General features: G+C 40.8%; 46 protein-coding genes, 1 pseudogene and 1 riboswitch (1 of these 48 running past the window's edge). Of the genes and pseudogenes, 20 read left to right on the top strand and 27 right to left on the bottom strand.

Features of this window, described 5'->3' with window-relative positions; genetic code table 11:
* Both lysA and EDC44_RS03625 read left to right on the top strand, forming a co-directional pair.
* Nucleotides 1-876, top strand: partial view of a diaminopimelate decarboxylase gene (gene lysA / locus EDC44_RS03630; protein WP_131975494.1) — the 3' portion only. The gene continues 375 nt to the left of window position 1, outside the view; 876 of the gene's 1251 nt are visible here — the last part of the coding sequence; its start codon lies off the left edge, out of view; its stop codon occupies nucleotides 874-876.
* 58 nt (nucleotides 877-934) lie between these two features.
* The gene (locus tag EDC44_RS03625; RefSeq protein ID WP_131975492.1) at nucleotides 935-2191 is read left to right on the top strand and encodes a hypothetical protein; all 1257 of its coding nucleotides are present in this window, start codon (nucleotides 935-937) and stop codon (nucleotides 2189-2191) included.
* Nucleotides 2192-2249: 58 nt separating this feature from the next.
* On the opposite strand, the gene EDC44_RS03620 is transcribed toward EDC44_RS03625, so the two are convergent.
* The 9 genes from EDC44_RS03620 to EDC44_RS03580 all read right to left on the bottom strand — a co-directional run bounded on the left by EDC44_RS03620 (nucleotide 2250) and on the right by EDC44_RS03580 (nucleotide 10459).
* Nucleotides 2250-3473, bottom strand: coding sequence for an NRAMP family divalent metal transporter (locus EDC44_RS03620; RefSeq protein WP_131975490.1), 1224 nt, complete (start codon nucleotides 3471-3473; stop codon nucleotides 2250-2252).
* A 9-nt stretch (nucleotides 3474-3482) separates the two neighbouring features.
* Complete coding sequence (locus tag EDC44_RS03615; RefSeq protein WP_131975488.1) at nucleotides 3483-4427, bottom strand: ABC transporter substrate-binding protein; 945 nt, start codon at nucleotides 4425-4427, stop codon at nucleotides 3483-3485.
* 18 nt (nucleotides 4428-4445) lie between these two features.
* Nucleotides 4446-5399: an ABC transporter substrate-binding protein gene (locus tag EDC44_RS03610; protein WP_131975486.1), complete on the bottom strand. Its 954-nt coding sequence runs from the start codon at nucleotides 5397-5399 to the stop codon at nucleotides 4446-4448.
* 21 nt (nucleotides 5400-5420) lie between these two features.
* Complete coding sequence (gene tenA, locus EDC44_RS03605; protein ID WP_131975484.1) at nucleotides 5421-6077, bottom strand: thiaminase II; 657 nt, start codon at nucleotides 6075-6077, stop codon at nucleotides 5421-5423.
* A 12-nt stretch (nucleotides 6078-6089) separates the two neighbouring features.
* A complete protein-coding gene (locus EDC44_RS03600; protein WP_131975482.1) occupies nucleotides 6090-6833 on the bottom strand; it encodes an ABC transporter permease in 744 nt (247 codons plus the stop codon).
* 2 nt (nucleotides 6834-6835) lie between these two features.
* Nucleotides 6836-7552 carry an ABC transporter ATP-binding protein gene (locus EDC44_RS03595; protein ID WP_131975480.1) on the bottom strand — a complete coding sequence of 239 codons (717 nt, stop codon included), beginning with the start codon at nucleotides 7550-7552 and terminating at the stop codon, nucleotides 6836-6838.
* 67 nt (nucleotides 7553-7619) lie between these two features.
* A riboswitch (TPP riboswitch) is annotated at nucleotides 7620-7727 on the bottom strand.
* 136 nt (nucleotides 7728-7863) lie between these two features.
* Nucleotides 7864-8496, bottom strand: coding sequence for an FMN-binding negative transcriptional regulator (locus EDC44_RS03590; RefSeq protein ID WP_131975478.1), 633 nt, complete (start codon nucleotides 8494-8496; stop codon nucleotides 7864-7866).
* Between the two features lies 1 nt (nucleotide 8497).
* Nucleotides 8498-9016 carry a GNAT family N-acetyltransferase gene (locus EDC44_RS03585; RefSeq protein ID WP_131975476.1) on the bottom strand — a complete coding sequence of 173 codons (519 nt, stop codon included), beginning with the start codon at nucleotides 9014-9016 and terminating at the stop codon, nucleotides 8498-8500.
* Nucleotides 9017-9055: 39 nt separating this feature from the next.
* Entirely contained in the window at nucleotides 9056-10459 is a 1404-nt protein-coding gene (locus EDC44_RS03580; RefSeq protein WP_131975474.1) for a hypothetical protein, read from the bottom strand.
* 177 nt (nucleotides 10460-10636) lie between these two features.
* On the opposite strand from EDC44_RS03580, the gene EDC44_RS03575 reads away from it, so the two are divergent.
* Nucleotides 10637-11074, top strand: coding sequence for a MarR family winged helix-turn-helix transcriptional regulator (locus EDC44_RS03575; protein WP_131975472.1), 438 nt, complete (start codon nucleotides 10637-10639; stop codon nucleotides 11072-11074).
* Nucleotides 11075-11098: 24 nt separating this feature from the next.
* Here EDC44_RS03575 and EDC44_RS03570 read toward each other — a convergent pair whose 3' ends face one another.
* The 9 genes from EDC44_RS03570 to allE form a co-directional block, all read right to left on the bottom strand.
* Nucleotides 11099-11551: a GNAT family N-acetyltransferase gene (locus EDC44_RS03570; RefSeq protein ID WP_131975470.1), complete on the bottom strand. Its 453-nt coding sequence runs from the start codon at nucleotides 11549-11551 to the stop codon at nucleotides 11099-11101.
* Nucleotides 11552-11898: 347 nt separating this feature from the next.
* Nucleotides 11899-12321: a hypothetical protein gene (locus tag EDC44_RS03565; protein ID WP_131975468.1), complete on the bottom strand. Its 423-nt coding sequence runs from the start codon at nucleotides 12319-12321 to the stop codon at nucleotides 11899-11901.
* A gap of 94 nt (nucleotides 12322-12415) precedes the next feature.
* Nucleotides 12416-13651 (bottom strand): M20 family metallo-hydrolase, encoded by a 1236-nt coding sequence (locus EDC44_RS03560; RefSeq protein WP_131975466.1) that lies wholly within the window; start codon nucleotides 13649-13651, stop codon nucleotides 12416-12418.
* 12 nt (nucleotides 13652-13663) lie between these two features.
* Nucleotides 13664-13864 (bottom strand): hypothetical protein, encoded by a 201-nt coding sequence (locus tag EDC44_RS03555; protein WP_243647895.1) that lies wholly within the window; start codon nucleotides 13862-13864, stop codon nucleotides 13664-13666.
* Between the two features lie 9 nt (nucleotides 13865-13873).
* Entirely contained in the window at nucleotides 13874-15478 is a 1605-nt protein-coding gene (locus EDC44_RS03550) for an L-lactate permease (protein WP_131975462.1), read from the bottom strand.
* An 11-nt stretch (nucleotides 15479-15489) separates the two neighbouring features.
* The gene (arcC, locus tag EDC44_RS03545; protein ID WP_131975460.1) at nucleotides 15490-16422 is read right to left on the bottom strand and encodes a carbamate kinase; all 933 of its coding nucleotides are present in this window, start codon (nucleotides 16420-16422) and stop codon (nucleotides 15490-15492) included.
* Between the two features lie 17 nt (nucleotides 16423-16439).
* On the bottom strand, nucleotides 16440-19451 hold the full coding sequence (locus EDC44_RS03540; protein WP_131975458.1) for a bifunctional FdrA/YlbE family protein: 3012 nt from the start codon (nucleotides 19449-19451) through the stop codon (nucleotides 16440-16442).
* Nucleotides 19452-19514: 63 nt separating this feature from the next.
* Nucleotides 19515-20564 (bottom strand): ureidoglycolate dehydrogenase, encoded by a 1050-nt coding sequence (gene allD, locus EDC44_RS03535; RefSeq protein WP_131975456.1) that lies wholly within the window; start codon nucleotides 20562-20564, stop codon nucleotides 19515-19517.
* Between the two features lie 20 nt (nucleotides 20565-20584).
* Nucleotides 20585-21370, bottom strand: coding sequence for a (S)-ureidoglycine aminohydrolase (allE, locus tag EDC44_RS03530; protein WP_131975454.1), 786 nt, complete (start codon nucleotides 21368-21370; stop codon nucleotides 20585-20587).
* Between the two features lie 98 nt (nucleotides 21371-21468).
* Between allE and EDC44_RS03525 the strand changes: the two genes are divergently transcribed.
* Complete coding sequence (locus EDC44_RS03525) at nucleotides 21469-22317, top strand: alpha/beta hydrolase fold domain-containing protein (protein WP_131975452.1); 849 nt, start codon at nucleotides 21469-21471, stop codon at nucleotides 22315-22317.
* 54 nt (nucleotides 22318-22371) lie between these two features.
* On the opposite strand, the gene EDC44_RS03520 is transcribed toward EDC44_RS03525, so the two are convergent.
* The gene (locus tag EDC44_RS03520) at nucleotides 22372-23712 is read right to left on the bottom strand and encodes an NCS1 family transporter (RefSeq protein WP_131975450.1); all 1341 of its coding nucleotides are present in this window, start codon (nucleotides 23710-23712) and stop codon (nucleotides 22372-22374) included.
* Nucleotides 23713-23730: 18 nt separating this feature from the next.
* Nucleotides 23731-25134 carry an allantoinase AllB gene (allB, locus tag EDC44_RS03515; protein WP_131975448.1) on the bottom strand — a complete coding sequence of 468 codons (1404 nt, stop codon included), beginning with the start codon at nucleotides 25132-25134 and terminating at the stop codon, nucleotides 23731-23733.
* 468 nt (nucleotides 25135-25602) lie between these two features.
* Between allB (EDC44_RS03515) and EDC44_RS03510 the strand changes: the two genes are divergently transcribed.
* The 3 genes from EDC44_RS03510 (at nucleotide 25603) to EDC44_RS03500 (ending at nucleotide 29106) form a co-directional block, all read left to right on the top strand.
* Entirely contained in the window at nucleotides 25603-26292 is a 690-nt protein-coding gene (locus EDC44_RS03510) for an oxamate carbamoyltransferase subunit AllH family protein (protein WP_165870222.1), read from the top strand.
* A gap of 83 nt (nucleotides 26293-26375) precedes the next feature.
* On the top strand, nucleotides 26376-27749 hold the full coding sequence (gene allB / locus EDC44_RS03505; protein WP_131975444.1) for an allantoinase AllB: 1374 nt from the start codon (nucleotides 26376-26378) through the stop codon (nucleotides 27747-27749).
* Between the two features lies 1 nt (nucleotide 27750).
* A complete protein-coding gene (locus tag EDC44_RS03500; protein ID WP_131975442.1) occupies nucleotides 27751-29106 on the top strand; it encodes an NCS1 family transporter in 1356 nt (451 codons plus the stop codon).
* Nucleotides 29107-29266: 160 nt separating this feature from the next.
* On the opposite strand, the gene EDC44_RS03495 is transcribed toward EDC44_RS03500, so the two are convergent.
* Nucleotides 29267-30496, bottom strand: coding sequence for a pyridoxal-phosphate-dependent aminotransferase family protein (locus EDC44_RS03495; protein WP_131975440.1), 1230 nt, complete (start codon nucleotides 30494-30496; stop codon nucleotides 29267-29269).
* Between the two features lie 251 nt (nucleotides 30497-30747).
* Nucleotides 30748-31074, bottom strand: coding sequence for a thiosulfate sulfurtransferase GlpE (gene glpE, locus EDC44_RS03490; RefSeq protein ID WP_424276097.1), 327 nt, complete (start codon nucleotides 31072-31074; stop codon nucleotides 30748-30750).
* 155 nt (nucleotides 31075-31229) lie between these two features.
* Between glpE and rpe the strand changes: the two genes are divergently transcribed.
* The 3 genes from rpe to trpS are packed head-to-tail and all read left to right on the top strand — an operon-like array spanning nucleotide 31230 to nucleotide 33628.
* Nucleotides 31230-31913: a ribulose-phosphate 3-epimerase gene (gene rpe, locus EDC44_RS03485; RefSeq protein WP_131975436.1), complete on the top strand. Its 684-nt coding sequence runs from the start codon at nucleotides 31230-31232 to the stop codon at nucleotides 31911-31913.
* A gap of 26 nt (nucleotides 31914-31939) precedes the next feature.
* On the top strand, nucleotides 31940-32611 hold the full coding sequence (locus tag EDC44_RS03480; RefSeq protein ID WP_131975434.1) for a phosphoglycolate phosphatase: 672 nt from the start codon (nucleotides 31940-31942) through the stop codon (nucleotides 32609-32611).
* Nucleotides 32612-32620: 9 nt separating this feature from the next.
* On the top strand, nucleotides 32621-33628 hold the full coding sequence (trpS, locus tag EDC44_RS03475) for a tryptophan--tRNA ligase (RefSeq protein WP_131975432.1): 1008 nt from the start codon (nucleotides 32621-32623) through the stop codon (nucleotides 33626-33628).
* Between the two features lie 155 nt (nucleotides 33629-33783).
* On the opposite strand, the gene proB is transcribed toward trpS, so the two are convergent.
* Nucleotides 33784-34890: a glutamate 5-kinase gene (gene proB / locus EDC44_RS03470; protein WP_131975430.1), complete on the bottom strand. Its 1107-nt coding sequence runs from the start codon at nucleotides 34888-34890 to the stop codon at nucleotides 33784-33786.
* A 152-nt stretch (nucleotides 34891-35042) separates the two neighbouring features.
* On the bottom strand, nucleotides 35043-36557 hold the full coding sequence (gene mltF / locus EDC44_RS03465) for a membrane-bound lytic murein transglycosylase MltF (RefSeq protein ID WP_131975428.1): 1515 nt from the start codon (nucleotides 36555-36557) through the stop codon (nucleotides 35043-35045).
* Nucleotides 36558-36735: 178 nt separating this feature from the next.
* On the opposite strand from mltF, the gene purL reads away from it, so the two are divergent.
* The 5 genes from purL (at nucleotide 36736) to EDC44_RS12945 (ending at nucleotide 44560) form a co-directional block, all read left to right on the top strand.
* Nucleotides 36736-40629, top strand: a complete 3894-nt coding sequence (purL, locus tag EDC44_RS03460; protein ID WP_131975426.1) for a phosphoribosylformylglycinamidine synthase — start codon at nucleotides 36736-36738, stop codon at nucleotides 40627-40629.
* Between the two features lie 58 nt (nucleotides 40630-40687).
* Nucleotides 40688-41908 (top strand): DUF3644 domain-containing protein, encoded by a 1221-nt coding sequence (locus EDC44_RS03455; protein WP_131975424.1) that lies wholly within the window; start codon nucleotides 40688-40690, stop codon nucleotides 41906-41908.
* A 511-nt stretch (nucleotides 41909-42419) separates the two neighbouring features.
* Nucleotides 42420-43379, top strand: coding sequence for a retron St85 family effector protein (locus EDC44_RS03450; protein ID WP_131975422.1), 960 nt, complete (start codon nucleotides 42420-42422; stop codon nucleotides 43377-43379).
* Entirely contained in the window at nucleotides 43376-44305 is a 930-nt protein-coding gene (locus EDC44_RS03445; protein WP_131975420.1) for a retron St85 family RNA-directed DNA polymerase, read from the top strand. The genes EDC44_RS03450 and EDC44_RS03445 overlap by 4 nt, the downstream gene beginning before the upstream one ends.
* Nucleotides 44306-44392: 87 nt before the next feature.
* The gene (locus EDC44_RS12945) at nucleotides 44393-44560 is read left to right on the top strand and encodes a hypothetical protein (protein WP_165870220.1); all 168 of its coding nucleotides are present in this window, start codon (nucleotides 44393-44395) and stop codon (nucleotides 44558-44560) included.
* On the opposite strand, the pseudogene EDC44_RS03440 reads toward EDC44_RS12945, so the two are convergent.
* Nucleotides 44508-44786, bottom strand: a pseudogene (locus EDC44_RS03440) (type II toxin-antitoxin system RelE/ParE family toxin). The gene EDC44_RS12945 and the pseudogene EDC44_RS03440 overlap by 53 nt on opposite strands.
* Before the next feature lie 223 nt (nucleotides 44787-45009).
* On the opposite strand from EDC44_RS03440, the gene EDC44_RS12940 reads away from it, so the two are divergent.
* The 5 genes from EDC44_RS12940 (at nucleotide 45010) to EDC44_RS03420 (ending at nucleotide 51485) form a co-directional block, all read left to right on the top strand.
* Nucleotides 45010-45186, top strand: coding sequence for a hypothetical protein (locus EDC44_RS12940; RefSeq protein ID WP_165870221.1), 177 nt, complete (start codon nucleotides 45010-45012; stop codon nucleotides 45184-45186).
* Between the two features lie 72 nt (nucleotides 45187-45258).
* Complete coding sequence (locus EDC44_RS03435) at nucleotides 45259-45930, top strand: UPF0149 family protein (protein ID WP_131975418.1); 672 nt, start codon at nucleotides 45259-45261, stop codon at nucleotides 45928-45930.
* Between the two features lie 565 nt (nucleotides 45931-46495).
* Nucleotides 46496-49450: a YadA-like family protein gene (locus tag EDC44_RS03430; RefSeq protein ID WP_131975416.1), complete on the top strand. Its 2955-nt coding sequence runs from the start codon at nucleotides 46496-46498 to the stop codon at nucleotides 49448-49450.
* A gap of 332 nt (nucleotides 49451-49782) precedes the next feature.
* The gene (locus tag EDC44_RS03425) at nucleotides 49783-50853 is read left to right on the top strand and encodes an MmcQ/YjbR family DNA-binding protein (protein ID WP_131975414.1); all 1071 of its coding nucleotides are present in this window, start codon (nucleotides 49783-49785) and stop codon (nucleotides 50851-50853) included.
* Between the two features lie 44 nt (nucleotides 50854-50897).
* Nucleotides 50898-51485, top strand: coding sequence for a DNA glycosylase (locus EDC44_RS03420; protein WP_131975412.1), 588 nt, complete (start codon nucleotides 50898-50900; stop codon nucleotides 51483-51485).
* Nucleotides 51486-51948: 463 nt separating this feature from the next.
* Here the strand turns inward: EDC44_RS03420 and EDC44_RS03415 are convergent, their stop codons facing one another.
* Nucleotides 51949-56175, bottom strand: a complete 4227-nt coding sequence (locus EDC44_RS03415) for an autotransporter outer membrane beta-barrel domain-containing protein (RefSeq protein ID WP_131975410.1) — start codon at nucleotides 56173-56175, stop codon at nucleotides 51949-51951.
* A 260-nt stretch (nucleotides 56176-56435) separates the two neighbouring features.
* Nucleotides 56436-57476: an LLM class flavin-dependent oxidoreductase gene (locus tag EDC44_RS03410; RefSeq protein ID WP_131975408.1), complete on the bottom strand. Its 1041-nt coding sequence runs from the start codon at nucleotides 57474-57476 to the stop codon at nucleotides 56436-56438.
* Nucleotides 57477-57671 lie beyond the last annotated feature (195 nt).

Genomic DNA, 57671 nt, shown 5'->3' with positions numbered 1-57671 from the left:
TCCATTGCAGAATTACACCGTATCAATGACGTTGCGGAAAAAATGGGTAAAATTGCCCCCATTTCGTTACGGGTCAATCCGGATGTAGATGCCCATACTCATCCTTATATTTCCACCGGATTGAAAGAAAATAAATTCGGTGTCAGTGTACATCAGGCTCGTGAAGTTTATCGTACCGCCACTCTGTTACCGCATATCAAAGTGACCGGAATGGATTGTCATATCGGTTCGCAACTCACCGACTTACAACCTTTCCTGGATGCGACGGATCGTATTATCGTGCTTATGGAACAACTCTCACAAGACGGTATTGAGCTTGAACATCTAGACCTTGGCGGCGGACTGGGCGTAACTTACACCGATGAAACACCGCCGCATCCGACAGATTACACTAAAGCCCTATTGGAAAAATTAAAACAATACAAAGGGTTAGAAATTATTTTAGAACCCGGACGGGCGATTTCCGCCAATTCGGGGATTTTGGTAACTAAAGTAGAATATTTGAAATCCAACGAAGATCGCCATTTCGCCATTGTCGATACGGGAATGAACGACATGATCCGCCCGGCTCTGTATCAAGCCTATATGAATATCGTCGAAGTTGACCGCACTTTAGACCGCAAACCGCAAGTTTATGATGTGGTCGGCCCAATCTGTGAAACCTCAGATTTCTTGGGTAAACAACGCACTCTTGCTATTGCACAAGGTGATTTAATCGCTCAACGCAGTGCCGGAGCCTACGGAGCAAGCATGGCTTCCACTTACAATTCACGCCCGCGTGCCGTTGAAGTATTAGTGTACGGCGAACAAACGCACTTAATTAAACGCCGTGAAACCTTTGAAGAATTGTGGCGATTGGAAGCAATCGCCTCATAAAACGGTATGACTATCAGATTTATTTAAACTTTAACAGCATATATTATGAGACAGTACGATGATAGAAATCAGAAGAACAAAATCCGCAGAACTACTTGCTCCTTTGCGTGCTGCCGTGGATTCGTTACAACCGGTAAAAGAATTATCCGCACTGATTGAAAACATTCTGTCTGATGTACCGACATCACAGTATGCCGGATGTTCAGCCAAAATAGGTTATTTACTGCGAGATAGTAAAGTCCCAATGTATTACCCTATTGCCGTGACCTGCTTAAAAAATGTTGTGCACAAATTTCAAGGACAAGAACGGTTACCCGTGGTAAGTAATTTGTCTTATCTCAGTTGGAAATTAAAACATTTCGATGATGCCCGATTATACGGCAATGAAGCAACTATATTGCGTGAAGAACAAGCCATGCGGAGAGGCTTTACCAAACGTTTGGTGGTTTTTTCATTATACGGCAGTGATCCGGCTTATTGCGAAACGCTTATCATTAATGCCCAATGTATGCAGGAAATTTATCCCGGTTGGACAATGCGGGTTTACCATGATCACACTGTACCTCATCATCTGATACCCCGTTTAACGGCTTTAGGTGTGGAATGTATTAATGTTGCGAACATTAATGCCGGCCACTTTCCGGGTACGTTTTGGCGTTTTTTAGCATTGGAAGATGATTGCGATGCGGTTATTTTTCGTGATGCGGATTCAATTATTAACCCGCGAGAACAACGCTTAGTCAATATTTGGCTGGAATCTGATAAACCGTTTCATGTTATGCGGGATTGGTATAGCCATAGTGATCTTATCTTAGCCGGTATGTGGGGCGTGCGACACGGTTTGCTTGCGGCTATTCGTATTTGGATGGAGAAATATGTGAGCCAAGGAAATTTGCATCCAACTCACGCAGATCAATATTTTCTGGCAGAATATGTTTGGCCGCGAATTAAGCCCTATATGCTTCATCATAGTAGCGTCCTTGATGTATTTGAGGCACAATGGCCGGAAGATTTACCTCGTCATTATATCGTCGAGGGGTTAAATCACTGCCTGGGATCTTGGCAATTAATCGAACGTAAACCCAATACGGACAAACCTTACAAAATCCGTATCTTGGACGAAAACAATCATGAACTTTGTGATTATTCGTTTCCGGCAGGTAAAACCTTCGAATTGCCTAAAAGTTACCATGAAGCCATTGAAAGCGGCCGTTGGCGGTTAGAAGTGACCGAACAACATTTGGTATCCGTATCCCTTCCCGGGGGCGGACAGTCTATGGCTACAGTAAATGTAAATCGTCATAAATCCGCTTAATTGAATTGATATTATTTTGTTACCACAGGGCGTTCAGGTTAAACCGGAACGCCCTATATCAAACAACGGCAAAATATAAAAACACCATCGCAATTAAATATAACAAACCGCAAATCGCCAACCACCACAGCCATTGCGGTTGTTCCCGACGTTTTACCAAACTGAGATTAAGCCAGGCAAATACCGGTGCGGAAACGAAAGAAGCAGTCATGGCAAAAGGGACCATCTTGCCGATTGCTCCGCTGAAAAATTGAATAATCACAAAGGCTACCAAGCACGCTGCGATAATCCAATAACGCAGTATTTTTTCTGAAAAAATCACCGCACTTTGCGGGCGATCCAGCAATAGTCCCACCGCTTGTTGATTACAACGGGAATAACCGTCTACCGCCACAATGGTTGTGCCGTAAATACAAATAAACGCCAATAAAGCCATCAGCCGGCGGCTCCATTCACCGATACTCAAGGCATACATATCCACAAATTGATGGATAAATTTACCGCCGCTTAACGGCGTGATTTCTTTGCCGTATTGCACCAGTGCCCCCAAGGTCATAAACATTAAAGCAAGAATAATGGTGACAATATAACCCGTATTAAAATCTAATTTGGATTTATGACGGTAATTCGGATCTTGTTTGATTTTTTCTGTCACCCATAATGAACTGGACACACTCAGCTCCATCGGTGCGGGCATCCAGCCCATTAAGGCGATCAGAAAAGGAATGGCACTTAACGTCCAAGGCGATGGTTCGATAAATGTAACCGTGACCGGTTTACTTGGCTGTTGCAACGCTACAAGCAAGGCAACTGCGGTAATGACTGTCAACAGTAACATAATGGTTTTTGATACTCGATCCAGATTTTGATATTGATGATAAAACAACAATGCCATAAAACTTAGTATCACAATAATGTTCAACACATTTAGCGGCAATTCTACGGGTAACAACATCGCCAATAACACTGCTGAAAGCAGTGTGCCGCCTGCAATATTAACCACCGTAGCAAACAGGTTAAATGCCAGAAAAACCCACAAATAGCCCTTGCCTTTTTCCGCATAACCCTGCAATAAATTTTTATTATGCTGATGACTGTAACTGAATGCAAAATTGAAAAACGGGTATTTCAGTAAATTCACCGCAATAATAAACAGTGCCAGCTGATAGCCGTAATAGGCGCCGGCTTGAGTAGACGCGATAATATGCGAACCGCCCACGCAAGATGATGCCATAATAATACCCGGTCCGAATTGACCGAATCCTTTGAATAACTTGCTCATTTGTCCAACCTATTTCAACTCAACGGCATAATCATCAATAGCCGGAATTTGTTTAATCAATTTATGCTCAAACATAAACTCTGCCATTTTTTGATATTTGCTTCTATCTAAAGCACGTATCTGCGTCGCCAGATAAGGCAACGTATCACGCCATGCCCGGCGGTTTAATTCGTTATTCAGATCATTCGGTTTATAATTGGCAAAATCCTGCCATGCGGCTTCCGGATTAGCACGAATATACTCGGAGGCTTTTTCAAGTGCGGTTAAAAATCGAGAAAATTTTTCTGCTTTTACGCTTTCCTTGTTAATTACCAAAATTAATTCGTCATAATCCGGTACCGCATAATCTTCCGGAAAAAATGCTTTACCTTGTTGATTTTCCAATGCTAATTGATTGAGTTCGAAATTACGAAGTGCCCCAATCACGGCATCCACTTGTTTACTGATTAACGCAGATGAAAGCGACCAATTTACATTGACTAATTCAACATCTTTTACGGATAAACCCGATGATTTCAGCATCGTATCTAATAATGCGGTGTCAACTCCATTCACTGAATAACCGATTTTTTTCCCTTTAAGATCAGATAATTGTTTAATACCGCCGGATTCCAATACCACTAAACTATTCAATGTCGATGGTACTAACGTACCAATTCGCATCAGTGGTAATCCTTCATCCACTTGCATTTGTAATTGCGGTTGGTAATCCACCGCAATGTCCGCTTTACCCACAGCCACTAATTTCGGCGGCATGGACGGATCGGCCGGTTCCACAATTTCAACGGCTAAATTTTGCTCGGCAAAATAGCCTTTTTGTTGTGCTACTACGATTACCGCATGATCCGGATTAACGAACCAATCCAGCAATAACGAAATTTTTTCTTTTTCTGCTAAAGCGGAACTGCTGAAGACCAAACCACAGGTTAATGCTATGAGTTTCAATGTTTTCATATGAGTTTCTTTGTTTAGTTATTCTGATTTCAGCTCAACGGCATAATCATCAATGAGCGGAATTTGTTTGATCAATTTATTTTCCGACATAAATTCTGCCATTTGTTGATATTTAGCACGATCCAACGCCCGTACCTGAGTCGTTAAAGCCGGTACTGTATCACGCCACGCCAAGCGGTTCAGTTCATTATCCAAATCCTTCGGCTTATAACTCATAAAATCCAGCCAAGCCGCCTCCGGATTGGTTTTGATATAGTTGGCGGCATTCTCAAGTGCGGTTAAAAATTTGGAAAATTTTCGTTCATTAACACGGTTTTTATTCACCACCAAAATCAGTTCTTCATACGCCGGTACGCCGTGTTCTTCCGGAAAAAAAGCTTTGCCTTTATGATGTTCCAAATTCAATTGATTCAGCTCGAAACAGCGATATGCACCAATCACCGCATCCACTTTTTTGGTAATTAATGCCGGAGAAAGCGACCAATTCACATTCACCATTTCCACTTCATCAGTAGAAACACCGCTCGATTTCAACATTGTACCTAACAGGGCAGATTCAAAGCCGCTGACCGAATAACCGATTTTTTTACCTTTTAAATCAGAAAGTTGTTGAATATGACTATCTTCAAGCACCACTAAACTATTAAGCGGCGTAGAAACCAGCGTAGCGATACGCACCAAAGGCAAACCTTCGTCTATTTGCATATATAAATTAGGTTGATAATCCATCGAAATATCCGCCTGTCCTGCGGCAACCAACTTAGGCGGAGCGGACGGATCTGCAGGTTCCACCATTTCCACCTCTAAGCCTTGTTCCGCAAAAAAGCCTTTTTGCTGTGCCACCACCATTGTGGCGTGTACCGGATTTACAAACCAATCCAGCAATAAGGTGATTTTTTCTTTTTCCGCTAAAGCAGAACTGCTAAAAAATACGCTGTATAAAAGAGCGGTTGCTATTTTGATTTTTTTCATTTTGTCTCCTTTGAGTTATATTTATAAAAAACAATCCAAGCCCATTTGCCAAAACCCCACTTCCATTCGTGTTGTTGTGGTGAAAATCTGTTGCACTTTGGCGAGTTGTTTTTCAGTGAGATCACGGCAAAGTTCATCTAAAATGCTGTCCATTTCTACCGCACTTTGTTGAAATTCTGCGGAAGCATACATATCAATCCAGCTTTGATAAGGATTATTCGGCGGGCTTAATCGATTATCCGCAATCCAACGGCCGATTTCCGCATAGCCCAAAGCACAAGGTGCAACCGCCGCATAGAGTTCTGCCAAGCTGCCGTTCATCCCGCAATCTAAAACATAACGCGTGTAAGCAATACAGGCAGCGGACTCTTGCGTGGCAAATAACGTTTTTTCATCAATGCCCCAACTGCGGCAATAATCAATATGCAACTGAATTTCCGACAGCACCGCATTTAACATTTTTTGTGCGGTTTCCATTTGAGCAAAGTTTTCCGCTTTAAATATCGCCAGTGCAAATATTCGGCTGTATTGAAATAAGTACAAATAATCTTGCTTTAAATAATGCTGGAAACCGGCTTTCGGTAAACTGCCGTCCGCCAATTTTTGAACAAATTCGTGTTGTACATAGGCTTTCCAATGGGAACCGGATCCCGCTATCAGTTGTTGAGTGAACGACATACATTCTCCTTTTTAATGTAAATGCTGTACCCAAGGCAATGCCTTGCGTAATGCGTAATCCGTAAAGAAATAAAGTAATAAGGCGATACACAGCAAAATAAACAAGGCAGCAAACATAGTGTCCACCTGCATGCGGGCATTGGCTTGTAGCATTAAATAACCCAGACCTTGTGATGAACCGACCCATTCACCCACAATCGCACCGATAGGAGCAATGGATACCGCAATCCGTAAACCCGAAGCCAGTGAGGGCAAGGCTGCAGGCAATTTCACTTTAAACAACATTGCCAGCGGTGAAATGTGCATGGTCTGAGCCAGTTGCAGCCATTGCTTCGGCGTGTTGCGTAAACCGTCATAACAGGCAGCGGTTACGGGGAAATAAATAATTAAAATCGTCATCACAATTTTAGATGCTAAACCGTAGCCAAACCACAGCACCAATAACGGGGCGATGGCAAAAACGGGAATAGCTTGTGAAATCACTAATAATGGCAATAAAAATGATGAGATTTTTGGCGATAATGCCAGTAAAAAAGCAGAAATCAACCCGAATGCAAAACCTAATAACAGGCCGAGAAAGATCTCCAATAAGGTAATTTGACTATGCTGCCACAATAATTCGTGTTGCTGAATTAAACGTTCAAACACCGCTTGCGGACCGGGCAATAAAAAATGGGGTAATTGCAACAGCCAAATACTGCCTTGCCACAATGCCAGCAAACACAGGCTTAACAATAGGATTTTTAACAGCTTCATTCTTAATCCTCTAATAATTGCTGCACCAGTTGATTTTGCAGTTGCCACAACTGATGCTGTTCCAATTGATGGGGGCAGGTTTCCGGTAAATGTGCTACTTCCCGCACCGTAACAGGTTGATTTTCCAAAATATACAAACGATTGCCCAAGCGAATAGCTTCTTGCGGATCGTGCGTCACCAACATTACGGTTTTGCCCTGCAATAATTCGCAGGACAGATTTTGCAACTGCAAGCGGGTGACCGCATCAAGTGCGGAAAAAGGTTCGTCCATTAAAATAATATCCGCTTGTTGCATTAGGGTTCGAGCCAATGCCACTCGCTGCCGCTGCCCGCCGGAAAGCTGATAACAGGCTTTATGCAGATGTTCGCCTAGGCCTACGCGTTGCAATAGACTGATAGCCTGTGCTTTGCTGGCGGTAGTTTTGGTATTGGTTAAATGCTGTTCCAACTGCACGTTATCCACAATAGAAAGCCACGGATAAAGGCTGTCCTGCTGTGCCAGCCAAGCAATTTTGTGCTCGGCTTGGATGTGAATATTACCGTGGGAAACGGCCTGCTGTTCTAAGCCGGCAATAGTACGCAAAAGGGTAGATTTACCCACGCCGGAACGCCCGAGCAACACTGTCCATTCCCCTTGTTTCAGATGAAAATTCAAATGGGAAAACAATGGTTGCTCATCAAAAACCAACGTAAGCTGATGAATATCAACAATGTTCATTTGATTAACCTAAAAGTGCGGTGTTTTTTAGAGAAGTTTTTAAGAAATAAATAAAAGAAAGGTGTTTTATGTGCATAATCTAGTTTCCTACGTCAGTGCTAACTGTTTCAGGTTCACGGGTATTATCTCAGCTGCTTTTCTATTTTTTCTAAAAACAGCACCCCGACTAATGGATAGGATTGTAGCGGAAAATTAATAAATGGGAAAGCGGATTTTGTGATTAATTTTTATTAACGAAAAAATAAATTAACCAAGTAACCTAATAATCAACAAAGTATTTTCTTTAAATGAAACCATATTTTCTTTTGGCATTAACCAAATTCCCGAATCAACTCCGCCATTTTCACCGCTTCCGATGTGCCTTCTGTTTGCAGTCCATTGACAACGCCCTGTCGATTTTGTGGCGGTTGGTTTTGGCTAAGTTTGAATTTGCCTTCAATATGATCGATCCGAATTTCAAAGCAGATTATGCCGCGGCATTCATTGTTGATATAGTCTGCCGATGCATCAGAAAGCTGCCACGGGCGGGGTTGATAGTGTTCGCTCTGTGCCGTGAGCGTTGCCAGCATAGCTTTCATTTCTTCTAGATTTTCCACCAATTTCAACCGCCCTTTACAATGCACTGCTTGATAGTTCCAAGTTGGTACGTCTTTGTGATCGATTTGCTTGGTGGGGTAATAACTGGCGGAAATATAATGATCCGCACCCTGGAAAATCACCAGCCAATCCTGCTCCGGCAAGGCTTTTTTCCAAATACGGTTGGCACGGGCAAAATGCCCTTGCAGACATCCCCAGAGTGAACCGTTATCCACCCACACCAACGGAATATGCGTCGCTTCCAAGCCGTTTTCCGTGCTTGCGATCACCGTTGCAAAGGGATTTTCCCGCATAAATTGACTTAATAAAGTGTGGTCGGTTTGTTGAAAAATTTTGGGGGTATACATTTTATTTCTCCAACTTTAATTTCATCATAATATCAGTCTGTTCATCATTTCCTAGTTTAAAAATATGTTTATCAAATGGTACAAAACCATTTTTTTCATAAAAGCGTAAGGCGTTATGATTATTCTCCCACACACCGAGCCAAAGATAATCTGCGTTTTTCCGATTAGCGGTTTGTACGGCAAATTCATATAACTGTTGTCCAATACCTTTGCCGTGATAATTATGTAGCACATAAATTCGTTCAATTTCTACCGCACTTTCATCTTGCAATTCCGTTTGTGCCGTCGCAAAGTTTAATTTCAAATAACCTACAGGCTGATCCCCAATTTCAGCAAAATAAAAAGCCATATTTGGATCGCTCAATTCTTGCATTAATTGTGCGGTGGCATAAGTTTTATCCAAATACTGCTGCATATTCGATTCAGTATTGGCATCTTTAAAGGTATCAAAAAATGTCTGGCGACTGATTTGTTGTAATGCGGGTAAATCAGTCAAAGTCAGTTGACGAATATTCATCATTTTATCTCATTATGATTAGTAACCGTGTTTATTGTATGCTTAATGTCCGAATTTTTCGATTTCTTTATGGCTACCGAATACGAAAAAATAGATCATTGCAGCCACTACAAAAACAAAACCTATGGACACAATCCAATATCCGGGACCGAATGCAGTAGGATTAATCGTCATATACACGAGTGAACCTAGAGTACACAAAATCACACCAATGCGTAAGATCCATTGAATACGTTGATTTTGTTTATCTTTTAACAGATGTTGCACCCATAGCATAACACTCATAATTGCCGGGAATAAGATTAAACTGACATCAAGGTGCAACATACGGAACGCAAAACCATAGTCTGCTAATGACACATCTTTGGCAGAGTTATATAACTCTGCGTGATATTCCTGCAAAAATCCCATGCCTGCCACGGTAATAATAATACTGCTCCAAGTCAGTAAAACGCCATATAGAGTATATTTTGCAGTGCGGTTTAATGGATTACCGTTTTTTTGTTTACCAAATAAAATGGCAGCAATCAACAACAAACCGCCGAATAGGAATAATGTACCGATGATAAAATCCACTAAATCAATACCTGCAACGCTTTGTCCACGTGGTGCAAAAAAGCCTTTTTCGGTAAAAATGTGGGGAATCTGCCAATTCACACCGCAAAATCCAGAAACCAGCAACACAAGTGTCATTAGAGCCAATCCGATAGTTGCCATCCATTCACCAGTTATTTTAATCACAGCGGTTTTAACGGATAAATAACGACCATATTTCCAACTAACAATGGATAAAATAAAACCTATAATAGCTACAACAATCATATCCGAGTGAGAGCGGAGCAAATTATCATTCCATTCCGATAGGCTATAGCCAATTTTATTCGCATACCAGCTGAATATACCCAACACATCACCAAAATCCAAAATAATCCCCATTAGATCACCGATTAACGCCGCCATCATTGCAGAACCCGATGAAGCAAGCACTAAATAATAAGTAGGTGATTGTCTAAGCTGAGTATTCTTGCTGTAACAAAACCCAATAAATAGCATAATCAGAATTGCATCCAATACAAAGAAAGACAGGGTTTGATACCAAAGTAGTAATTTAGTTTCTTCCATCGAACGATTAATCGCTCCGCCAGTAATGCCGAAAAAAATTGTCATGACCGTACAATAGAAAATAAATTTCTTGAATTTGTTTTCTATATCAAAAACCTGACTGATCATCAAACATGTAATACCCGCTAAACTTACAGTTAATCCGTGAAAATACATGACTCTTGAATAATCTACAGGAGTAAATCTATCTACAAAAATGGAAAATGGATTGGAAATAAAGATACTGCATAATGCGTAAATAACCAACGCCATTAAAAGCCACTTAATTATTTGAATCCAGCTGTATTTTCCTAAGCTAAGTTCACTATTATTGATTGTTTTCATAAATATTTCTCCTGAGAGTAAAACAAATTCGCACATAATATATAATCCTATATAGGACTATATTTTAGTCCTATATAGGATTAAGTCAATAGTAAAATGCCTTAAAAATATAAATTGCTTTTTCTAAGATTAATCCTATGTCATACTAGACAAAAATAATACGATATAGGAATAATTATGAACCATTTCGATAAATTATCAGAGTTGTCCGCCCAGTTATCACAGCTCTACGCTCAATGGGCAAAGCAGTATAATTTGACATTAAATGAGCTAAGATTTTTATATTACATCGGACGAAACGGACAATGTTCCGCAACGGAAATTGGCGATAAATGGAGTTTGCCAAAACAAACGGTTACTTCGGTGTGTAAGCAATTAAATAGGAAAGAATTTTTATTGTTTGTCACAGATGAAAAAGATAAACGTAGCAAATTCATTCGATTGAGTGTACAAGGTGAACAGTTTACTCAACCACTTATTGATACGTTAACTAAAGCGGAGTTGCAGGTTAGTAAAAAATTTGGCGATAAAAAATTAGAGAAGTTACTGAAAGAATTCGATCATTTACAACAAATATTCACACAACAATTATATGGGAGTAATGCTGACCGATGATATATTTATTAGTCAACATTACTTTTATTGCGGTTTTCTGCGATACATCATATCAATATGCGGTATGCCGTCTTCCAAATATGGTTCGGATGCAGGTAGGAAACCCAGCTCGGTATAAAATTTTTGCAAATAAGTTTGAGCCTGCAGCTGAATACAATCCTGTTGCCATTGCTGTTCGATAACGGCAATGGCTTCTTGCATTATGCGTTCTGCCAGACCTTGTCTGCGGTATTTTTCCGCAACGATCACTCGCCCGATTGCGGCATTTTTATAACTTACGCCCGCAGGCAATAAGCGTACATAAGCGGCAATGTTGTCATCGTGCTGCAACCATAGGTGCGTGGCGGACAAATCTTTATTATCAATATCCTGATAAACGCAGTTTTGTTCCACTACAAACACCGCGCTTCGCAGTTGCAGGATTTTATACAACTCAAGTGCGGTCAGATTTTGGAAAGTTTTTTGTTGTAATTTCATTTAGTTACACTTAAAACTTGCTGCTTTGTTGAGCAAAGTATTATAAATTTTTGCCTCTTTCAATGATGTACATTGCTAAGCAAAATCCGCATCCAGTGCGTTTGTGGTTTGGCTTAATGCGAAGCCAATAATTAAATTAAGTAGTGATTTGTTCATTAACTATACTCTTTGCTGCAAGGGTCAATCCTGTCCCTAATCCCACCGCTAATTTAACACGGGTTCCATTGAGCGAATTAATGTGTCGAGATCGTTAATTGGTTTGGACATTGTGGTTTCCTTTTATTATATTTTATCGTTATGATAGATCTATCTTTACCTTAAAAGAGCGGTATGTTTTTTAGATTTTTTTACGGAACGTTTAATCCAAAATTCGCCGGATTAAACTTGTTCGGCATATCGGGATGTTCTTTTTGATATTCTATGGCTTGTCGGATACTATCATTCAGCCAATCATCAAAAGGAATCAACTGAGCATAACCTTCCCGGTAAACCTGCTTACCATCCGATGTAATGCTGAATTTTAGCTCGCCGTCCGGCGATTTTTCTTTACCATCGGTGTAAGTGCGGACTAAATAATAGGGATTATTTTCTGTCGGTGTGGCAACAATTTCAAAATACAGTTGATTTTTCGTGTTACGGTAATCATTGGCATAATTGATTCGGGTCACGGCAAACAACAGCTTTTCCCGTTGATAGAAAAAGCTCAATATCCGTTGTTCATCTGCACTGTAAATAAAAGGATAAGGATACATTTTACCTTGCAATTCCACATCTTTATCCGATAAAGAGAATGTAGAAAATCCGGCAAGTTTCCCATGCCGGATTTTAGTATAAAAGTGCGGTCATTTTCCCACAAGTTTTTAATTACTCGTTTAACATTTTTTCCGCTAATTCTACGGCTAATTGTGCCGCTTTGCCGAAATAATGATACGGTGTATATTCCACCGGCGTATGGCTGCGACCGTCTTTACTTGGCACGAAGATCATCACGGTCGGAATTTTTTGTCCGATTTCCAATGAATCGTGACCCGCTCCGCTCGGTAAGCGTTTATAGCTGAATTGATGTGCTTTGCAAGAGCCTTCTAAAATATCCAGCATTTTGTCGGATAATGCCACGGGTTGAATAATCAATTTGGTGGCTTTTTCAAAACTGCCGTGATTTTGTTTTACTTCATAATCTAATGCCGCTTCAATTTTTTGGGCTATGTCATCAATGTGCACCACATTCATAGAACGAATATCCACACTGAATTCCACTTTTTCTGCCACAATATTGATACCGCCCGGCAAAACTTTCATATAACCCACGGTAGCAACCGTGCCGTCTTGTTTTTCTCGCGCCCAATCGGCAATTTTGGCAATCACTTTACTTGCCGCGTCCACTGCATCGATACGCATATCCATCGGCGTTGTGCCAGAGTGATCGGCCCGTCCGTGTACGGTGAAGATATAGCGTTGAATGCCCACAATGCCTGTCACCAAGCCAATATCAATACCAAAAGTATCCAATACCGGACCTTGTTCAATATGAGTTTCGATAAAGCAATTGATCGCCCCTTGAGGCCAAGTGGCGTTCGCTACTTTTTCCGGATCCAAACCGTAAGATAGCATTGCCTCATAAATAGAAATGCCGTTTGCATCTTTGAATTGTTTGCAATAAGCGGGATCCCGTAAGCCGAGCATTGCCCCGGAGCCGAAATAACCCGTACCGAAACGCATACCTTCTTCATCATTAAAGCCGGCGACCACAAAATTACGTTTGAATTTTTTGCCGGATTGTTTTAATAAACGGGCAGTTTCCAATGCCACGATCACACCAGCAATGCCGTCATAATCACCGCCGTGTACGACAGAATCATAGTGCGAACCGGACATCACACAGGGTAAATGCGGTTCGCTGCCTTCCAATGTGCCGAAAATATTGCCCGCTTCGTCTTCTTTCACTTGAAGACCGGCTTCCAACATAATTTCTTTTAAATAAGCGACCGCACTTTTTGCTTCGGCAGAAAACGGCAGACGGGTACAACCTTCGCCCGGAGTAGCAGTGAAACGTTTGAGATATTCCAAGTTCGCTTCAATGCGTTGAGTCATTTTATCCATTGATCAAAACCTCTATTTTTTATTGCGTTTGAGAATGTAAGTATCCACCGGCGGATACATAATTGCGACAACCATAATAATAAAACCGCAATAACTTAACATTTTATTGCCTGACGACAAACTGAGCATGATGATAATAAACGCAATCATGATCAGAATAAAAATCAGCGTCAATTTGCCGGCTTTGGTGTGAAAAAATGATGTATTTTCCATAATCATTCCTTAAAGTGAAGCCAAATAAGCAACTACGCCAATCAATAGGGTTGGCAGCAGAGTAATCCAAATAATGGTTTTCAGCACATCGCCTTCTTTGCCCAAAATATTCGCAGTTGTTGTGCCTAAAATAATTTTACTCGGACTAATGGCACTACCAATCGCCCCACCGGCTGTTTGTGCGCCGAGAATTGCAGCGAAATTCGCACCGAGTAATTTCGATGTGGTCATTTGAAAATCACCGAATAAAATATTCGAGCTCATATTACTACCGGTCATAAATGTACCCAACATACCGATAAATGGCGAGAGTACGATATAACTTTTACCTAATACTGCTGCCATACCATTTGCCAAGACCACCGTTTGCCCCGTACCGCCCATAATTTTAGACATAATCACCAAGCCCACTACGGCAATACCCGAAGGCATTGTCATGGCAATGGATTTGGCAAAAATGCTTTTGCTTTCGCCTTGTTTGATCCAACCTTTCGCTTTGTAGTAAATCAATCCGATAATGGATGAAATAAACAAAAACATACTGGCGTGGGTGAAAATCGCTATCGGCGAATAAGACTCATAGGCATGATTAACATGACCATAGCCCGTTGAAGTTTCGGGGAAAGCAAAACCGATAGAGAATTGCGATAAAAACTGATTCACAGGACTAATAATTAACACAAATAATGTCAATACGGATAACACGATATAAGGTACAAAGGCTTGTAACAGGCTCATATCCGGAAGTGCGGTAGGATTTTCAGTAGTTTTACTGCGATCCATAATCGGGCTGTCTTCAATTCGCCACTCTGCTTTGTACATACTCATTTTGCCGATAAAAATAATCGCAAGAATGGACAAGCAGGCCGGAATAAAGGCGGAAATCGTGGTATTCACCTGCGATAACACTAACTCGCCACCACCTTGGATCGTGGCAATAATTAACGTTGCGATAAACCCTTTTTTCACTGCTTTCCATTTACCATAGAACCAAGACATTGCCACGCCGGTAACTATAATCCAGAGCCATAAGAAAATGGCTGCCCAAAGTGCGGTCAGAAAATAATCTTTTCCACCTGTTTCAATACCGGCTGAAACCGCCAACGCATCCCAAGCCGCGGCAAGCGTGCCGAAAGTATTTCCCCAGGCTTGACCGAGCAACGGCAAAATCACCGCCCATAGCGGTCGCACCCCGATACCGATTAATAATGGCGCACCTACGGCAACCGGCACACCGAAACCGGTGATACCCTGTAAGAAACTTTCGAAGATCCAGCCCATGGTCATCACAAGTAATAATTCATTGGGAAAGAATTTGCTCATGCGTTCGCGAATCACCAAAAAGGCTTTTGCCGCTTCGCTCACTTGATACATTAACACCGCCGTCCACACGATCAATAAGATTACGAGTGCATTCCAAATACCTTTGGCGGATTCGGCGGCGATCAGGCTTACATCGGCTTTATATAAAAATATCCCGGTAAAAATGGTGATTAATAAGCCGACGGGAGCGGCTTCCGTCGCCCCCCATTGAAATTTCACCATCAGGATAACGAGTGTCAAAATGGGCAATAATGCCATTATCCACATGAAAAAATTAACTGGTATATCCATTTTATGGAATCCTAAGAATAAATCACGGTACCGGTTTTACCCGCAATACCTTCGGCGGCTTTATCCAATAAGGTGATTAATGCCTTACGGTTCGGTGCCGATTCAACAAATTTTAATGCTGCTTCCACTTTCGGCAGCATCGACCCTTTAGCAAATTGCCCTTCAGCGATATATTGCCTTGCTTCTTGCGTACTCAGTTGAGAAAGCCATTGTTGATTCGGTTTGCCGTAATTAATGGCGACTTTTTCCACCGCAGTGAGAATCACCAAATAATCTGCCACCAATTTTTCTGCCAATACACAGCTTGCACTGTCTTTGTCAATCACTGCATTAATCCCTACCAAGCGACCTTGTTTGTCGCTCACCACCGGAATGCCGCCGCCCCCGCAAGTAATCACGATATGACCGGCATTCAATAAGGTTTTAATGGTTTCCAATTCACGAATCCGCATCGGTTTCGGCGAAGGCACTACAATACGATAACCGCGTCCGGCATCTTCCATACAGACAATGCCTTTGGCCTGCAACAGCTTCGCTTCTTCTTCCGTCATAAATTTGCCGATAGGCTTATCCGGATTCCGGAATGCCTGATCTTTAGGATCTACTTCGATTTGTGACAGAATGGTGCTGACTTTTTGGTCGATACTGCGGCTGAGCAATTCATATTTAATGGCATTTTGTAAATCAATGCCGATATAACCCTGACTCATTGCCACACTGGTCGGCAATGGTACTACATCACCGGTAGTTTTTGCATAGTCGTCCATGGCTTTTTGGATCATGCCTACTTGCGGGCCGTTACCGTGTGTAATCACGATATTTTTACCTTGTAATAAAATATCCACAATCACTTTGGCGGTTTTTGCAACCGCCTCGTGTTGTTCCGTTAAATTATTACCAAGGGCATTGCCGCCAAGTGCAATTACAATGGTTTCTTTTGTCATAATTACTCCCATTGCCGTTATTCGTTAAAGCCAAGTTTTTTTGCATAGGCCAAAATGGCTTTTTCAAAACAACTTATCGGTGGACGTACAGTCCCCGCACCAATTTGACCGAAACCGGCAACTTTATGGGCAATCCCTGTATTGATCACCGGTGTAATGCCTTTTTCGACCACCAAACGGGCATCAATACCTAAACAGGCACCTTGGAAATTCCAGTTCGGAATAATATAGTTCGGGTTGCGATCAATGCAGATTTCCTGCATATCGTTACTGGTACGCAAGGCATCTTCATAACCGCCGGCACCCACGAAACGGGTTACTGCCGGTGCGGCAATCATCGCCATACCGCCGACACCCACAGTTTCCGTAATGGCCGAGTCACCGATATCCGGGCAGGCATCTTCGCCATCATAACCGGTAAAATACAGACCTTGCGGTGTATTTACCGGCCCGACAAACCATTCATCGCCCATACCGGCAATGCGGATACCGAAGTGTACGCCGTTACGACACATTGCGGTCACAATCGTCCCTTCCTGCAGCGTGCGGGCACCGTCCATAATGGCTTTACCTGTTGCCATCATAATGTTTAAGAAGAACTGATCCGTATCCGCTAAGAATTTAATCACATCGTATTTATCCTGATCGTTCAAATCCATTGCGGTAATACGCGGTGCGACTTCTTTAAAGAAGGCTAAGGAAGCGGCTATATTGCGTTGATGAAATTCATCACCCATGGCGATAGCTTTCGCTACAAGCGGATTGATCGCTAAGCCGTTTTCCATGGAACGAACGGCTTTACCTAATGTCGGTCCAAGGACATCACGCATCCAACGTAAACGATTGATTACTTCTTCCGAATAGGCACCGAAACGTAATACTTTGCCGATACCTTCATTCATAGTACAGTAAGCAAAATTGCCATCGGTTTCGTTTTCTACAACCCACACCGGCATATTGGCAGTGGTAATGCCGCCCATTGGGCCTACCGCACCGACGTGGTGACATGGGATCAGTTTAATCTCGCCTGATTCTAACAACTGACGAGCCGATGCTTCATCCGTTGCCCATTCTTCAAATAATACGCCACCTACGCAAGAACCTTGCACGGTATGCGGCATATCTTTATATTCAATCGGCGGACCTGCGTGCAAGATCACTTTGCCTTCATTTAATGCCGGAATAACCATTTTCGCTCTTACGTTATCACGAATTATCGGAGCGGCTGCCACCACTTTGGCAATTACTTTACGGTTGCTGGCATCAATGTCTAAACTTTCATAATTTCTTAAGAAATTCAAGGTTTTGATAAGTTGGATATTGCCTCCTGCCGGCGGTGTCCAATTATATTGCACCGCTTCACAACCAAATTTTCTCGCCACATCGGCAAAACTGCTTAAACCGATATTAATAATTGCCGGTTTTTCCGATAATAAGCGTAATAAGCTTTCTGATGGTGCATTAATGGCTACATCACTCACCACTTTGGCTTTTATCGGTTTGACTGCTTCTTCAAAATCCAAACCGATGGCCTGCATTGCCGTTCTCACGGCAATTTTATTGGTTTCACAAACGATCACACCCGCCTCTTTTAATTTTTGTACGGCGGCATCATAACCTTGATAATCGTTGCGTGTTCCACATACAGTGGCAACGAAAAAGACTTTTCGATCAGCTTGCTGTGCTTTTTGTTTCAATGCGTTAATGGTTGGAATTAACGCTCCCGCCATATCTTCGTGAGAACCGTAGCCTAACACCACATCAAATAAAATCACGCCGGTAGAAGGATCATCAACGGCCTCCCGCATACATTCGATACGTTTTGCCGGATCGATCATCGGATGCGGTTTGCCTTGCGTGTAAACATCATCACCCAAGTCAATTACAATATGACCGTCTTGTTTAAACATAAAGCCGTCGGCTTTCGCACCGGATGCGGTAATATGCAAGCCGTCTTTCAACAACATTGCCGCTTCGCCTGCCAGTGTACCGCCGGAATAATAGGCTTTTAGGGTTTTATTCGCTGATTGCGGATAAAAATCGGCATTATTCACTGCAAAGTGCGGTTGATTTTCCGGTTGTTTTCCACGAACAAGAGAAACAGCCAAACGTGCCGCTTCGTCCAAGGTGTAAGCGTGGTAGAAGTTTTCTTCGTGATATTCCGGTTTCTCACCCAGAAATAAAGTGATCACAGGTTTGCTGAAACGGCTTAAACGGGCAGAAATTTTCTCACGTACGGCTTTTGCCGGCGGTTTGGAAATTACGATCAACACTTTCACGTTATCGTTTTGTTCCATTGCTTCAATGGTATCCAACATAGTGATACCGCCGATATCTTCGTATAAATCCCGTCCTCCGGTACCGATAGCATTTTCCACGCCTTCGCCGAGACGGTCGATAATGGTGGTCAGCTCTTGAATACCCGTACCTGAAGCACCGATAATGCCGATACTGCCCGGTGTTACGCTGTTGGTAAACGCCAAGGGAACACCTTTGATAATGCCCGTACCGCAATCCGGTCCCATAACCAATAAGCCTTTACTATGCGCTTTTTGTTTGAGACGTTTTTCATCTTCCACAGTAACATTATCGCTGAACATAAACACATGCAGCCCTTCATCTAATGCGCGATCCGCCTCTAATGCGGCATAGGCTCCCGGAATGGAAATCAATGCGAGATTGGCTTGCGGTAATTTATCCAGGGCTTTATTCCAGGATTTAACGCTTTCGTCACCGGATTTTATGCTGCTTGCTTTGGCTTTTTGCAATAAAAACGCTTCGGTTTTTTGCATAATCACATCCAACACACTGTCTTGCTCGACATCCGCCACCACAACCATATCATTGGCACCGGCTTCCATTAACTCCGGCGTATCTAAACCGCTCTGTTTGAAAATATCTTTATTGGCCGGTGTTGCCATCATAATGGAAACTTTATTCACGCCTTCAATAGTGGAAATAGCATTGGTAAGCAGCATTAACACCACGGAATCGTGATAGCTTCCTTTTTTTACGACTGTTTTTAACATATAGTCCTCTAGTTTTTAATGGGCTCTCTCATTCACGGGAGAAATTTTTGTATTTAAAGCAAATTAATCTGCGAATCTATTTTTATGATCATAGCGATTAAAATGAATATCATCACTGATTAAGTATTGATAGACCGAATCGACAATTTCAATACCGCCTGTGGCATAAGCATCGTTTTTACGTTTTTCTGCACGTTCACCCGGATAATAAACTTTATCAAACCCGGGTGCCGGAGCCATTTCATTTAATTCATCCAAAGATTGAGCCATATCGCTTCTGAATTTTTCCGCACCACAGAATCTGGCCGGATCGATAACAATGTGCATATGACCCAAACGGCGACCTTCTGATAAATCATGATACATGGATGATACGTGTTTGCCGAATGGTACGCCCAATAAAATACCGGAGAACACATCCACCATCATCATTAAACCATAACCTTTGGCACCGGAAATCGGCACTAAAGCATTTACTTTATTCGGATCGGTTACCGGATTACCCGCCTCATCTACCGCCCAAGAATCAGGAATATTTTCATTGCGTGAACGTTTATCTAAAATTTTACCCCACGCTTGTACGGTGGTTGCCATATCAAATACCACATTGCGATCATCAGCCGGTGCGGCAAAAGAAATAGGATTCGTGCCATAATAAGGTTCGGAACCGCCGTAAGGCACTGCCATTGGGTCAGATTGGCAGAATGAAATAGACAACAACCCTTCTTTCGCTGCCATTTCGGTGTAATAACCGATGGCACCGCTGTGTGAAATATTACGCACGCCCACAATGGCAATACCGGATTTTTTCGCCATTTCAATGGCTTTTTCCATAGCAAAAGTTGCCGCTACGTAACCGCAACCGTTATCCCCTTCAAAAATAGCGGAAGCCGGACCGGTTTCGTTCCATTCGAATTTAGGATCGTGAGTAATACCGCCTTTAAAAATACGCTCACAGTAATATTCCATGCGAACCGCACCGTGAGAATGATAACCCCGTTCATCTGACCAAGTAAGAATCTCTGCCGTAATATCGGCGTGTTGATCATTTAAGCCGGCTTTCATCAGTTTGTTTTTCATTAAACCTTTTAATTCATCTCTGGATAGTTTCATATTAAAGACCTTACTTAAAATTATAGTTGAACATCACGATTACATTCTTTTGAATAAATATAGACAAAATCTTCATCACCTACGGCATAACAGGCTTGCGGACAATAGGAATCCATAAACACATACTCGCCGGCCTGAACAGGAAGCCATTCATCATCTAAACGGTACATCCCTTTGCCGGATAGGAAATACATGCCGTGTTCTTGGAAGTGGGTCTCGATATAACCGTGTGATGCACCCGGTTTGAATAACAAAATATGCATATTCATATCAAACCCGAAATCCGCTGCCGCCGGCAATAAATCTTTGATCAAACAGGTTTCCATGCCTTCATATTGGTTATATGCAATTTCGTTCACATTACCGACTACAGTTGTAGCGGCATACCCTGCTAACGGAATATATCTTCTGCGGTGAATATAAATTTTGGTATCTTGAGCGGAATTATTGACGAAACTTAATACCTTATCGCTTGGGGAATAAATATAACCGCCGCTGGTTAATTCGGCTTCGATATCTTGGTTTTTAACGGTTAAGTTACCGCTAATGCAATAAACGAACACTTGAATACCTTCACCGCCCAACTGAGTATTTCCGCCCTGCGGATGTACCGTGGCAATGTAATCGGCAAAAGAAGCACCGAGTGCCGGTGATGAAAGAATACTAATATCACAATTGGAATAATATGGAATACTATTTTTGACTAATCCATCAGCCTCAAGTAACACAAAATTTTCTTTGCGAATAACAGAACGAGTCTCTAATAAGCCTTTTCTATAACCGGTTTGTCCATTTAAATACCCCATGACTTTCTCCTTAGTTTGTATCAGTTGATTTAACTATTTGTGCTTTCAATAACAGTTACTTATAATGAACCGCTATTATTGAATCTATGGAAATAACTATGTTGCAATCTATTGATATTCAAATAAATCAAATATCTATAAATAACAAAACTGCTGATATTCGGATGACAAAATATATTGACAGTGAAATTCCTCCAAAAGCCAGTATTTTATATTTTCACGGCGGCGGGTTACTGTATGGTACACGTAACGACCTCCCTTTGCTACATTTAGAATCATTTACTCAAGCAGGATTTCAAGTGCTTTGTTATGATTATCCGTTAGCACCGAAGGCTCAAATCGGTGAAGTTCTGCAATCGGTTTTAGATTCCATCCACAGCTATAACGAATCGCTTCCTTTTTTCTTATTCGGACGTTCTGCCGGTGCTTATTTAACGCTATTGGCCGCCACAAAATTTAATGCTGATGACAACTTCAAACCCAATGGCATTATTTCTTTTTACGGTTACGGGTTTCTCACCGACCATTGGTATGAAATCCCGAATTCCGCTTATTTGAAGATGCCTCACATCACGCCTGAAATCATCCCGACCTTATACGCCGATACGCTTATTACGCACGCTCCGATGGAGGGCTATTACAGTGCTTATATTTACGCCCGTCAGAGCGGCAAATGGAAAGAGCTGTTTTATCAAGGCCGAGATAAATTCTTTTATACGGATTTCACTTTACGTTTATGCGATAAGATCAATATACCGCTGTTTCTGACCCATGCTACCGGTGATCCTGATGTGCCATTTACCGAATTTAAAGCACTATGTGATAAATATTCTGTTCAACGATTTATTGCGTCTTCCGAGATGCATGATTTCGATCGCGATGAAAGTGCGGTACAAACTACGGAATTATTACAACATACCATTGATTTTATCAATAACTTAATTTAACTAGTTATATATCGGATCAGTGCTAACGCCTAATCCGATCTACAAAATTTTTAATTATTTGACCGCACTTTCCGCTAAAATAGTGCCTTCTCTAAATCGTTTGCATGACGGTAACGTTTTCATACAAATATAATACACAATCCCGCTAGGAATCGTGGCGGTTAAGAACGAAATATCCGCATTAACCAAGCCGATAACCGCACCGACGGAAATCGCAACAATCGCCGCCCAGTTCACCCCTTGACGATTACCGTCTTCATTATAAAGTTCGTCAATATCCACTTTGCGTTTGTGCATGATGTAGTAGTCCACCAACAATACCGCAAAAATCGGGCTGAAGAATACGGTATATAATAAAACGAAAATATCCAAACCGGCAGCGGATTTATCTGATGTAAGCAACCACGGACAAGTTGCAATAGCCAAAATACCTACTACTACAACCGCAGTTTTGTGTTTGATTTTAAACGCATCCATTAAAGCGTAAGTCGGTGGAATTACGTTACTTGCCAAGTTAGTGGTCATTTGTGCAAACAAAATAAAGACTAATGTGATGGTTACCAACACTTTATTATCCGCCGCTTGTGCAAACGCATTAATCGGGTTTGCAATACCGGTAGCACTGGAAATCATTAATCCGATAATCCCCATAAATACTGTGGTCGGAACCATTGCCAAGAAGTACACAGTCCCGCGTTTTGTGGATGAATAACCCGGTTTTAACTCACGCACATAATCACCGGCATTGAGCATTACCGTAACATTCACACCAAAGAACGCGACAATCGCGCTAATAAACGGAATGCCCCAAGTACCTTCCTTGTTGATTAAATTGGCTTCGATCACACCGCCGTATTTATTCATACACACATAAAACATATAGGCAAGTGATGCAACGATCACACAGGCACCGATATTTTCCAACCATTTTAAGCCGTGAAACCCCGTCATAGAAATAATGATTTGCAATAACTGAAACAGTAAGAAAAATAATACGGTATTATCGTAATCAAAAAGAGAAATGGAGATTTGATTAATAGCGGAGCCGCCCAACCAACTTTGTACGCCATACCAAACTATCGCGGGCAAACCACGCAACATTGCCGGTAAAATATTACCTTTGGTACCAAAAGCACTTTTTAGTTGAACCGCATAAGGTGCACCGGTTTTATAACTGAATTGGTCATTTAAACAAAGGCATACAATTAAAATCAACGAACCAATTAACATAGCGGTAAAGGCTTGGGTTAAGTTTAAACCTTTTTCGAGCTGACCTGAGCCTAAAGCAAAAGTACCGATGGATACACATCCCCCCAACCATAAAAAGAGATAAGAAGGTAAACCCATAATCCGTTTATGGGCCGGAATCGGCGATAAATCTGTTTTATCCGTCATAATAATTTTCTCCCAACATTAACGTGTAGGTTTTACAAATTTGCCATAACCAATAGCGTCTTCTTTATAAACGCCATTTTCAGCAACCACTTTACCGCGAATAATGGTGTACACTGCCGCCCCTTTACCCGTCAATCCGTTGAAACAAGTCACATGACCTTTAGTAAATAATTTCTCTTGTTCCACTTTCCATTCCTTTTCAGGATCGACAATCACGATATCCGCATCAAATCCTAGCTCAAACGCCCCTTTTTGACCATACAAACCAAAGAGCTTCGCCGGGTTATACCCCATCACTTTAGCGATCAAAGTCGGGCTGAATTTTCGTTGATGTACCACCATATCAAATACCATCGGTAAGAAGAACTGAATACTGTTTAAACCGCCCCAAGCCTGCCAAATATCTTTAGTGGCATTGTCTTTTTCATAATCCGCTGCCGGTGAGTGGTCACTACCGATGCAAGATAACGTGCCGTCTAATACATAATCCCAAAGTTTTTCCATATCTTCGCGTTTACGTAATGGCGGTGTACATTTTGCTTTGCCGCCTTGCTCAAACACAAAGTCTTCGGTAAACCCGAGATAATGCGGACAGGTTTCACCGGACACCGGTAAACCTTCATAAATGGCATCTTTAACCAATTGAGCCACCATTGGATGAGTAACATGACAAATATGCACGCGACCGCCCGTAGCACGAGACATATCAATAATATTTTTGGTCGCCACATATTCTACCCACACATCATGAGCATCTAAAAATTCACGAATTTTTTGTTCCTCCGTCAATCCTTGTTTAGCCTTAGCCTCTTTAACCCGCTCTTTCACCTGACCGAATTCTTCACAGTGAAAACCGGATAACGCATTAAACGGTTTTAAAATTTCCAGCGCTTTACGCACATTGCCTAAATTTACCGTAGGAAACAGATCACCGTTCGGGCAAGTAAAACCTTTGAATGCCGCTACGCCGCAAGCCTCAAGATCGGCTAAGTCGTTTACATTGCTTTTAATGGAATCAGGACTATCATCATAATCGCCCACAATACCGCCCCACAGTGCAAAGTCAATATAGGAATGCTGGCTGATTCGGTCATGTTTGAGTTTGAAAACATCTTTATTAATTAAGGAAGGATCATTATTGAGAGGCATATCGATGAGAGTGGTACATCCGGCTGAAACTGCGGCACGAGAACCGGTTTCAAAATCTTCACGATAGTTAAAACCCGGTTCATTCATATGTGCGTGACAATCAATAATACCCGGATAAACCAAATTACCTTTAGCATCGATCACTTGTTTGGCTTCAATTTCACTATCCGCAGATAAAAAAGCGGCGAATTTACCATTTTTCACAGCAATATTCGCCTCATAAATCCGATCGGGGGTAACCAGTTTTCCGTTTTTGATGACTAAATCATACATATATACCGTCCTTATAGAACCTTTATGGTGAAACAAATCAGTGTAGGTCAAGATAGAATATTTAATCGCAAAAAGACTTAAATTTATTTATTATCATAGAGATAAGTAAGAATCATAATCGAACTTGACAAAATAAATTCCAGCACGTAGATTAACGAGACATCAATCAATGAGACCATAGGCAATAACATATACGATAACGACATTTAAGACAACAGAAAATTTAATGTAATATTTTATAAAAAACTTAATAAAAGTGTGGCTTTTATGGAAAAACACCAAAACAACTCTAATTTTATACAATTTCATATAATTTCCACATCAACTCACGCATCGCATTATTTAAAAAACACACAACCCGTATTTGCACAAGTACATTCCATTTATTCCAATAGTATTAATCTCTTATTTAATAAACAATTATTCACACTGCAAACTCATTTGTCTCCACTTTCTCCGCTAAGCTTAATGACTTCATTAACCGAACGACAATTCACTCAACTCAACTGGCATGTTAATGATCATTTATTAATTGATTTCAAGCCGGACACACAATGTTATATTTATAATTCCACATTAACAGCGAATGTGTCGGCAAAAGAGCGGTCATTTTTTTATGAAAATTTGGCTTTTGAGCTATTAACTCAAACGGATAAACCGGGGTTAAGCCAATTATTATGCAGTATGCAACATCGCGATTTTCTACTAGATAACGTTCACCATTATTTAACTCAGACCCACAATGCATTTCAACAAAAAGCATTTCAAGAAGCCGCCTATTATTTAGTGAAGCTTATCGGTATAGGCATCGGCTTAACGCCGAGCGGGGATGATTTCCTGTGCGGCGTGCTTGCCGCTTTATATAATCTGGGTTTTCAGCAGACTATTTTTTACAAGCACTTATCTGAAGAAATTGAAAAACAGTTAAACCGAACGAATGATATCAGTGCGGCATTTTTACATTGTGCGTTGCAACATCAATATGCCGAATTTATCATTAATTTCTTCGCTGTTGACGAACAAATCTCATTGGTTCAAAAACAAAAGTTATTACAATCGTTTAAAAATATCGGACATTCCTCCGGTATCGATACATTATTTGGTATTTACTTTATTACTAATCTATTAAATAATTTAAATATATCGGTTTTTTATTAAAATAAAATTAAAAATAAGATAATTTTATTAAACGCAGCATTAAACAGAAATCTGGAAACCCATAACCAATAAGGAGTAATTACATGTTCGATCTTGTACTGACCAATGGCAAAATTGTTTTGTCTGATAGCATATTCAACGGCACTATTGCCGTAAAAGACGGTAAAATTGCCGCAATTCTCGATTCAGCCAACATTCCGGAAGCACGAAAAACGATTAATGTAAACGGAAATTATATTTTTCCCGGTGCCATTGATACCCATGCCCATTTAAATGATCCCGGTTATGAATGGCGGGAAGACTACGAACATGGTACAGCTGCCGCAGCAATTGGCGGCTATACAACCGTTATCGATATGCCGCTCCAAAATGAACCCGCATTAACCAATGCGGCTATTTTTGATAAAAAAATCGAAAAAGTTTCGCCAAATGCTTATATTGATTACTGTTTCTGGGGCGGTTTGGTACCAACCAATTTAGACGATTTAAAAGGTTTAAATGAAAAAGGTTGTGTGGCTTTTAAATCATTTATCGGTCCGGTTTCACCGGATTACGCATCGCTAAACTACGGTCAAACTTATGAAGCCATGCAACGTATTCAAAAATTTGACGGCAGAGCCGGATTCCATTGCGAAGATTTTTCTACCATCAAATGGCAGGAACAACGTATTAAGAACGAAGGGCGGTTGGATTGGCAGGGATTTTTAGATTCTCGCCCGCTTATTGCGGAAATATTAGCCACCGTAGATATTATTGAAATCGCTAAAGCAACCGGCTGTAAAGCACATATTTGCCATGTCAGCCATCCAGATGTAGCACAGCGTATCAAAGAAGCCCAACAACAAGGCTATGACATCACGGCGGAAACCTGTGCACATTATTTATGTTTCAGCGAACAAGATGTGATTGAAAAAGGCCCCTTATTTAAATGTGCGCCGCCGTTACGTTCATCTTCTGATGTAGATAAATTATGGGAATATGTGATTGACGGTACATTTAGCGGTATTGCGAGTGACCATTCACCTTGTTCTTATGATGAAAAATATAATGAAATTCTCGGTCGAAAAATCAATAACGTCTTTGATGTATGGGGCGGTATCAGCGGTATTCAAAGCTGTTTCCAGGTAGCCTTCTATGAAGGCTGTGTGAAACGCGGGGTTTGTCCGACGGTGCTGGCTAATTCTATGGCTAAATTACCGGCCAAAGCCTTCGGCATCTACGGACAAAAAGGTGATATTCGCGTTGGTTTTGATGCGGATTTCACTATTGTAGATCCGAATCAAGAATGGGAAATCACTGCCGAATCATTACATTATGTAAATAAAATGTCTGCTTATGTAGGTAAAACAGGCAAAGGGCTTCCGGTTTGTACTATCGTCCGCGGTCAGGTAATCGCTGAAAATGGTCAACTTACTGATAGCAAAGGCTTCGGTAAACTTATCACAAAAGGAGCATAACATGATTGATAACAAAGAACTCAGCGCCGAATTGGCGAAAGAGACGGATATCGATCTTCAGCCGACTTCAAAACGTATTATGGATCCGCTTTCTTATGCCGCTAGCTTTTTAGGGGGCTGTGTATCTATCGGGACATTCTCCATGGGTGCAAGCCTCATCGGTACATTAACCATCAGCCAAGCGATTATTGCCATGTCTATCGGTTGCCTGGTCATCGCTATCGGTTTGGTCTTAATCGGTAATGCCGGGCATAAATACGGGATTCCGTTTACTATTCAGTTAAGAACCAGTTTCGGTACTTCCGGTGTGAAAATCCCCGGTTTATTACGGGGTATTCCGGCAATTGTGTGGTTCGGTTTCCAAAGCTGGGTAGGTGCCGGTGCAATTAATATGTGCTTAAACATTCTATTCGGTATTGATAACCTTGTCGTTGTTTACGTATTATTTACCGCACTTCAAGTGGCTTTATCCATTAATGGCTTTACTGGAATCAAATGGCTGGAAAACATTTGCAGCGTGTTCTTGATCGGCATTTTAGCTTATATGCTTTATATTGTGAACACACAGTTCTCCGTAGAAATCGGCAACCGATTCTCTGAAATCACCGGGTCTTGGGGTTTGCCTTTCTGGGCGGCAACTACTGCATTCCTAGGTATTTATTCCACCATGATCCTGAATGCTTCCGACTATGCCCGCCATGTCACCCATAAAACAGGACCTGTTGCTACGGGTAGCATTTATACATTATCTATTCTTCCGGTAACACTATTTATGGGATTAATCGGCTTATTAGTAACGGCCGCAACAGGCAACAGTGATCCGGTAGAAGTCTTTGCTACAGCCATGGATAATAAATTCTTAACAGTAGTTACCTTATTATTCATCGCTTTCGCTCAAGTCACCACTAACGTATTAAACAATATCGTACCGCCGGCTTATATTTTAATGGATTCCTTCAAAATGAAATGGTCACACGCTACCATTTTAGTGGGTATTCTTTCTATGTGTGTAATGCCATGGAAACTGGTGACTGCCGAATCTGCCGAAGGCTTATCATTATTTATCAAAATCTACTCGGCTTTCTTAGGCCCTATTTTTGCCGTGATGGTAGTTGACTACTATATTTTGCGAGGCAGAAAACTAAATGTAAATGATGTTTACAATAAACAAGGTATCTTCAAAGGTATTAACCGGGCCGCCATTATTGCTATTGCGGTAGGTTCATTATGTTCACTTATTGTCGTGGACCTATCTTGGTATGTCAGCTTAATTCCATCAGGTTTAACTTATTACGTTCTGATGAAAACCCTAAAAAGTGCGGAATCTTTCCGTAAAGGAACGATTTTTGAGAAATAATCTTACGGCATAAAATATATACTGACTTTTCCCAACCAACATCATCGCTCCCATCGGTTCGGGCAGTATGAATAACGCTGAATAATTCTATATTAAACAAAGTAAAAAAGGATTGCGTCTTTCAACACAATCCTTTTTTACTCAATTTAATCAATACGAATTATTTTTCAGCATCACGATAAACCGCTAACGCAGCGGCTACAGCATCACCTGCAGGCACTTTCACGCCATGGTTTAATAATACCGCTTCTAATGCACCTAATGTCAACAACATATTACGTTTTTGGCTGGAATAACCCATATTACCGATACGAATTACTTTGCCGTCAAGCGGACCAAATGAAGTGGCAACCTCAATACCAAAATCATTCAGCATACCACTGCGTAATTGCGGGCCGCTAATACCTTGCGGAATTTCAACCGCAGTTACTACCGGCGCTTTGTGTTTTCTGTCACCGAAAATTTTCAATCCCATCGCATCAAGACCGGCACATAATGCTTTGTCATTTAAAATATGACGGGCAAAACGATTTTCCAAACCTTCCATCAAAATACACCGTAATGCTTCATGCACACCATATTGATGCGTTGTCGCTTCCGTATGATGATTCAAACGACGCGGGCTCCAATAATCCTGTAATTGAGCCAAATCCAAATAATTGCTTGGAATCGGCGGTAATTTACCATCAATATCAGAATCCGTGCGAATCCCTTTTTCAACGCGTTTACGTTTTGCCACGATATCTTCAATACGCTTGTTATAAGTAATCAATGCCGTGCCCGATGGTGCGGAAATACATTTTTGCGTACCGCCGATACAAGCATCAATATTCCATTCGTCCACACGAATATCCACACCGCCGATAGTAGCCACGGTATCGACTAATAACATCACATCGTATTGTTTACAGATACGGCCGATATCTTCCAACGGTTGCATCATTGATGTAGACGTTTCACCGTGAATAATCGCAACGGCTTTATAACCGCCTTTTTTTAATTCCGCTTCAATTTCTTCAGGCTCAAAAACCGTCCCCCATTCTCTTTCGATAACGGTGATGTCCGCACCGCTACGCTCAAGGATCTCATTTAATAAATAACCGAAACGGCCGAATGCCGGAATTAATACTTTATCCCCCGGGCAAATCGCACCGGTCAGCACAGTTTCAATACCGCCGCGAGAAGTCGTATCCACCAAATAAGTTTGCTCATTTTTAGTTTGGAATAAACGACGTTCCATTTCCATGGTTTCCGTCATAAGTGCGGTAAATTCCGGATCAAATTGGCCTAAAATCGGTGCAGACATCGCACGCAATACACGCGGATCCGCATCTGTCGGGCCGGGACACATTAATAAACGCGGAGATGGGTTAATTTCTTTAAATTGCATAATACTCTTTTCCTGTATCAACTTAATTATCATAAAAGAGAACCATTCTATAAAAAATAGTATTATTTCTCAACGTTTCCTTAAATTTCTTTGATATTTTTTAAAATAAAATCAATATTTCCTATATTTTTTATATTAATATTCAAAATAAAGATTTATCAGGAAGACAATTCAAGACGATAGACAAGAAAACAGCTAAAGTGCGGTCGTTTTTTAAAAAATTTATAGAAACTTCCGTAGGAGAAAATATTTTAGACACAAGCCGTTTCAATCGGCAATCCTGCCCGATGCCAGCCTTCAAACCCACCAATAACGCTGAACACATTATCGTAGCCCTGTTCAACTAAAAACTGTGCGACGTTTCGACTGCTGATGCCGTGATAGCAGCTGACAATGATCGGATCATCATAATCATATAAATTCCGGAATTCGCCATAACTTTGATTGGTGAGATGAAACGCCCTTTGCGGGCGGCTGTATTGAAAATGCATGGCATCACGCACGTCCACTAACACGGCGTTCTCGTCATTCATCATCTGCCACGCTTGCTGCGGGCTGATTTCAGTAAATTGTGCCATAATGAACCTGTTTTTCTATAAAGTGCGGTAAGATTTTACAGTATTTTAACAAATACCGAAAATCTTGCCAAATTGAACCGCACTTTCGTTTTACCAATTTCCCATTAAGTAGTAAACTACATGACATTATTTTTAGCAAAATCAATGGTGATACTATGAAAAATTATTTAATTGCCCCGTCTATTTTATCTGCGGATTTGGCTCGTTTAGGCGATGATGTGCGGCAAGTACTGGCTGCCGGTGCGGATGTGATTCATTTTGATGTGATGGATAACCATTATGTGCCAAATTTAACGTTCGGTCCGGCTGTCTGCAAAGCTTTGCGTGATTACGGTATCACCGCCCCCATTGATGTACATTTGATGGTGAAACCGGTTGATCGCATTATTCCGGATTTCGCAAAAGCCGGTGCAAACTATATTACTTTCCACCCGGAAGCCAGTGAGCATATTGACCGTTCGTTACAGCTGATCCGCGATTGCGGATGCAAATCAGGTCTGGTTTTTAATCCGGCAACACCGCTAAGCTATTTGGATTATGTAATGGATAAAGTGGATATCATCTTATTAATGTCCGTTAATCCGGGATTCGGCGGACAATCTTTTATCCCGTCAACCTTAGATAAACTCAAACAAGCCCGTCAACGTATTGATGCAAGCGGTTTTGATATTCGTTTGGAAGTGGACGGCGGTGTGAAAACTAACAATATCGCCGAGATCGCCCGTGCCGGTGCGGATATGTTTGTCGCCGGTTCCGCTATTTTCGACCAACCGAATTATCAAAAAGTTATTGATGAAATGCGAGCAGAACTTGCTAAAGTCTGTGGTGACTTGGTGTAACTATTTAAATTACAAGGAAAAATAAAATGTCTCAATTTAAAGTAATCGGTTTCGATTTAGACGGAACCTTGGTAAACAGCCTACCGGATTTGGCTCTTTCAGTAAATTCGGCTTTGACAGAATTCGGTTTACCGCAAGCAGAAGAAAACCGTGTGATGACCTGGATCGGCAAAGGAGCAGATATCTTAATCGGTGAAGCGTTGGCTTGGGCGAAAGCGGAATCGGGCAAAACACTTAATGATGACGAAATCAAACAGCTGAAATACCGTTTCGGCGTATATTACGGCGAAAATCTCTGTAATGTGAGTCGGTTATACCCGAACGTAAAAGAAACCTTAGAGCAATTAAAAGCAAAAGGCTATATTCTTGCCGTGATCACCAATAAACCGACTAAACACGTAGAACCGGTATTGGCGGCTTTTGGAATCGATCATTTGTTCAGCGAAATGCTAGGCGGCCAATCGCTGCCAGCCATTAAACCGCATCCGGGGCCGATGTATTATTTATTCGGCAAATTCGGTATCTATCCGAAACAAATGTTATTTGTGGGCGACTCAAAAAATGATATTCTAGCGGCACATTCCGCTGGTTGTCCGGTAGTGGGCTTAACCTACGGCTACAACTACAACATTCCTATCAGCGAAGCCAACCCGGACTGGGTGTTTGACGATTTCGCCGATATTTTAAAAATTGTATAAGGAACTCAAATGACAAAACCTATTGTATTCAGCGGCGTACAACCGTCCGGCGAACTGACTATCGGTAACTACATGGGAGCATTGCGTCAATTCGTAGCAATGCAAGACGATTACGATTGCCTGTATTGTATCGTAGATTTGCATGCCATCACCGTACGGCAAGACCCCGCAGCACTACGCAAAGCCAGTCTTGATGTGTTAGCGTTATACTTGGCCTGCGGTATCGATCCGGAAAAAAGCACGATTTTCATTCAATCCCACGTACCGGCTCACACGCAATTAGCTTGGGTGCTGAATTGCTACACCTATTTCGGTGAAATGGGTCGTATGACTCAATTTAAAGACAAGTCTGCCCGCCACGCCGATAACGTAAACGTCGGCTTATTTACTTATCCCGTGCTGATGGCCGCGGATATTTTACTCTATCAGGCCAACCAAGTGCCGGTGGGTGAAGACCAAAAACAACACTTAGAAATTACTCGCGATATTGCTAATCGTTTCAATGCTTTATATGGCGATATTTTTGCAGTGCCGGAAGTATTTATTGCTAAATCCGGTGCTCGCGTGATGTCTTTACAAGATCCCGAGAAAAAAATGTCGAAATCCGACGATAACCGCAATAATGTGATTAGCTTATTGGAAGATCCGAAAGCCGTAGCGAAAAAAATCAAACGTGCCGTGACGGATTCCGATGAACCGCCGGTTATTCGTTACGACCGCGTAAATAAAGCCGGTGTATCGAACTTATTGGATATTCTTGCCGGTGTGACAGGTAAATCCATCACTCAATTAGAAGCGGAATTTGAAGGTAAAATGTATGGTCATTTAAAAACCGAAACAGCAGAACGTGTATCCGAAATGCTGAGTGGTTTACAAGAACGCTTCTGGAAATTCCGTAACGATGAAGCCTTATTAAATAAAATCGCCGCAGAAGGGGCGAGAAAAGCCAATGAACGGGCGGAAGCCACATTACGTAAGGTGTACGATGCCGTCGGATTTACCTTAGGGCAATCATAGGAACTTAGAAACTATATGAAAAAAGGGCGTAATGGACAAAAATGTGGGATTTTTATCCCTCTTCTCCCGTAAACGGGAGAAGGTTTGTCAACAGCCTGAGGATTAAGTTCAATGAACTTAATCCTTTTCTTTTATACCCGACCTGCGACATCAAATCACAACAATACCATATCATCTCGATGAATGGCGACCGGACCGTATTCATAACCGAGAATGTTTTCAATATCTTGTGATTTTTTGCCTTTGATTTGTTGTAACGCATCGCTGTTATAACGCGGCATTCCCAGTGCAATATTTTTACCTTGTTGAGTGCGGATCATCACCACTTCGCCACGGGAAAAACGCCCTTCTACCGTAGCAATACCGGCAGGAAGCAGCGATTTACCCTGATTAAGCAGTGCGCTTTCCGCACCTTTATCAATCGTCAGAAAACCCACTCTCGGTGCGGCAAACAGCCATTGCTTACGGCTTTCCAAATGATCGGAAAGTGCGGTAAATTTTGTCCCGATTTCAGCGCCCAGGGCAAGATCGGTAATCACATTATTGCGGCTGCCCGGTGCGATAATGGTTTCAATACCGGAACGGGTTGCCACATCTGCTGCGATAATTTTTGTAATCATTCCGCCCGTACCTAAATTAGTGCCGCTACCGCCTGCAATAGAACGGATATGATCGGTGACTTTATCCACCACCTTGATTAATTCGGCATCAGGATTTGAACGGGGATCACTGTCAAACAACCCTTGTTGATCCGTCAATAAATAAAGTTGATCCGCCTGCACCAAAATTGCCACTAATGCCGATAAATTATCGTTATCGCCTACTTTAATTTCGGCGGTGGCCACGGCATCATTTTCATTGATCACTGGAATAATATTATTATCCAACAAGGCATGCAATGTATCGCGGGCATTTAAAAAACGTTCGCGATCTTCAATATCCGCACGACTTAATAAAATCTGCCCGATATGAATTCCATAAATATCAAACAGTTGCTCCCAAGTTTGAATCAGTTGGCTTTGTCCGACTGCAGCCAATAATTGTTTTGAGGCAATAGTCGGCGGTAATTGCGGATGACCGAGATAATCCCGACCGGCAGCAATAGCACCGGATGTGACAATCACCATATTAAAGTCCGCTTTTTGTAACTGAGCAATTTGTCGTACGATTTCCAACATTTGCGGACGATCAAGTTTCGGACTGCCTGATGTTAATGTGCTAGTTCCGAATTTAACAACAATAGTCTTCTTTTTATTTAACATAGTTCAGGTTTACTTCTATTGTTGCATCATAAAATGCAATGCATGACGGGATAGAATCAATGATTTACGATACTTAATATGATGCATTCGTCTTGTTCTTCTTTGCAATGACAGAGATTTTGTTCGTTTAAAAAAAGATTTACGTCTTGCCATTATTTATTCTCCTGCTTTTCCTCTGCTTTTATTTGTTTATTTTCAGTTTCCGATTTTATTACTGCTTGATTTTCCGGTATTTCTGCGTTTCTCTCTGCAATTACCGTCTGTGTCGTTACATGAGCCTGTGTGTTCGCCTGCTCTTCCTGCACGCGGTGATAATTCATAATACTGTTCATGTAACGACGGATATTTTCCACATATTGATAAGCCTCATAACCACGGGCGTAGCCATACTTGAGCTTACTATAATATTTCTTTTCCGCCAAGAGCGGTAAGTTTTTCTTTACATCTAGCCAATTATCGGGATCACCGCCCAACTCTTTAGTTAAACGCCGCACATCCAATAAATGTCCCAAGCCCATATTATACGCCGCCAACGCATACCAAATACGGTCTTCCTGAGGAATGGTTTCCGGCATTTGATTCATCAGCAAATGCAAATATCCCGCACCGGCCTTAATACTCTGCTCTGCATTGATTCGATTGGTGATTTTCATGCGATCCGCCGTATCTTTAGTGAGCATCATAATACCGCGAACACCGGTAGGTGATGTGGCATCTTCCACCCAATGCGACTCCTGATAAGCAATAGCAGCCAGCAATCGCCAATCTAAATCGCCGCGATATTTCTCAAAGTGCGGTTGATATTTCGGCAGAATTTTCTCAATTGCCTGTAAATACGAACGGGTATCCACATAATCGAAGTTACTGAAATGATTAAAATATTTTTCTTCAATACGGGCGATCAAACCGCTTTCAATAGCACCATTCATAAAATCCAACAACGCCGATTGCAGCTCGCTGTATGAACTGGTGGGCAAATACCAATGCACGGAAGATTCATCAGTTAAATCGAAAGCCACATCAATTTCCGGACGAATTTGTTGCACGGCAGAAATATCAATGGAATTAGCAATAGTATAATCCAGTTGACCATTCGCTACTTTAAGCAATAATTCTTCTTGATTCAGCGACTTCTCTGTTGTCCATTGCAAATCGGAATATTTCAACTTGGCATCCTGCAAAAGTGCGGTCAGTTCCGAGCCATTTATGATGGCTAATTTGCCTTTAATATCGCCCAACGATTTCGGTCTCACTTCGCCTTTGCGATAGGCAAGTTGCCACGATGCGGAATAATACGCCGGCCCGATTTGGTAACGATCGGCTTTTTGCGGTTGAAATAATAAATTGGCGGCGGCAATATCAATATCATTATTTTCCAACGCATCGAACAATTCATCGCTATTACTCATGACTTTCACATCAAGCCCCACGCCCAAATAATCGGCAAAAGCACGACTAAGCTCATATTCCAAGCCGGATTGTCCTTCCGAACCGATAAAATATGAAACCGAATTATTGATAGTTCCCACTGTCAATTTTTTCTGTTGTAAAATCGCACTGTAATGGTTTTCTTCCGACTGCATAATCCGCTGCCACGGAAACACCATATCTATTGCCCAAAGCAGTAGGGCAATCGCCACGATACTACGTAAAAATAAGCCTTTCAAAGAACCTCAATTATTCTATTTATAAATTAATTTTGTTGATTTTTACATATTAGTTACACAAATAGCAATTTTGTTCAATCTTTTTTTACATCAAAATACGCAAACGTTTTCGTTTTTCCGCCCTTTCCTTTATAATATCCTCAATTTTTTTGTACAACTCAACTTTGGTGAAACTCCTATGTTACAAATCTTCCGTGGCTCGCCAGCCCTTTCCGAATTCCGTATTAATCAATTATTAGCACGTTTTGAAAAAGCAGCATTGTCGGTGAAATCCGTTTATGCTGAATACGTGCATTTCGTCAATTTAAATGAAAAATTGACCGCACTTGAAGAAAAAGAGCTCACCGAATTATTGCATTATGGTCCAACGTTAGCAGAACATGAGCCGAAAGGCGAAACCTTTATCGTGATTCCTCGCATCGGCACAATTTCCTCCTGGTCTTCCAAAGCCACCGACATTGCTCATAACTGCGGCCTAAGCAAGGTGCAACGTATTGAACGCGGACTTGCCTATTACTTTGAATTTTCAACTGAATTAGACACAGAAAAAACAGAAAAACTGACCGCACTTTTGCACGATCGCATGATGGAAACCGTGATTCGTATCGAAAGCGAAGCACAAGCGTTATTCCAACAACAAGAACCTAAACCATTTACCACTGTTGATGTATTAACCGGCGGCCGTCAGGCGTTGGAAGCGGCAAATGTGGAGTTAGGCTTGGCGCTGGCGGAAGATGAGATTGATTATTTAGTGGAAAATTTCACCGCACTTGGGCGCAATCCGAATGATATTGAGCTGTATATGTTTGCGCAGGCAAACTCGGAGCATTGCCGCCATAAGATTTTTAATGCGGATTGGGTGATTGACGGTGAAAAACAGGAAAAATCCCTGTTTAAGATGATTAAAAATACCTTTGAGAAAACGCCGGATTATGTGCTTTCCGCCTATAAAGACAATGCGGCGGTGATGGAAGGTTCGAAAATCGGGCGTTTCTTTCCCGATCAGGACGGGCAATATCGTTATCACAACGAAGAGGCGCATATTTTAATGAAGGTGGAAACCCATAATCACCCGACGGCAATTTCGCCGTTCCCGGGGGCGGCAACGGGCTCGGGCGGTGAGATTCGTGATGAGGGTGCAACAGGTCGTGGTGCGAAGCCGAAAGCCGGTCTTGTGGGCTTTTCTGTGTCGAATTTGGTGATTCCGGGCTTTGAGCAGCCTTGGGAAAATCCGCTTTCTAAGCCGAGCCGTATCGCTTCGGCATTGGATATTATGATTGAAGGCCCTTTAGGCGGTGCAGCGTTTAATAATGAATTTGGTCGTCCGGCGTTACTCGGTTATTTCCGTACTTATGAGGAAAAGGTCAACAGCTTTGGCGGCGAGGAAGTGCGCGGCTATCATAAGCCGATTATGCTTGCCGGCGGTATTGGCAATATTCGTGCCGAACACGTGCAAAAAGGGGAAATTCCTGTCGGGGCGAAATTGGTGGTGCTGGGCGGGCCTGCGATGAATATCGGCTTGGGCGGCGGTGCAGCATCGTCGATGGCATCCGGTAAGTCAAAAGAGGATTTGGATTTTGCTTCCGTGCAACGGGATAATCCGGAAATGGAGCGCCGTTGTCAGGAGGTAATCGACCGCTGCTGGCAGTTAGGCGAGGATAATCCGATTGCCTTTATTCACGATGTGGGCGCAGGCGGTTTATCCAATGCGATGCCGGAATTGGTGCACGATGGCGGACGGGGTGGCAAATTCGAGCTGCGTGATATTTTGTGCGATGAAAAAGGAATGTCGCCGTTGGAAATTTGGTGTAATGAATCGCAGGAGCGCTATGTGCTGGCGGTTGCGCCGGATAAATTGGCGGTGTTTGAGGAATTTTGTCGCCGTGAACGTGCGCCTTATGCGATTATCGGTGAGGCAACGGCGGAAGAACATCTAACCTTGCACGATGCGCATTTTGACAATAATCCGATTGATTTACCGATGAATGTGTTATTGGGAAAAACGCCGAAAATGACCCGTAATGCGGCAAAAAGTGCGGTTGAAAATGCGCCGGTTTCGCAAGAGGGGATTCAGCTAAAAGAAGCGCTACATCGGGTGTTACGTTTGCCTGTGGTGGCGGAAAAAACCTTCTTAATCACCATTGGCGACCGCTCGGTCACCGGAATGGTGGCACGTGATCAGATGGTCGGCCCGTGGCAAATTCCGGTGGCGGATTGTGCCGTCACCACAGCGAGCTTGGACAGCTATTACGGCGAGGCGATGGCAATGGGCGAGCGTGCACCGGTTGCCTTATTGGATTTCGGCGCGTCGGCACGCCTTGCCGTGGCGGAGGCAATTACCAATATTGCGGCAACGGAAATCGGCGATATTAAACGCATTAAATTATCGGCAAACTGGATGTCCGCCGCCGGTCATAAAGGCGAAGATGCCGGGCTTTATGAGGCGGTTAAAGCCGTGGGCGAAGAGCTTTGTCCGGCATTGGGGCTGACCATTCCGGTGGGCAAGGATTCGATGTCAATGAAAACCACGTGGAATGACGATGGCGAACAAAAAACCGTCACCGCACCGCTTTCTTTGGTGATTTCCGCCTTTGCTCGTGTGGAAGATGTACGCAAAACCGTGACACCGCAATTACGCACCGACAAAGGCGACAGCCGTTTGTTGTTAATTGATTTGGGCGAAGGCAAAAATCGCTTGGGCGCCACCGCACTTGCGCAGGTTTACAAACAATTAGGCGACAAGCCGGCAGATGTGGTGAATGCGCAAACCTTAAAAAATTTCTTTAACGCAATGCAAGCCTTGGTTGCCCAGCAAAAATTGCTTGCCTACCACGACCGTTCGGACGGTGGGTTAGTGGTGACGTTGGCGGAAATGGCGTTTGCCGGCAACTGCGGCGTTTCTGTGGATATTTCAGCGCTTGGCGATAATGATTTAGGCGTGTTGTTCAATGAAGAATTGGGCGCAGTGATTCAGGTTCGGGAAAGTGATTTAAATGCCGTGCGTGAGGTTCTAAGCCAACACGGTTTAATCCATTTAACCAAGGAATTAGGCCTGGTAATGGATAACGATCATTTTGAAATTGTGCGTGGCGTTAAAGTATTACTCAGCGAAAAACGCTCCGAATTGCGTGGTATCTGGGCGGAACTGACCCATCAAATGCAACGCCTGCGTGACAATCCGGAATGTGCCGATCAAGAGTTCGCTGCGAAAAAAGACCCGAATAACAAAGGGTTATCCGTGCATTTAAGTTATGACGTGAATGAAGACATTGCCGCACCTTATATTGCCAAAGGCGCCAAACCACGTATTGCAATTTTGCGTGAGCAAGGAGTAAACAGCCATTACGAAATGGCGGCGGCATTTGATCGTGCCGGCTTCGATGCCATTGACGGACATATGTCCGACCTAATGAGCGGCAGACGAAACCTCAAGGATTTCAATGCGTTAGTCGCCTGCGGCGGCTTCTCTTATGGCGACGTACTGGGCGCCGGCGGCGGTTGGGCAAAATCGATCCTATTTAATACCGCACTTCGTGATCAGTTCAGCCAATTCTTTGCCAATCCAAACACCCTTGCTTTAGGGGTGTGCAACGGCTGCCAAATGATTTCCAACCTTGCGGAAATTATCCCGGGAACCGAAAACTGGCCGCGTTTCGTGCGCAATAAATCGGAACGTTTTGAAGCCCGTGTCGCAATGGTGAAAATCAACGACACCGGATCGCTTTGGTTCCAAGGAATGGCAGGCAGCCATATGCCGATTGCGGTTTCCCACGGCGAAGGTCAAACCGAGTTCAAAACTCTCGAAAATCTGACCGCACTTCGTGCCCAAAACTTAATCGTCGGTCAATATGTGGACAGCCTCGGCAACCCAACCGAACAATACCCGGCAAACCCGAACGGCTCAACCGACGGTATCACCATCATCACTAACCTAGACGGCCGCATCGCTGCAATGATGCCACACCCTGAACGTGTATTCCGAGCAGTCAGCAACTCTTGGTATCCGGAAGATTGGAGCGAAGACGGCGCTTGGATGCGGATGTTTAGGAATGCGAGGGTGGTGTTGGGATAATAAATAATAGGGCAAAGTATGTTCTTTGCCCTGTTTAATTAATAAATAGGTAAATTATATGGAAAATAGATATATTCATATAGATAAAGCTTATGATTTCTTAGTGGAGAGAGAAAACTTAGATGATACTTTCAACATAAAGGAATTATCATATTATTCAGGTTTAAGTGAGAGTACCTGTAAAACATATTTATCTAAAAAGTGGTATCAATATATAGAAAAAAGCAATTTTGAATATATTGTTAAAACTTTGAAAACAATAAGCAAAGAGCAATTCAGAAGTATTTCCTCTCAAAAGAATAGTTTCGATATAAATAGAGTGGAATATGGTAAATTACTAAACAAAGCAAGAGAATTTGCACTACTTGCTGTTTCAATATATAACAATCCTTTTACAGAATTTAAAACTTACGGCTTTATAGTTAATATAATAATTGCTTATACATCTTTATTTCATGCTATTTTTGAAAGAAGAAATGAAGTTTACTACTATAAAGGTAAAAATGGGGATTTTAAGATAATTGACGGACAGGAAAAAGCTTGGGAATTATCAACTTGCTTAGATAAATATTGGATAAATTCCAATAAACCAGAAAAGAGCAATTTAGATTTTTTAATAAAGCTAAGAAATAAAATTGAACATAGGGGATTACCTGCAATAGATATAATGGTAGCAGGTGAATGTCAAGCTGCATTGAATAATTTTGAGCTATTGCTAGTTAGAGAATTTGGAGAGAAATATGCATTAGGAACAAATCTAGCTATCGCAATGCAATTAAATAATATCTCATCACAAGCTCAAATTAAGGCAAGAAAGGAATTCCAAACTCAAGCCTATCAAGATATTAAGAAATTTATGGATAGCTATCGGGGAAGTTTAAATGAAGATATTATAAATAGTCAGAATTATAGAATATCCGTGTATTTAATACCTAAAATATCAAATAACATTAATTCTTCTGATTTATCTATTGAATTCATTCATGTAGATTACTTATCTGATGAACAGAAAAAAAACTATGAACATGCTATAAGTTTTCTAAAGCAAGTTGAATTTCCTTATAAATTTAAGCCGTCTAGAGTTGTAGAGCTTATAAAAGAAAAAATACCTACATTTAACATTCATAAACATACAGAGTGTTGGAAAAAATATAATGCTAGACCGAACTCTATTGATACTAAGTTTAAAGGCGAATACTCAGCTTATATTGAAGGATATGATTCTTACTTATATTCTAAAAAATGGGTTGATTTTTTAATTGGGGAATTATCTAAGTAGGTATTCAATTATATGAATTTTAAGAATATATCTGAGCATATGAAAAGATTAGGACTATCTGCATTACAACAGAAAATAAGGCAATTTTACGCTGTTTGTCTTAAATCTTTCGTGTTTACATCCAAGCGAAACTAGTATGCAGGGAAAATTGAAATTCGCAGGTTGGTCGAATAATTTCAGAGAAGAGTTACTATTTGGTGTTCAGGCAGAATAAAAAAGTATGCGGTTGCCCTGATAATTTAGAATGGAAAAGGTATAAAAGATTATCAAAAATAAATTTTTATAGTATAATCTCAACTACTCTTTAGCGTTTGTAAGCAAATTGCTCAGTCAGGTGTTTAGCTAGACTCAAATTTATTGATTAGATTTAGGATGCGTTAGAAAATTTTCTATCGATCCTGGATTCGGAGCGATAGAAAATTTTCTAACGCGGCCTTTAGTAAAGAGTATCTTCAGAAGGCAGTCTACTTTATGTGGATTGCCTTTTTTATGAATTGTAAGATTTTAATATATGAATAAAAATAAGTATGAAGATATACTAATAGATCTGTATGGTTCTTATGAGCTTAAACAATTTATAGTCCAACTGAGTGAGCAAAAAATATTTGTTTGTGGAGGGTATGTCGATATAAAAAATCCGCCTCCAAATAGTTTCAGAGAATATTTTTTTGAGAGAGCTGCCTCTAGTAATCCTGAATTAGAATCATTATTAATTATGGCAGAATCATTTAAGGATTACTTACAAGATGGTTTATATAATGATTTATTAACTTTCGAAACTGATATTGCTCATATATCAGCGTTAATAATAATTTTTTTAGAAAGTCCTGGTTCTCTGGTTGAATTAGGGTTATTTTCAAACAAATCTGACTTTTATAATAAACTATTAATTATTACGCCTAATACAGAAAGTAAAGATTCTTTCATTTATTTAGGTCCATTGACTCATATAAAAAGAAAGAATGATAAGTTAGTATTAAGCTATCCTTTCCCCAAAAAAGGGATTGATTTTGATCAGTCTCATGTAGACGATATAATCTCATGTACTAAAGAAATTTTATCTAAACTTGATAAAACACAGAAGTTTGATTCAAATAATATAACGCATATAATTTTTTTGATTTGTGAAATAGTAAGATTGTCTTATCCTATAATACTGACAGAAATAGAATTCAGTTTAGCTGCTTTATATATTGATTTAACACAAACGGAAGTAAAGAGGTTTTTATATTTGTTAGATAAGTTAGAATATATTAATGTATATGACTATAGTTCATATAAATTTTACTATCCTAGTTCAAATTATAAAGATAAATGTTTTGTTAAATTTGGTAAAAATAATGAAGGAACTAAATTTGATGAGAGCAAACATAAGATGAAATTAAGAGAATCATATATGCAATCTAATGATGATATAGCTAGAAAAAGAAAGTCCGCACTTAAATATATTATGAAGGAACATAGATCATGACAATCTTAGATATTCTTATGGATACACTACTATTAGATATGCAGGAACTAAAAAAATTTGCATCAACTTCACCATATAGGTATAAGGTTTATCAAATACCTAAACGAAACTCTAAGAAAAAAAGAACTATAGCTCATCCATCAAAAGAATTAAAATTTATCCAGAGAGCACTGAATGGGATTTTATCGAACATTCTACCAGTGCATGAGGCTGTATTTTCTTATAAAAAAGAAGTAAGTATCAAAGATAATGCACAAAAACATTTAAAATCTCAATATTTATTGAAAATGGATTTTAAAAATTTTTTCCCTTCAATAACTCCAGAGATTTTCTTTGACCAATTAGATAAAAATAACATCAGTTATAGTGTTGAAGATAGGGAGATTATATCAAGATTATTATTTTGGAAGCCTAGTAGATATAAAGAATATTTATCATTAAGTATAGGTGCTCCTAGTTCTCCATTAATATCTAACTTTATAATGTATTCTTTTGATAAAAAAATTAATGATTATTGTAATAATATTAATGTGACTTATACAAGATATGCAGATGATATAACATTCACAACCAATGTGAGAAATATATTATTTGATATTCCTAATGAGATAAAAAAAATTTTATTAGAGGAATTTTCAGGAAAAATTATTATAAATAATAAAAAAACTATTTTTTCATCTAAAGCTAATAATAGACATGTTACAGGAATAAGGCTAACTAATGATAATAAATTATCGATAGGAAGAAATAAGAAAAGAGTACTATCATCAAAAGTTCATCATTATTCACTGGGAAAGATTAATGATGATGAAGCTAAAAAATTGCAAGGGGAACTAGCATTTACTTTTTATATTGAGCCTGAATTTGAAAGTAAATTGATAAAAAAATATGGTTTGGAAACTCTATTAAAGTTAAATAAAATATAATCCCACGGTAGCACAAGTCTATAGTCATACTACTCGAAACCTATAAAATAGCGTAAAACTTCAGTATAATTACTAAGGAGCTATTCTGTGAAATTAGCTGAAATTTTAATTATGAAAGATGTTCTTTTATGCGTAGAAAACCCCACTAAAGCAGATGATTTAGTGGGTAAAAGACCGTGGTGTGGTGGATTGTACATATTCTTTAGTAATAATCCTGATAGTCCACAATTTCAGCGTGTCCGTTTTCAAACTTAAAGGTTAATTGCCAGTTGCTATTTACGCTAATTGACCAATGTTCGGCTAAATTACCCTGTTATTTATGCAACTTCCAGCCCGATATATCCATCGCTATAACTGTCTCGGTATTATTGAACGTGGGTAACTGCAAGCGAAGTTTATTGGCGTGCTTTGCCTGAATACCAACGGTTGAACCGGTTTTAAAAAAGCGTTCAAGTCCTTTATGTTTAAAAGATAGAATCATTGCCTTACCTCTTTGTATAGTTTAACTATACATACCTCTTATGTATAAACAGGTAAGATACAATTTTTAATATTTTAGCCTATAACACTTTCTTAAGCGGTCGAGTGGTTTTCTAAGGAATGGAGTATTTACATTTCCACCGCACTTTACTTCTGTTCGATTTTTAAATAAAAAAGAATCAGGTATATAATAAAAATCTCAATAACAACCGGAGAAATGCAAAATGTCTCTCGAACAACAATTCTTCCAAAAAGCTGAGGTAGATTTTTCTACGCTACTGTCCTTTGGGCTTATGCAAACCGAGCAGGGTTATTACTATTCTTGCCCGATTTTAAACGCTCCGATAGCGCAAGTCTGTGACTTGTGTCTTTTTATCTTTGATTTACAAGCAAAATTTTAGATTTCAGCTATTATTTTAAGTACAAATCATAAACTTACATCACAATAAACAACTAATTTTAAGGAGACCCCAATGGAATTTAAATTTCCCAACCAACTACTAGATGATGAAGAAATTGAGGTATTAGAAGATCTGTTACTAGAATATGCCACTGAATGGGAAAATGGGGACTGTATTGTCACACCTGCAAATTTAGACGGTTTTTTTGCTGCCGTGATTGCAAGCCCTGAATTAGTGAAACCAAGTCAATGGATGTCGGTGATTTTCGATGATGAAGATCGGGAGCGACTTTTAGCCGATCAGCAAGAATTTGAACTAATGATGGAATTATTATTCCGCCATTATAACGACGTGGCTCAACGATTTTTTGAAGAAGAAAACATTGCGTATTTTTCTACATACGAAGATGGTTATGTATCTGTGGAGGAATGGTGTACCGGTTATATTATTGGCGCACGATACTTCACTTGGGGCAAATTACCTGATGAAATTCAGACTTGCTATGATGTGATTTATGCTGAGTCCTTTTATGGCGAATCTAATCCTAGTAGGAAGAAATTGACAGTCAAAGAAAGCCAAAATCTTGCTGATCATATTATTGAATCAGCCGGTGCGATTTATACATACTTTTTTAATTTACGAGTTCAAGCAATTGAACCTGTACGCAAAGAGAAAAAGGTTGGAGTGAACAAACCTTGCCCTTGCGGCAGTGGCAAAAAATTTAAAAAATGTTGTTTGCAATAATGGAGTAAGCTAACAGAGTACTAACTGACGTTATTCTCCCGATGACGCAAGTCTGTAACCATAACTGTTCGAAACCAATAAAATAGCGTAAAATTTCAGCATAATTACTAAGGAGCCATCCTATGAAATTAGCTGAAATTTTTACAATATATACCCAAAGAAAAATTAACTTTTTTAACTCAAGAATATCAAGTTGATCATCTTAATGACTATTTGTCGGCTTGGTTTTATGGTTGAGAAGATGATATGAATGCATCATTAACCCGCGAACCCACAAATCACACTATACACACCAGTGACTTAGAAGCGCTTATCGAAGCCTAAAAACGCATCTCAATACGCTGTTTACTTATCCAGCCATACCCCGAACTTAATATGCCAAAACATATGTAAACTATTGATTTTTTAAGCGTACGACAATATTTACAATGCCTTTACAAAAAAGTGAGTATTTTTAACCGCACTTTAAGGTAAAATCCACGCTGTTTTTTTGTGAGTGAACCATCTAAGTTGGTTTGGGATGATAACAGATTGAAACTAAAACATCTGAATAAAGGATATAAAAATGAATAAAATTTTTAAAGTTAAACATAATCGACTTGGTCTATCTGTAGTCGCTTCAGAATTAGCGACTTCCAAAAATAACCTATCTTCCACAAATAAAACTACGATGAAATTAACCGCACTTTCTGCGATTACGGTAGCATTATTTACTCCACCGGCTGCTTTAGCAACAACGATTGTAAATACTAAAATTACCGGAGCAACGGTATCGGCGGAAGATGATACAAAAAACAATATTCTCATTGGCAGCACCGCAAAACCAAGTACAGCAGATTATACACAAGATGTTGTTGCTATTGGCAATAATGCCACAGTAACGGGCTCTTATTCAGTAGCCATCGGTAAAAATGTTAAAGCGGCAGATTTTAGCGGTGTGGCAATCGGATCGGATGCCACAGCCAACACTCAGTGGTCCATTGCAATTGGGCAAGGAGCGACTAATTCTTATGATCCCAAATCCTTAGCGGAAGCACAAGCAAATGGCACTACTACAGGTCGTGGCAATGCAGCAATTGCTATCGGTTATGACGCTAAAACCAGTGATTACGGTGCAATTGCTATGGGGTTCGGCACTAAAGCAACGGGCAATATGGCAACTGCGTTGGGTTCTAATTCCAATGCAAGTGGCTTGGCAAGCCTTGCATTAGGAGACGGCGCACAGGCATCCGGAGAAGCCTCGGTTGCCACCGGCTTTGTCGCAAATGCTTCTGGAGAAGCCTCAATTGCCAACGGCTATGGTGCAAATGCTGCCGGATATCACGCTATAGCAACGGGTAATGCCGCGAGAGCTTCCGCTACTTATTCAATTGCGCTGGGTGACTTTGCAAATGCTTCCGACATCTATGCAATTGCCATTGGTCAAGATGCAAAGGCAAGCGCTCATCACGCCCTTGCTTTAGGTTATTTATCCAATGCAACAAGTTTTGCAACTATTTCACAAGGTATTTATTCCCAAGCAAGCGGCAGTCAATCCGTTAGTATCGGTTATGCCGCTAATTCATCAGGAGCGGGGGCAATATCTCTTGGTAGTAATGCGACTTCAACATATTCTGATGCTATTGCATTGGGATCATTTGCTAAGGCAACCGAAACAAATGCCGTAGCTTTAGGTGGTGGAGCTAATGCTACGGAGGAGTTCTCAACAGCAATTGGTGGTGTAACTAAAGCAGAAGGATGGCAATCTTCAGCACTTGGTGCTTACGCTAATGCTACAGGAAATGGTTCAATGGCAATTGGCGCTGAAACTAAAGCAGCAGGAACATACTCTGCAGCACTTGGTATTTTTGCTAATGCGTCGGCTAATTATAGTACGGCAATTGGCGATAATTCTAAGGCTTATGGAGAAGGTTCTGTGACGGTAGGAAGTAAGGCTCAGGCAAATTCTAACTACGGGATTGCAATGGGACATTATAGCCTTTCAGATGGATTAGAGGCAATTGCAATAGGTCAATATTCTCAAGCGTCAGGCAATCAAACGATAGCACTTGGAGAGCAGGCTAAAGCGGAAAAAGATAGTGCCGCCGCATTAGGAAGTCAGTCTAATGCCTCAGGTGAGAATTCAATTGCCTTAGGATCTTCAGCAAATGCTGCAAACTATAGTGCAATTGCAGCCGGTTATAATTCTAAATCCACTGGCAACGGTAGTGTTGCTATAGGAGTAAGTTCAGAATCTACAGATGATTCCTCAATCGCAATTGGCTGGGGCTCAAGTGCACTCGCAGATGCTACAATAAGTCTTGGTAGAGCAGCTCGTTCTAAGGGCAAATATTCTATCGCTTTAGGAGTGTTAGCAAGAGCTGATGAAGAGGAATCCGTTGCTTTAGGCAGCTATTCAAGTACGGAATCCCAATTAACCAATGCTACAGCAGGGGTGACTATGGTTAATTCAGCAGAAATAAATGAGGTTACGTACGGCGGTTTTGCAGGAAGTAAACCCTCTTCCGTCGTGTCTGTGGGAAACGACGAGGAGCAACGCCGTATCCAATACGTTGCCGCAGGTTTAATTTCTAAAGATTCAACAGATGCGATTAATGGTTCTCAACTTTATGCCATAATAGATTCCTTATCTAAACAAATTAAAAATGCCTCAGGACCGATAACGGCACCGAAAGATAACTTTAAGGTGAAGAATAATGCCACTGCGCCGAATACGGATGGAACGGCAGGCGAATGGTCGTTGGAAACCGCCGATACTCTCACTTTGGGTGCAACTTCCGGTTTGAAGGTGACGACAGATAGTAACGGTTTAGTGGTTTACGATTTATCCGATAATATTAAGAAAATTATTAACGACACGAATGAAATGGTAAATAAAGGTTGGAATATCACAACGAGCGCAAGTGAAGGCGAGGTAACGGGCTCAAGTGAAAACACTGTTAAAATGGGCAATACTGTGACGGTAGATGCGGGTAAAAACATTAATATTACGCAAAGCGGCAATAAAATTAGTATTGCGACTTCGTCTAAGCCGACCTTTGAGACGGTTACCGCAACGGACAGTGTTAAGATAGGTTCGGGAAATAATGCAACAACAATCACCTCAAATGCAACGGGAGTTGTGATCAAAAATAGTGCCGGAGGCCCAACTAAGATTCAAAATGTTGCCGCCGGTACGCAAGATACGGATGCCGTGAATGTTGGACAGTTAAAACAGGTTTCCAAGCAAGTGAATAATAACAGTAAGCGTATTAATAACTTGGAGGCAAAACTGAATCGTCAAGATAAAAAATTACGAGCAGGCGTTGCGGGTGCGGCGGCGATTGGTAACTTACCGCAAGTACGTCGTGCCGGACACTCACAAGTGGCGGTGGGAGTTGCGACCTATCGAGGCGAGAACGCAGTAGCGATGGGCTATTCGAGAGCTTCGGATAACGGTAAAGTGATGATAAAACTTTCCGGCAGTTCCGATACGAGAGGCGATCTTGTCGGTGCGGCGGCTGTGGGATATGAATGGTAATTTCATTATCACTATTTAATGGAAAAATGCTGTATCCCTAGAATGTATTGGTCGGTTCAAATACGGCTTAATGCGTAATAACTGAAAAATCTTCCGTAAAATCGGAAGATTTTTTGTTGGACGATAAAAACAAAATCTAAGCCAATGCTCTAAACCATGCACATTAATTCGCACGATTTCATCATTTGCTTGCTGAATACGACTACCCATAACTAATAATTGTTTTCCACCGCACTTTGCTCCTGTTCGACAATTTTCTACACATTTAAATAAAAAAAGAATTAGGTATATAATAAAAACATAAATAACAAAAACAATCGGAGAAATATCAAATGTCCCTCGAACAACAATTCTTCCAAAAAGCAGAGGTGGATTTTTCTACGCTGCTGTCCTTTGGGTTTACGCAAACCGAGCAGGGTTATTACTATTCTTGTCCGATTCTAAATGGTCAATTTTTAGCAGAAATTTGGATTTCATTGAAAGGGGAAGTCCGCGGGCGGGTATTTGATGTGGAGATGGAAGCGGAATACGATAATATCCATATTGCCGGGCAGCTCGGGGAGTTTGTACATCAGGTGCGGGAAGCTTATTTTGCCGTGTTGCAGGCTATTTTAGCGCATTGCTTTATTCAGGAATATTTTATTTCGCCGCAGGCAAAGCGGTTAGCAAAAACATTTGCGGCAAATTATGGGGATAAGCCGGTATTTCCTTGGGAAAAATACCCGAATTTCGGTGTGTTTAAGCATGCTGCCAATGAAAAGTGGTATGCCTTGGTAATGAATATTGACAAGAGCAAATTGGCGAAAAAAACGCAAGGTATGGTGGATGTGGTCAATTTGAAAGTAGAGAGTGAACACATTAATAACCTACTGCAAGAAAAAGGTATTTATCCCGCTTATCATATGAATAAGAAAAACTGGATAAGCGTGATATTAGATGATACGCTGCCTGATGAGCGAATTTTGCAATTGGTTCAACAAAGTTATGATCTTACTAAATCCGGCTCAAAAAACTTAAAAAGCCGTAAGCAAAACGGCCGGATTTCTCAGTGGTTGATTCCGGCAAATCCGAAATATTTCGATGTGGAACAAGCCTTTCGTGAGCAATCAGAAATTTTGTGGAAACAAAGCAGTAATGTGGCGGTGGGCGATGTGATCTATATGTATGTAGCCGCTCCCCGCTCGGCGATTTTGTATAAATGCGACGTATTGGCGATAAATCTGCCTTATACCAAGAAAAATAAATATGTGAAAGTCGAACGTGTAATGAAAATCCGTCTATTGTACCAATATGCTCCGGATACGTTGCACCTGACCAAACTACGGGAATTCGGTATTAAAGGCGTGCGTGGTCCACGGTCTGTACCCACGGATTTATTAGCTTATTTAGAGACCTTAGCCTAGCCCAAAAGTGCGGTCTATTTTTTAAAAATTTTATAGAGAACAACATGATAGAAATTATTGAAAACCATCCTTTCCCTCCGCTATTGCCAGCTAACGCCACAGTAATGACGATGGGCACATTTCCACCGCCTGCGGATAAACGGGCGATGGAATTTCATTATCCCAACTTTCAAAATGATATGTGGCGAATTTACGGCATTGTGTTTTTTGATGATCCACAGCATTTTCAAGTGAAGGGTAAAAAGCAGTTTGATGCGGATAAAATCAAAGCATTTTTGAATGAACGCGGTATAGCTTCCTGTCCGACCGTATTTAAAGCCATTCGCGAACAAGGTAATGCCTCCGATAAATTTTTAAAAATTGTCGAATCGGTTGATCTTAAAGCGGTGTTGAATCAACTTCCACAATGCCAATGGATCGGCACAACAGGCGGCAAAGCCACGGAAGTGTTACTAAGTTTGTTAGCGGAAAAAATTAAATTACCAAAAACCAACGAAGTGATCGATTATTATTATACGGGCAGACACTTAAAACTTTGTCGATTACCTTCCACATCAAGAGCGTACCCTTTAAGTTTAGCGAAAAAAGCCGCTGCATATCGTGCTTTTTTTACATTGACCGGATTGTTATAAACGCTCTTATTATACCTTCAGTGAGTATAAATCAATGATTTATCCTATTAGGGAAATAACTATCCGAATCACAGCGATAGTTATCTAATATGTAAATCATATTTTGCACAAGGATAATTTATGCTTGGGACATTTGTCTTTTTCACCACGGTTAATTAAAAATTACTGGCTGTTATGATGTGTTTTGCTGCCGGAACAATGATTTTCCGTGATAGTGGAAGTATACGGGAAAATGAATTGCTATTTAGTATTCATTAACAATGGTGTTGATTAAAAAATCATTAATAAACACAGATTGTTATTTTCAAATAACGTTTTAGTGAAAAAATAAAGGTTATGACAATAACGATATTTTTGGTATAAAGGATAAATGTAATGGTCAAAATACAAACAATTTTGACCATTGCACCTTATTTTCTGTTCTTAAATCTTTGATAATCCATTAGATGAAAAGGATAATCCGCTATTTGAAGGTGTAACCGATTTTCAAATTCATGGAAGTCTGGTCGCCGGTTTTACTGAAAGCTTTGTGAGCATTTAGGTAAAGATCAACACCGATTTTCCACTGATAACCAACACCTAAGCCAACATGAGTTACATGGCGTGTCGGTTCGCTGCGAATTTTGAATGTTCGACCATTACGGAAATGGCTGTGCAAATCTTTTTCTGCGGAAATAACGCTATAATCACCGCTGAATTTAAACACTGCATTACCATTAAGTGTTGGAATATTGGCGATCAATTCCTGGCCGATAATGCCTTCAAGGCGATTACTATGTTGTGCATCAATCGTTAGCCCTGCTACTCCGATTTCATTAATCGCTTTTTGATTAAAACGACTATAGGCAACCGCAAATTTAGGTACAAGTTGCCATTGTTCTCCGAGCGGTAACGCGTATTTTAACTGAGTATAAATGCCTGTTGCATTGGCTTTGCCGTTTGCATCAAACTGATGACTGTTGTAACTATTGCTGATAGTACGTTTGCCTTTTAGGTTGAACTGTTCATGTATTACGCCTCCGGTTAGCGTTAAGCGCTCAAACCGGCTGCGGATATAGCCGCCAAATGCTATGCCATTACCTTTCAAATAGCTTGATTGGTAACCTTCAATCTGTGTTTTGTTTGTGCTGATATGAGCACCGGTAGTAATATCATTGTTGATACCATAATGGATTGCTAACATCGAGGTATGGGTTTTACCCTTCCGAGCCGATTCATGATAGTCATTACGGCGTGATAATACCTGTGCCGATACCATCCATTCTTGCGCATTAAGACGTTTATTCTCAGACAACAACGCATCACGTTTCACTGCCATATTGTGAGCTAATTGCGGAAGTATTGCCGCATACAGATTATGTTCTACGGTATCTGCCAAATAGCGATTAATCGCTTCGCTTGCTGCTTTTGCCGACTTATTATCCGTTGAGGCACTGTTTTCCAGTGGATTTATACCATTTACACGCCAGCTGTCGATATAACTGTTGTAAGCCTCTGCATAAGGTGTTTGGAATTGTTGCTCGGATGTGGCATGCTGTCCCGTCTCTTCTTGAGTTATTACGGTTTTTGGTTGTATCAATAATTTTCCGTCTTTAAAGATCGCTGATTGTAAGACATTATTGGTAGCAAACTTAATATCAGTTGGCTGGAGCTGAAAACCACCAAAGTTTACTTCGTATTCACTTGTCGCTTTGGTCGTATCGACCACAAACTTACCTTTTCCTGTTAATGAAATTGACTTGTTGCGAGCTTTATCAAATAAAGCATGTTGGTTTGGACTGAGAACCTGATAGTGTAGGTCTTGATTGAGCGTAATGCTATCAGTACCTCTTACTGCTGCATTGGCTTGTAACTCAGTGGGTTGATTAATCAAGATATTTTCGGCATTCGCAATATGGTAATCCACCTTAATCGGTGTGGTTAATGGATTATTTTCCTGACCAAAAGCCAAGGTATCGTTGCCCTCGCCCAAATCAATCGTACGACCATTAAATCTGGAGTGGCTGTCGCTAATCGTCAGTTGGTCGTCGCCTGCTTTCAGATCAATATCGCCATTGATATTTGATTTATTTGCAATGATAAGTTTATTTGTACCCATATCCCCTTTCACTGCCAATGGTTTATCGATTTGGTTGTTTTTAAAACCATTCACATTAAGGATTGCCCCGTTAAGGTTTACCTCGCTGTTTTCAGCGATTTTTAAAGCGGTTTTATAGCCGTTCACAATACTGTCGGTCAGAGTTAGATTATGCTTGGCAAACAATGCTCCATTTGCCATTCCTACACCGTTGATAATTTTGTTGGTAATCGTTTCAGCTTGATTAGTAACCTTTTCACTATCTTTGCCATTCGTTGTGAGTGGAGCGTTTTCAATGGTATAGGTTTTGCCGTTTTGGACGAAATTATCCGGCTTATCATTGCCAACAATAATTTTATCAATTGCTTCATTTTCATCTAGTTTTACATACAACCCGGCATTTTTAACCTTAGAGTTGGTTTTATCGCTAGTATCAAAATAGCGGTAATATTGCCCGGAATTATTATCTAACTCATAATTACCGATAATCAAACGACCGGCTAAGATCCCATAGTTATAAATATTTCCTTTAAAGCCGGAACGGTATTCCGGATTACGAATACTCCAAGAGGTATCTATTTTACCTCTGGAGAGTAATGCACTGTGATTGCCTGAAATAATACCGGCATTGGTAATATTTGCATTGGTTTCCGAATTTATCGCGATCCCGGCACCGTTATTGCGGTAATCCACAGGTGTAAATTGATTTTGCGAGAAACCTTGTAAAACTTTGGCATAACCGCTGATTACACCGGTATTGGATATATTACCTAAACGGGAATTTTTCGTGGCATAATCGCCGGGCGCTGATTCCAGATAACTCCAAGCCGTAATACCATTACCGCTTGAATGGACGGTAGTCGATGTTTGAACCGTTGCTTTGACGTGATTCGGTGTGTCATCTGCTTTTGGTTTTTCTTTTTCACAGCCCGGTGTGCCTGCTGCCAACCATTTACAGGTTTCTTCGCTTAACTTCGGGCTGGTTGCGGCTATTGGTTTTGAGCTTGGTGCGAGCCAATTATTCATTCCATCGTTACCAAATAAATTATTATTTGCCGATGTTTGTTCAATTTTCGGGATAAATATCTTATCTCGTGAATTATCACCGGATCGTCCACCTTTGACTTCAATTTGACCACTAATAATTCCGCTATTGTCAATGTTGCCAATTGCCGATAATTGCCCGTTATTGCCTTGTGAATAGGTAGATAAACCATTACCGGAAGAGACGGCTTTTGCCATTAAACTCCCCATTCCGTTGCCGGCGTGAACTATTGCCGTTCCTCGAATATAGCCGCTATTTTGCACATCACCGATGGTGGCACTTGAAGAGAGATAACGGGTTTGTCCGTTACTGGAGTCTGCCGTAACCGACACACCGTTACCGCTACCAAGGGCATTTGCATCGGAATAGAGATGGAATCCTTGATAGTTGGAATTATTGCCTGAAATTTGCTCCAGTGTTCCGTTAATTTGTCCGGTATTTTGAATATTTCCAACCGCACTTTCGGTTTTATTCTTGGCAAAACGACCGGTATGTGCCAACGCTGAAATCCCGTTACCCGTGTTAGTGGAATGGGTCGTCGTATGCGTTGTATTTTGTCCGCCTTTTAGCATTGCATTACCGTTTAAACTACCGCTATTTTCAATATCACCGAGTTTGGCAAAATTATTCTGTTGTTCAGAAAAGGTCAGCTTATCAATGGTGTTTACATAAGAAGCGGCAGATACGGCATTACCGGATGCGGAAGTGGTAACAGAATAGAATTGAGGTTTATAACTAGAGGTATGGGCTATAGTATTTTGCTCTGCTTGTGCTTGAATATTGGCGTGAATTTGTCCGCTGTTTTTGAATTTTTGTAAGCTCACTTCTACGGTTTTACCTTCAAAATCAGCTTTTTCCAACTCTGGTGTACTTGGCGTACTTTCTTCGACTGTGACAGCTCGGGAACGCGTTGCACTGCGGCTGACTCTTACCCGGGAAACACTGGTCGCACCGCTGTAACCATCAGCGATACCATCTGCTCCCACCTCTGCGGTATGTTTACCAAAATCCGCTAAACCAACGATCGAAATCCCGTTACTGCTACCATAGCTTTTTACATCGCCATGAGTTTCTGCTTTGCCGCCTTGTAGGCTCGCCCGTGCTGAAATTGTCCCGCTATTTTCAATGTTTTCCAGAGAAAATATCACATTTGCCGGGTTACTTGGTGCTGACCAACCTAATGCATCAAATCCATTGGCAATACCATCAATGGAAATCGCACCACGACGGTCCTCGCTTTCTGTTGTCGTTTTCCCGATGGCAATAACACCACCGGCAATTTGTCCGGCATTTTTTGCGGCAAGTTGTGCCACTTTTCCATCGCTATCATTGGGATTGCCATACCAAATAATCCGTACCGGATTACCGGAACGATTAAATTTTCCGGTAATGCGTTCTTCCGTACTATCACTGGTAATGGTATCAATTTTTTCAACGTTATCTTCTTCATTGACAATAGCAATAGAACCTTCACTTCGCTGATAAGCATTTGCCGAAATGGATATGGTTGTAAGTATAACGGCTGTCAATGTCAGACTCTTAAGAAAAGCATTATTGTGATTGTTCATTGGTATTCATTTCCTTTGTTAATTTAAAGTTAATGAATATTAACAGAAATAAAAATGATAATAAATCTCATTTTTAGTATAGAAATTTTTGATAATAAAAAGCCCTTTATACTTTATTTTCAAATGAGGTTTTAGTGAAGAGAATAAAAGTTATGATAATAATGATGCAAACCACCGGCAAACCTCCGAACAAAAAGCGGTTACTTTGATCTAATAGGCGTATCAACAAAGGATACACTTATTCAATGCACCTTTATTTTTTACTGTCTTCTGACTATTTCATTAAATAGTCGATAAGAATAATACTGTTTTTCTTCATCAAAAATATGGCTTAAGGCAATAATTTCTTCAAATTTGACCGCACTTTTCAGTACTTTTAATTGTGCTTCCACCGTTTTCGGGCTACCAATCAAGGAACATGCCATAAGCTGTTTCACGACAAATTCTTCTTGATCGTATAACGGGATATTTGAAAAATCCACCGGACCAAAATGAGGAGTATGGTCAGCATGAACATAGGGTCTCTGCCACACTTCTTTGTCGGATTTCAATGGCGGACGTAAGCCATATTGCTGATCCGTCACAATATCCAAATATAGTTGAGTTTGTGTTGTGGCAAGATGTTTGGCTTCATCATCTGTGTCCGCAACGATCACATTAAAACCTAAAATCACATAGGGGGCAGCTAAATATTTCGAAGGTTTAAAATTATTCCGATAAACGGCAATCGCTTCTTCCATCGTCTCCGGAACAAAATGGGCGGCATAAGAATAAGGCAGCCCTAATTCCGCGGCTAAATATGCACTTTCCGTACTTGAACCCAAGATATAAAAAGGCATTTCAACATTTTCCGCTAAATAGGCATGCACTCTTGCATTGCTTTCGAAATAACTGCGTAATTCAATCAAATCCATCGGAAAATCATGTTGTGTAAGATGACGACGTAAAGCTTCCACAGTATGAACTTCCATGCCGGGCGCACGCCCTAATCCGAGTTCTACACGTTCCGGATAAAGTGTTGCTAACATCGCATATTGCTCCGCAACAATATAAGGGCTATGATTCGGCAGCATCACTCCGCCCGCCCCGACCTTAATTTTCTTAGTATTTGATAAAGTATGCTGAATCAATAACTGAGTTGACGTACTCACCAAATGTTTGGAATTATGATGTTCTGCGATCCAATAACGCTCCAATTCCAGCTCTTCTGCAACTTGAGCCAACTTCACTATTGACTCAATAGCCTGTCTGTAATCCTGCCCTTCTCGGAGCAAGCCTAAATTTACTATTGAGAGCTTCATCTGTTATTTATCACCTAAAAGGGATCCTCGTCAAGATTTTGGGATTTTACGTGATTTTTCAGAAATAGTGTAGCAAATTTGTAGATATTTTTTAAAATTTATGTTTTTTTGACCGCACTTTGTTACATTTTTGCTACAAAAAAAGCCCTAGCATACGCTAGGGCTCAGACTACTGACAAACCCACTCCCGCTTTG

This window comes from Cricetibacter osteomyelitidis (assembly GCF_004340985.1).
In the GTDB taxonomy this organism is placed as follows: domain Bacteria; phylum Pseudomonadota; class Gammaproteobacteria; order Enterobacterales; family Pasteurellaceae; genus Cricetibacter; species Cricetibacter osteomyelitidis.
This window is presented reverse-complemented; position numbering and strand designations above follow the sequence as displayed.

Bases quoted from the DNA above. Each gene is read 5' to 3' on its own strand.
- EDC44_RS03415 (WP_131975410.1), bottom strand. From the start codon at position 56,175: ATGAACAATCACAATAATGCTTTTCTTAAGAGTCTGACATTGACAGCC.
- EDC44_RS03550 (WP_131975462.1), bottom strand. From the start codon at position 15,478: ATGGATATACCAGTTAATTTTTTCATGTGGATAATGGCATTATTGCCC.
- allD (WP_131975456.1), bottom strand. From the start codon at position 20,564: ATGAAACTATCCAGAGATGAATTAAAAGGTTTAATGAAAAACAAACTG.
- EDC44_RS03520 (WP_131975450.1), bottom strand. From the start codon at position 23,712: ATGACGGATAAAACAGATTTATCGCCGATTCCGGCCCATAAACGGATT.
- EDC44_RS03510 (WP_165870222.1), top strand. From the start codon at position 25,603: ATGACTTCATTAACCGAACGACAATTCACTCAACTCAACTGGCATGTT.
- proB (WP_131975430.1), bottom strand. From the start codon at position 34,890: ATGTTAAATAAAAAGAAGACTATTGTTGTTAAATTCGGAACTAGCACA.
- arcC (WP_131975460.1), bottom strand. From the start codon at position 16,422: ATGACAAAAGAAACCATTGTAATTGCACTTGGCGGCAATGCCCTTGGT.
- EDC44_RS03425 (WP_131975414.1), top strand. From the start codon at position 49,783: ATGTCCCTCGAACAACAATTCTTCCAAAAAGCAGAGGTGGATTTTTCT.
- allB (WP_131975448.1), bottom strand. From the start codon at position 25,134: ATGTATGATTTAGTCATCAAAAACGGAAAACTGGTTACCCCCGATCGG.
- EDC44_RS03625 (WP_131975492.1), top strand. From the start codon at position 935: ATGATAGAAATCAGAAGAACAAAATCCGCAGAACTACTTGCTCCTTTG.
- EDC44_RS03480 (WP_131975434.1), top strand. From the start codon at position 31,940: ATGTCTCAATTTAAAGTAATCGGTTTCGATTTAGACGGAACCTTGGTA.
- allB (WP_131975444.1), top strand. From the start codon at position 26,376: ATGTTCGATCTTGTACTGACCAATGGCAAAATTGTTTTGTCTGATAGC.
- EDC44_RS03580 (WP_131975474.1), bottom strand. From the start codon at position 10,459: ATGAAAACAATCAATAATAGTGAACTTAGCTTAGGAAAATACAGCTGG.
- EDC44_RS03560 (WP_131975466.1), bottom strand. From the start codon at position 13,651: ATGGATAAAATGACTCAACGCATTGAAGCGAACTTGGAATATCTCAAA.
- EDC44_RS03570 (WP_131975470.1), bottom strand. From the start codon at position 11,551: ATGAAATTACAACAAAAAACTTTCCAAAATCTGACCGCACTTGAGTTG.
- EDC44_RS03575 (WP_131975472.1), top strand. From the start codon at position 10,637: ATGAACCATTTCGATAAATTATCAGAGTTGTCCGCCCAGTTATCACAG.
- EDC44_RS03450 (WP_131975422.1), top strand. From the start codon at position 42,420: ATGAATAAAAATAAGTATGAAGATATACTAATAGATCTGTATGGTTCT.
- EDC44_RS03410 (WP_131975408.1), bottom strand. From the start codon at position 57,476: ATGAAGCTCTCAATAGTAAATTTAGGCTTGCTCCGAGAAGGGCAGGAT.
- EDC44_RS03430 (WP_131975416.1), top strand. From the start codon at position 46,496: ATGAATAAAATTTTTAAAGTTAAACATAATCGACTTGGTCTATCTGTA.
- EDC44_RS12940 (WP_165870221.1), top strand. From the start codon at position 45,010: ATGTCTCTCGAACAACAATTCTTCCAAAAAGCTGAGGTAGATTTTTCT.
- EDC44_RS03525 (WP_131975452.1), top strand. From the start codon at position 21,469: ATGTTGCAATCTATTGATATTCAAATAAATCAAATATCTATAAATAAC.
- EDC44_RS03585 (WP_131975476.1), bottom strand. From the start codon at position 9,016: ATGATGAATATTCGTCAACTGACTTTGACTGATTTACCCGCATTACAA.
- rpe (WP_131975436.1), top strand. From the start codon at position 31,230: ATGAAAAATTATTTAATTGCCCCGTCTATTTTATCTGCGGATTTGGCT.
- EDC44_RS03555 (WP_243647895.1), bottom strand. From the start codon at position 13,864: ATGGAAAATACATCATTTTTTCACACCAAAGCCGGCAAATTGACGCTG.
- EDC44_RS03500 (WP_131975442.1), top strand. From the start codon at position 27,751: ATGATTGATAACAAAGAACTCAGCGCCGAATTGGCGAAAGAGACGGAT.
- EDC44_RS03620 (WP_131975490.1), bottom strand. From the start codon at position 3,473: ATGAGCAAGTTATTCAAAGGATTCGGTCAATTCGGACCGGGTATTATT.
- EDC44_RS03435 (WP_131975418.1), top strand. From the start codon at position 45,259: ATGGAATTTAAATTTCCCAACCAACTACTAGATGATGAAGAAATTGAG.
- EDC44_RS03455 (WP_131975424.1), top strand. From the start codon at position 40,688: ATGGAAAATAGATATATTCATATAGATAAAGCTTATGATTTCTTAGTG.
- EDC44_RS03540 (WP_131975458.1), bottom strand. From the start codon at position 19,451: ATGTTAAAAACAGTCGTAAAAAAAGGAAGCTATCACGATTCCGTGGTG.
- EDC44_RS03445 (WP_131975420.1), top strand. From the start codon at position 43,376: ATGACAATCTTAGATATTCTTATGGATACACTACTATTAGATATGCAG.
- trpS (WP_131975432.1), top strand. From the start codon at position 32,621: ATGACAAAACCTATTGTATTCAGCGGCGTACAACCGTCCGGCGAACTG.
- EDC44_RS03595 (WP_131975480.1), bottom strand. From the start codon at position 7,552: ATGAACATTGTTGATATTCATCAGCTTACGTTGGTTTTTGATGAGCAA.
- EDC44_RS03420 (WP_131975412.1), top strand. From the start codon at position 50,898: ATGATAGAAATTATTGAAAACCATCCTTTCCCTCCGCTATTGCCAGCT.
- EDC44_RS03495 (WP_131975440.1), bottom strand. From the start codon at position 30,496: ATGCAATTTAAAGAAATTAACCCATCTCCGCGTTTATTAATGTGTCCC.
- allE (WP_131975454.1), bottom strand. From the start codon at position 21,370: ATGGGGTATTTAAATGGACAAACCGGTTATAGAAAAGGCTTATTAGAG.
- tenA (WP_131975484.1), bottom strand. From the start codon at position 6,077: ATGTCGTTCACTCAACAACTGATAGCGGGATCCGGTTCCCATTGGAAA.
- EDC44_RS03590 (WP_131975478.1), bottom strand. From the start codon at position 8,496: ATGTATACCCCCAAAATTTTTCAACAAACCGACCACACTTTATTAAGT.
- EDC44_RS03610 (WP_131975486.1), bottom strand. From the start codon at position 5,399: ATGAAAAAAATCAAAATAGCAACCGCTCTTTTATACAGCGTATTTTTT.
- purL (WP_131975426.1), top strand. From the start codon at position 36,736: ATGTTACAAATCTTCCGTGGCTCGCCAGCCCTTTCCGAATTCCGTATT.
- EDC44_RS03615 (WP_131975488.1), bottom strand. From the start codon at position 4,427: ATGAAAACATTGAAACTCATAGCATTAACCTGTGGTTTGGTCTTCAGC.
- glpE (WP_424276097.1), bottom strand. From the start codon at position 31,074: ATGGCACAATTTACTGAAATCAGCCCGCAGCAAGCGTGGCAGATGATG.
- EDC44_RS03600 (WP_131975482.1), bottom strand. From the start codon at position 6,833: ATGAAGCTGTTAAAAATCCTATTGTTAAGCCTGTGTTTGCTGGCATTG.